The 57,671-nt window shown below is 70.6% G+C and carries 51 protein-coding genes and 1 pseudogene (2 of these 52 cut by a window edge); 13 read left to right on the forward strand and 39 right to left on the reverse strand.

What is annotated here, in order from left to right:
* The 6 genes from KCH87_RS34495 to KCH87_RS34520 form a co-directional block, all read right to left on the reverse strand.
* On the reverse strand, positions 1–874 hold the 5' portion of the coding sequence (locus KCH87_RS34495) for a serine/threonine-protein kinase (protein WP_210591515.1). 764 nt of this gene lie to the left of the window's left edge; only the first 874 of its 1,638 coding nucleotides appear in the window; the start codon lies at positions 872–874; its stop codon lies off the left edge, out of view.
* 92 nt (positions 875–966) lie between these two features.
* Positions 967–2,400 (reverse strand): serine/threonine-protein kinase, encoded by a 1,434-nt coding sequence (locus KCH87_RS34500; RefSeq protein WP_374199077.1) that lies wholly within the window; start codon positions 2,398–2,400, stop codon positions 967–969.
* Between the two features lie 66 nt (positions 2,401–2,466).
* Positions 2,467–4,149, reverse strand: a complete 1,683-nt coding sequence (locus tag KCH87_RS34505; protein ID WP_210591519.1) for a serine/threonine-protein kinase — start codon at positions 4,147–4,149, stop codon at positions 2,467–2,469.
* Positions 4,150–4,293: 144 nt separating this feature from the next.
* Complete coding sequence (locus KCH87_RS34510; protein WP_210591521.1) at positions 4,294–7,542, reverse strand: protein kinase; 3,249 nt, start codon at positions 7,540–7,542, stop codon at positions 4,294–4,296.
* Between the two features lie 153 nt (positions 7,543–7,695).
* Entirely contained in the window at positions 7,696–9,702 is a 2,007-nt protein-coding gene (locus KCH87_RS34515; RefSeq protein ID WP_210591751.1) for a serine/threonine-protein kinase, read from the reverse strand.
* A 425-nt stretch (positions 9,703–10,127) separates the two neighbouring features.
* Complete coding sequence (locus KCH87_RS34520; protein ID WP_210591524.1) at positions 10,128–11,834, reverse strand: glycerol-3-phosphate dehydrogenase/oxidase; 1,707 nt, start codon at positions 11,832–11,834, stop codon at positions 10,128–10,130.
* A gap of 283 nt (positions 11,835–12,117) precedes the next feature.
* Between KCH87_RS34520 and KCH87_RS34525 the strand changes: the two genes are divergently transcribed.
* Positions 12,118–13,326 carry a nucleotide sugar dehydrogenase gene (locus KCH87_RS34525; protein WP_210591526.1) on the forward strand — a complete coding sequence of 403 codons (1,209 nt, stop codon included), beginning with the start codon at positions 12,118–12,120 and terminating at the stop codon, positions 13,324–13,326.
* Positions 13,327–13,386: 60 nt separating this feature from the next.
* On the opposite strand, the gene KCH87_RS34530 is transcribed toward KCH87_RS34525, so the two are convergent.
* The 4 genes from KCH87_RS34530 to KCH87_RS34545 all read right to left on the reverse strand — a co-directional run bounded on the left by KCH87_RS34530 (position 13,387) and on the right by KCH87_RS34545 (position 17,798).
* Positions 13,387–14,511: a GuaB3 family IMP dehydrogenase-related protein gene (locus KCH87_RS34530; protein ID WP_210591528.1), complete on the reverse strand. Its 1,125-nt coding sequence runs from the start codon at positions 14,509–14,511 to the stop codon at positions 13,387–13,389.
* A 117-nt stretch (positions 14,512–14,628) separates the two neighbouring features.
* Positions 14,629–16,134 carry an IMP dehydrogenase gene (gene guaB, locus KCH87_RS34535; protein ID WP_210591529.1) on the reverse strand — a complete coding sequence of 502 codons (1,506 nt, stop codon included), beginning with the start codon at positions 16,132–16,134 and terminating at the stop codon, positions 14,629–14,631.
* A gap of 154 nt (positions 16,135–16,288) precedes the next feature.
* A complete protein-coding gene (locus KCH87_RS34540) occupies positions 16,289–16,864 on the reverse strand; it encodes a sigma-70 family RNA polymerase sigma factor (protein WP_060901477.1) in 576 nt (191 codons plus the stop codon).
* A gap of 322 nt (positions 16,865–17,186) precedes the next feature.
* Positions 17,187–17,798, reverse strand: coding sequence for a response regulator transcription factor (locus KCH87_RS34545; RefSeq protein ID WP_003948568.1), 612 nt, complete (start codon positions 17,796–17,798; stop codon positions 17,187–17,189).
* 380 nt (positions 17,799–18,178) lie between these two features.
* Here KCH87_RS34545 and KCH87_RS34550 point away from each other — a divergent pair, with 380 nt between their 5' ends.
* Positions 18,179–18,508 (forward strand): WhiB family transcriptional regulator, encoded by a 330-nt coding sequence (locus KCH87_RS34550; protein WP_210591531.1) that lies wholly within the window; start codon positions 18,179–18,181, stop codon positions 18,506–18,508.
* Between the two features lie 46 nt (positions 18,509–18,554).
* Here KCH87_RS34550 and KCH87_RS34555 read toward each other — a convergent pair whose 3' ends face one another.
* A complete protein-coding gene (locus KCH87_RS34555; protein WP_210591534.1) occupies positions 18,555–19,451 on the reverse strand; it encodes a LysR family transcriptional regulator in 897 nt (298 codons plus the stop codon).
* Positions 19,452–19,531: 80 nt separating this feature from the next.
* Here KCH87_RS34555 and KCH87_RS34560 point away from each other — a divergent pair, with 80 nt between their 5' ends.
* The 3 genes from KCH87_RS34560 to KCH87_RS34570 all read left to right on the forward strand — a co-directional run bounded on the left by KCH87_RS34560 (position 19,532) and on the right by KCH87_RS34570 (position 21,849).
* Positions 19,532–20,200: an MOSC domain-containing protein gene (locus KCH87_RS34560; protein WP_210591536.1), complete on the forward strand. Its 669-nt coding sequence runs from the start codon at positions 19,532–19,534 to the stop codon at positions 20,198–20,200.
* A 97-nt stretch (positions 20,201–20,297) separates the two neighbouring features.
* A complete protein-coding gene (locus KCH87_RS34565; protein WP_210591539.1) occupies positions 20,298–21,071 on the forward strand; it encodes an SDR family oxidoreductase in 774 nt (257 codons plus the stop codon).
* A 70-nt stretch (positions 21,072–21,141) separates the two neighbouring features.
* On the forward strand, positions 21,142–21,849 hold the full coding sequence (locus tag KCH87_RS34570) for an ester cyclase (RefSeq protein WP_210591541.1): 708 nt from the start codon (positions 21,142–21,144) through the stop codon (positions 21,847–21,849).
* A gap of 55 nt (positions 21,850–21,904) precedes the next feature.
* Here the strand turns inward: KCH87_RS34570 and groL are convergent, their stop codons facing one another.
* The 4 genes from groL to KCH87_RS34590 all read right to left on the reverse strand — a co-directional run bounded on the left by groL (position 21,905) and on the right by KCH87_RS34590 (position 25,872).
* Complete coding sequence (gene groL, locus KCH87_RS34575) at positions 21,905–23,527, reverse strand: chaperonin GroEL (protein WP_210591543.1); 1,623 nt, start codon at positions 23,525–23,527, stop codon at positions 21,905–21,907.
* A gap of 115 nt (positions 23,528–23,642) precedes the next feature.
* Positions 23,643–23,951, reverse strand: a complete 309-nt coding sequence (gene groES, locus KCH87_RS34580; protein WP_004927089.1) for a co-chaperone GroES — start codon at positions 23,949–23,951, stop codon at positions 23,643–23,645.
* 308 nt (positions 23,952–24,259) lie between these two features.
* Positions 24,260–24,958, reverse strand: a complete 699-nt coding sequence (locus tag KCH87_RS34585) for a polysaccharide deacetylase family protein (RefSeq protein WP_308298990.1) — start codon at positions 24,956–24,958, stop codon at positions 24,260–24,262.
* Positions 24,955–25,872, reverse strand: coding sequence for a polysaccharide deacetylase family protein (locus KCH87_RS34590; RefSeq protein ID WP_210591545.1), 918 nt, complete (start codon positions 25,870–25,872; stop codon positions 24,955–24,957). Before KCH87_RS34590 ends, KCH87_RS34585 begins: the two co-directional genes overlap by 4 nt.
* Before the next feature lie 90 nt (positions 25,873–25,962).
* Between KCH87_RS34590 and KCH87_RS34595 the strand changes: the two genes are divergently transcribed.
* A complete protein-coding gene (locus KCH87_RS34595; RefSeq protein WP_308298991.1) occupies positions 25,963–27,153 on the forward strand; it encodes a class I SAM-dependent methyltransferase in 1,191 nt (396 codons plus the stop codon).
* On the opposite strand, the gene KCH87_RS34600 is transcribed toward KCH87_RS34595, so the two are convergent.
* The 5 genes from KCH87_RS34600 to KCH87_RS34620 form a co-directional block, all read right to left on the reverse strand.
* On the reverse strand, positions 27,131–29,164 hold the full coding sequence (locus KCH87_RS34600) for a cell wall-binding repeat-containing protein (protein ID WP_210591755.1): 2,034 nt from the start codon (positions 29,162–29,164) through the stop codon (positions 27,131–27,133). The genes KCH87_RS34595 and KCH87_RS34600 overlap by 23 nt on opposite strands.
* A gap of 118 nt (positions 29,165–29,282) precedes the next feature.
* Positions 29,283–30,548 (reverse strand): RNA polymerase sigma factor, encoded by a 1,266-nt coding sequence (locus KCH87_RS34605; RefSeq protein ID WP_210591549.1) that lies wholly within the window; start codon positions 30,546–30,548, stop codon positions 29,283–29,285.
* A gap of 49 nt (positions 30,549–30,597) precedes the next feature.
* Entirely contained in the window at positions 30,598–30,951 is a 354-nt protein-coding gene (locus KCH87_RS34610; RefSeq protein WP_210591551.1) for a YciI family protein, read from the reverse strand.
* Between the two features lie 110 nt (positions 30,952–31,061).
* Complete coding sequence (locus KCH87_RS34615) at positions 31,062–32,111, reverse strand: LCP family protein (protein ID WP_210591552.1); 1,050 nt, start codon at positions 32,109–32,111, stop codon at positions 31,062–31,064.
* Positions 32,112–32,233: 122 nt separating this feature from the next.
* Positions 32,234–33,301, reverse strand: a complete 1,068-nt coding sequence (locus KCH87_RS34620; protein ID WP_210591554.1) for a LacI family DNA-binding transcriptional regulator — start codon at positions 33,299–33,301, stop codon at positions 32,234–32,236.
* Between the two features lie 113 nt (positions 33,302–33,414).
* Between KCH87_RS34620 and KCH87_RS34625 the strand changes: the two genes are divergently transcribed.
* Both KCH87_RS34625 and KCH87_RS34630 read left to right on the forward strand, forming a co-directional pair.
* Positions 33,415–35,721: a glycoside hydrolase family 3 N-terminal domain-containing protein gene (locus tag KCH87_RS34625; RefSeq protein WP_210591556.1), complete on the forward strand. Its 2,307-nt coding sequence runs from the start codon at positions 33,415–33,417 to the stop codon at positions 35,719–35,721.
* 29 nt (positions 35,722–35,750) lie between these two features.
* On the forward strand, positions 35,751–36,269 hold the full coding sequence (locus tag KCH87_RS34630; protein ID WP_210591558.1) for a hypothetical protein: 519 nt from the start codon (positions 35,751–35,753) through the stop codon (positions 36,267–36,269).
* On the opposite strand, the gene KCH87_RS34635 is transcribed toward KCH87_RS34630, so the two are convergent.
* Genes KCH87_RS34635 through tsaB form a run of 4 tightly spaced genes read right to left on the reverse strand, consistent with a single transcriptional unit; the run spans position 36,220 to position 38,696 of the window.
* Positions 36,220–36,477 (reverse strand): hypothetical protein, encoded by a 258-nt coding sequence (locus KCH87_RS34635; RefSeq protein WP_210591561.1) that lies wholly within the window; start codon positions 36,475–36,477, stop codon positions 36,220–36,222. The genes KCH87_RS34630 and KCH87_RS34635 overlap by 50 nt on opposite strands.
* Complete coding sequence (tsaD, locus tag KCH87_RS34640) at positions 36,474–37,559, reverse strand: tRNA (adenosine(37)-N6)-threonylcarbamoyltransferase complex transferase subunit TsaD (RefSeq protein WP_210591563.1); 1,086 nt, start codon at positions 37,557–37,559, stop codon at positions 36,474–36,476. Before tsaD ends, KCH87_RS34635 begins: the two co-directional genes overlap by 4 nt.
* Positions 37,552–38,025 carry a ribosomal protein S18-alanine N-acetyltransferase gene (gene rimI, locus KCH87_RS34645; protein ID WP_210591757.1) on the reverse strand — a complete coding sequence of 158 codons (474 nt, stop codon included), beginning with the start codon at positions 38,023–38,025 and terminating at the stop codon, positions 37,552–37,554. Before rimI ends, tsaD begins: the two co-directional genes overlap by 8 nt.
* Before the next feature lie 17 nt (positions 38,026–38,042).
* Complete coding sequence (tsaB, locus tag KCH87_RS34650; RefSeq protein WP_210591566.1) at positions 38,043–38,696, reverse strand: tRNA (adenosine(37)-N6)-threonylcarbamoyltransferase complex dimerization subunit type 1 TsaB; 654 nt, start codon at positions 38,694–38,696, stop codon at positions 38,043–38,045.
* A gap of 108 nt (positions 38,697–38,804) precedes the next feature.
* On the opposite strand from tsaB, the gene KCH87_RS34655 reads away from it, so the two are divergent.
* Complete coding sequence (locus tag KCH87_RS34655) at positions 38,805–39,356, forward strand: hypothetical protein (protein ID WP_210591569.1); 552 nt, start codon at positions 38,805–38,807, stop codon at positions 39,354–39,356.
* A 12-nt stretch (positions 39,357–39,368) separates the two neighbouring features.
* On the opposite strand, the gene KCH87_RS34660 is transcribed toward KCH87_RS34655, so the two are convergent.
* The 12 genes and pseudogenes from KCH87_RS34660 to KCH87_RS34710 all read right to left on the reverse strand — a co-directional run bounded on the left by KCH87_RS34660 (position 39,369) and on the right by KCH87_RS34710 (position 50,267).
* Complete coding sequence (locus KCH87_RS34660; RefSeq protein WP_210591571.1) at positions 39,369–39,548, reverse strand: hypothetical protein; 180 nt, start codon at positions 39,546–39,548, stop codon at positions 39,369–39,371.
* Between the two features lie 128 nt (positions 39,549–39,676).
* Positions 39,677–40,183: a tRNA (adenosine(37)-N6)-threonylcarbamoyltransferase complex ATPase subunit type 1 TsaE gene (gene tsaE, locus KCH87_RS34665; RefSeq protein WP_210591573.1), complete on the reverse strand. Its 507-nt coding sequence runs from the start codon at positions 40,181–40,183 to the stop codon at positions 39,677–39,679.
* Complete coding sequence (locus KCH87_RS34670) at positions 40,155–41,399, reverse strand: alpha/beta fold hydrolase (RefSeq protein WP_210591575.1); 1,245 nt, start codon at positions 41,397–41,399, stop codon at positions 40,155–40,157. The genes tsaE and KCH87_RS34670 overlap by 29 nt, the downstream gene beginning before the upstream one ends.
* Positions 41,400–41,472: 73 nt before the next feature.
* On the reverse strand, positions 41,473–42,648 hold the full coding sequence (gene alr / locus KCH87_RS34675; protein WP_210591578.1) for an alanine racemase: 1,176 nt from the start codon (positions 42,646–42,648) through the stop codon (positions 41,473–41,475).
* 76 nt (positions 42,649–42,724) lie between these two features.
* On the reverse strand, positions 42,725–43,300 hold the full coding sequence (locus KCH87_RS34680) for a M23 family metallopeptidase (RefSeq protein ID WP_247197256.1): 576 nt from the start codon (positions 43,298–43,300) through the stop codon (positions 42,725–42,727).
* Between the two features lie 197 nt (positions 43,301–43,497).
* Complete coding sequence (locus tag KCH87_RS34685) at positions 43,498–44,928, reverse strand: NAD(P)H-hydrate dehydratase (protein WP_210591582.1); 1,431 nt, start codon at positions 44,926–44,928, stop codon at positions 43,498–43,500.
* A gap of 24 nt (positions 44,929–44,952) precedes the next feature.
* A complete protein-coding gene (locus KCH87_RS34690; RefSeq protein WP_210591584.1) occupies positions 44,953–45,771 on the reverse strand; it encodes a L,D-transpeptidase family protein in 819 nt (272 codons plus the stop codon).
* A 67-nt stretch (positions 45,772–45,838) separates the two neighbouring features.
* Positions 45,839–46,210, reverse strand: coding sequence for a holo-ACP synthase (locus tag KCH87_RS34695; protein WP_210591586.1), 372 nt, complete (start codon positions 46,208–46,210; stop codon positions 45,839–45,841).
* A 137-nt stretch (positions 46,211–46,347) separates the two neighbouring features.
* Positions 46,348–46,443: pseudogene (locus KCH87_RS49560) on the reverse strand (ATP-binding protein); the annotation flags it as partial.
* Between the two features lie 69 nt (positions 46,444–46,512).
* Entirely contained in the window at positions 46,513–48,360 is a 1,848-nt protein-coding gene (glmS, locus tag KCH87_RS34700; protein WP_210591588.1) for a glutamine--fructose-6-phosphate transaminase (isomerizing), read from the reverse strand.
* A gap of 90 nt (positions 48,361–48,450) precedes the next feature.
* Positions 48,451–49,260 (reverse strand): ABC transporter permease, encoded by an 810-nt coding sequence (locus KCH87_RS34705; protein ID WP_210591591.1) that lies wholly within the window; start codon positions 49,258–49,260, stop codon positions 48,451–48,453.
* Complete coding sequence (locus tag KCH87_RS34710; protein ID WP_210591594.1) at positions 49,257–50,267, reverse strand: ATP-binding cassette domain-containing protein; 1,011 nt, start codon at positions 50,265–50,267, stop codon at positions 49,257–49,259. Before KCH87_RS34710 ends, KCH87_RS34705 begins: the two co-directional genes overlap by 4 nt.
* Before the next feature lie 181 nt (positions 50,268–50,448).
* On the opposite strand from KCH87_RS34710, the gene coaA reads away from it, so the two are divergent.
* Complete coding sequence (coaA, locus tag KCH87_RS34715) at positions 50,449–51,426, forward strand: type I pantothenate kinase (protein WP_247197257.1); 978 nt, start codon at positions 50,449–50,451, stop codon at positions 51,424–51,426.
* A 41-nt stretch (positions 51,427–51,467) separates the two neighbouring features.
* Positions 51,468–52,406, forward strand: a complete 939-nt coding sequence (locus KCH87_RS34720) for a DUF389 domain-containing protein (RefSeq protein WP_210591600.1) — start codon at positions 51,468–51,470, stop codon at positions 52,404–52,406.
* Positions 52,407–52,487: 81 nt separating this feature from the next.
* On the opposite strand, the gene glmM is transcribed toward KCH87_RS34720, so the two are convergent.
* The 3 genes from glmM to rplM all read right to left on the reverse strand — a co-directional run bounded on the left by glmM (position 52,488) and on the right by rplM (position 55,063).
* Positions 52,488–53,846 (reverse strand): phosphoglucosamine mutase, encoded by a 1,359-nt coding sequence (gene glmM, locus KCH87_RS34725; protein WP_210591604.1) that lies wholly within the window; start codon positions 53,844–53,846, stop codon positions 52,488–52,490.
* Between the two features lie 209 nt (positions 53,847–54,055).
* Complete coding sequence (rpsI, locus tag KCH87_RS34730; RefSeq protein ID WP_210591607.1) at positions 54,056–54,577, reverse strand: 30S ribosomal protein S9; 522 nt, start codon at positions 54,575–54,577, stop codon at positions 54,056–54,058.
* 42 nt (positions 54,578–54,619) lie between these two features.
* Entirely contained in the window at positions 54,620–55,063 is a 444-nt protein-coding gene (gene rplM, locus KCH87_RS34735) for a 50S ribosomal protein L13 (protein WP_210591609.1), read from the reverse strand.
* A gap of 296 nt (positions 55,064–55,359) precedes the next feature.
* Here rplM and KCH87_RS34740 point away from each other — a divergent pair, with 296 nt between their 5' ends.
* Both KCH87_RS34740 and KCH87_RS34745 read left to right on the forward strand, forming a co-directional pair.
* Positions 55,360–56,247 (forward strand): hypothetical protein, encoded by an 888-nt coding sequence (locus KCH87_RS34740; protein ID WP_210591612.1) that lies wholly within the window; start codon positions 55,360–55,362, stop codon positions 56,245–56,247.
* 90 nt (positions 56,248–56,337) lie between these two features.
* Positions 56,338–57,671: the 5' portion of a glycoside hydrolase family 26 protein gene (locus tag KCH87_RS34745; protein WP_247197277.1), read on the forward strand. It continues 10 nt past the right edge of the window; 1,334 of the gene's 1,344 nt are visible here — the first part of the coding sequence; it begins with the start codon at positions 56,338–56,340; its stop codon lies off the right edge, out of view.

The raw sequence follows: 57,671 nt of genomic DNA on the forward strand, positions 1-57,671 counted from the left end.
CGAGCTGGCCGGAGGCCGAAGCGGGCGGTGCGGGCGCGGCGTTGAGGACGGACTGGAGGGTGGCCGGGGTGTTGCTGCGGCGGAACGGCGAGACGCCCTCCGTCGCCGCGTACAGGACCACGCCCAGGGACCACAGGTCGCTTGCCGGGCCGGGGCGTTGGCCCAGCACCCGCTCCGGCGCGATGTACTCCGGCGAGCCGACGAAGCCGCCGGTGTCGGTCAGGTTCGTCTCGCCCTCGATCTGCGCGATGCCGAAGTCAGTGAGGACGACGCGGTCGTGACGGCCGAGAAGTACGTTGTCCGGCTTGACGTCCCGGTGCAGGATGCCCGCCGCGTGCGCGGCCTCCAGCGCACCCAGCACCTCAAGGCCGATTCTCGCCGCTTCCCGGACCCCGAGGGTGCCCTCCTGTAGCGCGTCACCCAGCGAGCGGCCCTGCACCAGCTCCATCACGATCCACGGCTGGCCGTCCACGACCGCGACGTCATGGACGTTCACGACCGAAGGGTGGTCGAGCCGGGCCGCGGCACGCGCCTCACGGCGCATCCGCTCAAAGGCGTTGGCTCGTTCACGGTCGGGAAGATGGTCCGGGATACGGGGCTCCTTGACGGCGACCTCACGGTCCACCGTCTCGTCCTTGGCGCGCCACACCGTGCCCATCCCGCCGTGCCCGAGCTTGGCCAGCAGCCGGTAACGACCCCCGATCAGCCGCCCGGCACCCGGGTCCTGCGCGGGCGCGGACTGCTGCGGCACCACCTGGGTCGGCGACGCGTACGGGTTGTCGGGGTGCGGCACCGCCGCGGGCGGATTCGGCGGTTGCAGACTGAAACTCGTTGGCTCGTCGGACCCGTAAGGGGCTCCCCCGTTGCTGCTCATGCCTCCATGCATATCGCGGCAAGCGCTCCAGGATCCACAGGGAACGCATTCCGGTCACAGAGCCGTGACTCAGCTTGCCGCTTATTCCCTGTTTACGCCCGTACGAACGTATCGAGCGCTACGTCGAAGTAGGCGCGCGCCTGCCGCTCCTGCCCCACCGGCGCCGAGATCTGAAGCTCGTACAACCGGCCGTCCTCCTGCCAGCACACCTCGTACGTGCGCCTCGCCGGCCCTTGTCCGGTCCAGGTGAACTCCCAGCGGGCGGCGGGATGTCCGTGGTGCGTGGTGGCGCTGACCCGGCCGTCGCGGTAACCGGCGTGGGTGTCCGGCCCCTTCTCGTGTGCGCGCCGCATCGCGCCCAGGGGTCCGCCGGGCTCGGGTGAGGTGGTCCGGACACTCAGGCGGAAGGTTTCTCCACGCGACACGTACAGCCCCTGTGCCCGACGCGTGAACCCCTCCGGCACGGCCAACGAGAACCCGGCCGGGTCCTCGGCAACCCGGTAACCCGAGGGTGCGATCACCGACTCCGCGGAACCCGGCGTGCCATCCCCACCGTTCATGAGCAGTGCCGCCGCCGACACCCCCGCCCCCGCCGTCGCGGCGGCCAGCAGCGCGCTCACCAGCACGCGCCGCCTCCGGTACGCCACAGCCTGCGGCGCCAGTCGCCCCGTGTCGAGGAAGTCCCGCAGCATCATCTCGGCCCGCTCCGCGTCCAGCCGCCGGTCCGGATCACGGTCCAGCAGTCCTCGTACGACGGGCAGCAGCGGCTCGGCCTGCACGGGCGGCCGTATGTCGTCGTCGATCACCGCGTGCACGATGCCGCCCAACGAGTCGCGCCGGAACGGCGATTCACCGCTCAGCGCCGCACACAGCAGCGCGCCCAGCGACCACAGGTCGGACTCGGGGCCGGTGCGGACGCCGGTCATGCGCTCGGGCGCGGTGTACTCGGGCGAGCCGACGAAGGAGCCGCTCTCGGTGAGCGTGGGGGCGCCCGCGAGCTGGGCGATGCCGAAGTCGGTGAGGACGACGCGGCCGGTGGCGGGTTCCAGCAGGACGTTCGCGGGTTTGAGGTCGCGATGCAGGACCCCGGCCGTGTGTGCGGTGCGCAGGGCGCTGAGCAGGGCGATGCCGATCCGGGCGGCCTCGGGGGCGTCGAGCGGGCCGTGTGCGGAGATGCGGTCGGCGAGGGAGCCGCCGTCGATCAACTCCATGACGATGTACGGGCGTTCGTCGTGCTCGACGACATCGTGGACGACGATGATGTGCGGGTGACTCAGCTGGGCGACCGCGCGCGCCTCACGCAGGGTGCGGTCGCGCTGCCGGCGGACCTCGTCCGCGGAGAGGGTGTCGTCCAGGAGCAGTTCCTTCACCGCCACCTGCCGGCGGAGGAGTTGGTCGGTCGCCCGCCAGACGACGCCCATACCGCCACGGCCCAGCCGCGCCTGAAGCACGTAACGACCCGCGATCAGACGGGGGTTGCCCCATCGGCCGTCCCCCTGCTCCCTCTGGGTCCCCATGCGCCCCATCATGCCGCAATGGACGGATCCCCTCCGGGGCGGCGACCGGCCAAGTCACGGGCGGTGGCCGAAAGTTCAGGAGGTGCTCGGCGGCTCCCGCCAGCTCTGCAGCACCGACTTGAACTGCTTGCTGATCGTCGCCCAGTCCGCTGCGGGCGACGACATGTAGATTGCGTACTCGGTGCCGTTCCGGGCGATGTACGTTTCCTCAATGGCCCGGCGTGGCCCGGGAACGTACGGAGGATCCTTCTCCAGCGCGGTCCAGGTGTACTCCCACAGCGCCCCCTCGCGATCACGGTAGATGTTCTCTTCCATGGTCACGCGCTCGTAGTCGACCAACCGCTTGAGCTGCTGTTCCAGATCCCGCTGGTGCTGGTACGGGTCGGCGAAGTCCGGCGAGCTGTCGATGGCGATGCGGACGAAGTGCTTACCGCCGTCGGGCGAGTAGTCGATCTGCGTGATCCCGCCCTCGTCGCTGTAGACCGAGCGTTCCCAGCCCTTGGGAAGGGCGAGGCCGAAACCGACCGGGTCGTCGATGGCCTCCCAGCCGTCGGGGACGGTGCCACCGCTATCCGTGGCGCTCGGCGAGGTGGACGGCGAGGGAGTAGGAGTGGGAGACACCGATGTGTCGTCCGTCTGCCGGCCCTCGTCCCACTTCTGCCACGCCACGGCGCCACCCCCGCCGACGAGCGCGGCGACCACGACGACCAGGGCGATCGTGCGCAGCCGGCGGCGCTTGGGCCGGGCGGGGGCCGCCCCGATGCCGGTCGGTGGCCCGAACGCCGTAGGTCCCGTGACGGGCGGGTACGGCGTGGCTGCATCCTGCCCCTGAGGGCCCTGCTGCATGTGCGGCGGCACATGTGCAGTGCCCGTCTCATGGTGGGCCGGCACATGTTGCGTCGGCACATGTTGCGTCGGCACATACACCTGCGCCCCGCTCGGCCGCCGCCCCTCCGCGGCCTCTGCGAGCATCTGCTCGGCGGTCGATGCGTCGGGCCGTTCGGCCGGATCCTTGCGCAGCAGGGCGGTGATGACGTCGCCGAGCGGGCCCGCGTTCTGCGGCGCGGTGGGCTCCTCCTCGACGACCGCCTGCATGGTGCTCAGCGGCGAGGTGCGGCGGAACGGCGACCTGCCCTCCACCGCCGTGTACAGCGTGGCGCCCAGCGCCCACAGGTCGGAGGACGGCCCCGGATCATGGCCGCGGACGCGCTCGGGGGCGAGGTAGTCGACCGAGCCGACGACCTCTCCGGTACGGGTGATCGTGTTGTCGCCCTCGATCTGCGCGATGCCGAAGTCGGTGAGGAGCACCCGGCCGTCCTGCGAGAGAAGGACGTTGCCGGGCTTCACATCGCGGTGCAGGACTCCGGCGGCGTGCGCGGCACGCAGCGCGCGCAGCACCCACAGGCCGATCCGGGCCGTCTCCTGCGGCGCGACACGCCCCTGCTCCTTCACCGCGTCAGCGAGCGAATGGCCCTCCACCAGCTCCATCACGATCCACGGCCGGCCGTCGTGCTCCAGCACATCGTGCACGGTGACGACGGCGCCATGGTTGATCCGCGCAGCCGCGCGCGCCTCCGCCCGGGTACGGGCGAGGAGCCGCTCCTGGTCGCTCTCGGAGACGTAGAGCGCGGCGGTCAGCTCCTTGATCGCGACCGCCCGGTGCAGCACCTCGTCATGCGCACGCCACACACGGCCCATGCCGCCGCTGCCGATCGAGTCGGCAAGCCGGTAGCGGCCCGCGAGGAGCAGGCCCTGCATCTGATTCACGTTGCCCCGCAATGGTCTTGACAGGGTCAGACTAAGGATCGCCCCGCCCGCTGGGAACCGCGGGGGTGCCACGGAGACCGCACTGTGACGGTTGTCGCTTCTGCGGCCGAGAGGGAACCAGGCCCGCAGACGCCGTCAGCCGGTGAATTGATAGGTGGCCGCGGCCTGCTCGTACAGCCGCGTCACCTCGTCCCGCTCGGCCTCCGGGCCGCGCAGTTGCAGCACGTGATACCGCCCGTCGATCAGGATCGCGAGGTTGCGCACGAACAGCTCTCGGTCGTCGGCGTCGGTCCAGGTGAACTGCCCCTCGGCCATGGTCCGCCCGCCCACCTGGATCGTCTTCAGCCCGGTGGAGGTGGCCCAGCTGGAGTCGCGATACGGCTGCAACTCGGGCTCCTCCTCCCGCTGGTACGCCATTGGATCGCTGCCGTACTCACCCGAGGTGTCCCGCCCCGGTACGACGATGAGCTCGAAGTCACCGTGCGAGTAGACGACTTGTCCCCGCCCGTTCTTCGGCGTCCGGTCCCAGCCGTTGGCGACGGCGACGGCGAAGCCCTCCTGGTCCTTGCGCAGGACGAAGCCGTCGGGGAGTTCGGGGCCGGTGGTCTGCGTCTCGTCGGAACCGGTCGACGCCGAAGGGCTGTCCGTGCCCGGCGAGGTCTGGTCGGGCCGCGGCTCACTGCTGGCCTCGGGCGACTGTGCGGGCGCCCCGCCGACCTCACCGGCGGACCCGGTCCGGTCGGTGTCGTCGGCGCCGCTGGTACCGGACTTGGGCATGAACAGCATGGCGTACGCGATCGCCGCCGCCATCGCCAGTAACACCAGCAGCAGCAACGTACGGCCGAGGCTCCGTGGCGAACGGCCCTCCCGCGACGCCCGCTTGTGCCGCCCGTGCGCACTCGTCGCGGGCAGCCCGGCGCGCCGCCTGCGCACCAGCTCGCCCTTGCGCCGCACGATCGGCAGCCGTTTCGGGTCGGCGGGCGGCGCGGCGACGACATGCGCACCGGCCTCGGGCTCGGGCGCCGCCCGCACCAGCGAACGCAGCCAGCCCCGCAACTCCTCGAACTCGAGCCGCTCGGTGGGGTCCTGCCGCAGCAGCGACTCGACCACCGGCCGCAGCGCACCGCACTCCTCCGCGAAGGCAGGCGGCTCCGCACACACCAGCTGCACCAGCTCGGCCGTCGACTCCTCCGGATACGGCGCATGCCCCTGCACGGCCCGGAAGAGCAACGCCCCGAGCGCCCACAGATCGGTGGCCGGCCCGATCGGCGCCGCCAACTGCCAGTTCTCGTGCACGGGCCCGGCCTGCTCCGGCGCCCACCGCTCCGTCACCGGCCCCACCACAGCCATCCGCGCCTGCCGCGCCCGCTCGGCCGCCAACGCACTGGCCGGCCCCCGCCGCACCGGCGCACCGGCAACGAGGTCGTCCCAGCGGCTGGGAGGCGGGGTCGGGGAGGCAGCGTCGGGGGGCGGGGAAGCTCCGGGGATGGGGATGGGACCTGAGAGTCCGGGGGTGTGGCCTGGGGCTCCTGCGTTGGGGCCAGGGAGTCCAGGGGTGTGGGCGGCGCCTCCTGGCATGGGGCCGTGTCCGCCTGAGTTGGGCACGGGGCCGTTCCCTACGGAAGGGAGCGCCGGACGGCCGCCGTGGCCGCTGCCCTGTCCCGCGCCTTGCCCATCGGCCCCGGCCTGCACACCACGCGGCACGGCCCCATGCCAGGAGGCGCCGCCCATACCGTAGGGGTCGGCGATCTGCCCCGGGGCCCCGCCGCCGCCCGGCGCCACGACACCGTTGCCCAGGGCATACGGCTGGTTCTCGACACCCTGGCCGGAGGGGTACGACGACTGGTCCGCGGTGAGTTCGGAGGGGGAGGACGGGTGGGGCACGCCCGTTCCGTCGGCGTACGGCGGGTGGGGCACGCCGGTCCCGTCGACGTACGGCGACTGCGGCGTGTCCGTTCCGTCGGCGTACGGCGGGTTGAGCGAGCCGGTCCCGTCGGCATACGGCGAGTGCGACGCGCCCGTCCCGTCGGCATACGGCGAATGCGGCGCGCCGCTCCCGGGGGCGTACGGAGGGTGATGGACATCGATTCCGTCGGCGTACGGCGCGTAACGGGCGTCGCTTCCATCGGCATACGGCTGCCCGGGCGCCCCACTCCCGGAGGCATACGGCGCGTTAAGGGCGTCGCTTCCGTCGGCATACGTCGGCCGAATCGCCCCGCTCCCAGAGGGGTACGCCCCCTGCGCCGAGCCGTCGGCCGGTGCGGGCGGGGTGCCCTCGGGGGAGGGGCGGGCCCCGGGAAGGGCGGCCCGACCGTTCTGCTGCGCCTCCTGGATGCGGGCCGCGGCCCGGGCGCCCGCTCGATACGCGGCGATCGCTCCGGCGCGCGCGGCCCGGATGTCGCCGCCTGTTTCGGGGGCCCTGCGGGCGAGTTCATTCGACGCGCTCGTGCCGTTCGCCGCTTCCGCCCCGACCGCCGGCAATCCCCCAGCCGCCCGAGCCTCGATCGCGGCCCGCCTCGCAGCCTCGGGATCGGCTTCGACGAGACCGGAACCACCACCGCTGCCGCCGGATCCACCGAAGCCACCAGGGCTCATCGGACCACCAGCACCGCCGAACCCCCTGGAGGCCCCGTGGCCACCAGACCCGCCGCCCCCGCGGCCGTCACCGGACCCCGGCGCGACACCGTCCGCCGGTCCCGCGCCCGCAGCCGGGCCGCCGTCGCCGTCCTCGGCCGGTACCGGGTCGTACCCGCACAGCGCCTCCTCCGCCGCCCCGACCGCGAGGCCGGTCAGCATGACGCGGCCGTCGTCGCAGACGAGGACCGTGCGGGCGGTGATGTTGCGGTGGACCCAGCCGTGGGCATGGAGGACGCGCAGGGCCATCAGGACGTCGGAGGCGACCTCGGCCGCCCGGTACGGCGTCAGCGCCTGCTCGGCGAGCAGGGCCGCCAGCGGCCGTGCGGCCACCAGTTCGCTGACGATCCACAGCGAACCGCCCTCGGCGAACACGTCGAAGACCTGGTCGAGCCGGGGATGGTCGGGAATCCGGGCCGCGGCCTGCGCGGCATCGACGGCGCGCCGCACCGCCGGGTCAGTGGGCCGCCGCGTGGCCGTACGCACCGGGGGTCGCCGCACACCACGCTCGCGCGCCCCACGGTCCCGCGCCGCGAATCCGTCCGGCAGCCGCGCGGTGAACCCGTCGGGCAGCCCCTCCGCGTCGAGCACCTCGGCCTCGACGACCTCCGGCAACGGCACCTGCCGGACCAGGACTTCCTGCCCGCTGTAGGTGTCGAAGGCCCGGGTCTCGGTGAGTTCGTACTCGTCGGACGGCGGCAGCGGCAGGCGGTAGCGGTCGGCGAGTACCCGACCCGCATAGTCGTCCACGTTGCCTCCCCCGGCCGCCCGGTTGGTCAATTCCGTTCGCCTTACGGCCCGTTCTGGATGCGTACGGTCCGCAACCATTCACGATACGTGCCGGAGGCAACCCGCATTGAGGGGATGACAGATCTCATGCCCCATTACCCCGGGCCGCTCACCTCACGACTTGGGTTCGAAGCTCTTCGCCAGCGTCTGCCAGGTGCTCTTGCGCAGCTCGCTGTCCCAGTTCGCGGCTTTCGCGGTGTACATCAGCGCGTATCCGTGGTCATCGTCCACGACGAACCCGCGGTCGATGGTCCGGTACTTCGTCCCGCTCTCCGAATAGGTGAACTCCCAGTCGGCCGTATTCCAACCGCGGTAGTTCACCGCCTCTATTCGGATCTTCTTGTACTGGGAGCGCGTCATGTACTGCTCCTGGCTCTTCCAGTCCGCCACCGGATCGCCCTTGGGCGTGGACGTCCAGGCGATGAGCAGCTTCTGCCCGTCGGGCCCGGTGAAACGGTCACCCGAGGCCCCCGCGGTCTGGTACTTCCACCCCTTGGGCAGCCCGATCGAGTACTGGCCGCCCTGGTGCGTGGTCTCCACCCCGGCCGACCCGCCGGCCTCCGCGCCACCGCCACCGGACGCACTCGCACTCGGCGTGCTCCCGGAGTTCGACCCGGCCGTCGACCCCGAACCCGCGGACTCCGTCGCCTTGCCGTCCGTACTCGTGCCCCCGCCGACGTCCTCCTTGGTCGAGGCGTTCGCGCTCGCCGAGGGCGAGGGCTTGGTGCCGCCGCCGCTCGCCGAGTCCTTCGAACCCTCGCCGTCCCCGCCCAGCGTCAACCACAGCACCGTGCCGAGCACGGCGAGCACCAGTACCGCCGCGATGATCACCAGCGTCCGCTTCGGCACCACGTCGGTGAGCGGCGCCCGAGGGACGGGCCGCGGCGGCAGGTCCGGCGGCGGTACCACGGGCCACCCCGAACTCCGGCCGCCCGCAGCCGCCTTCGTGCCCTGCGAGTCGCGGTCCCCGGACGTCCCACCCGAGGCCGATGCCGTGCTCGGCTGCACCGGGTCGGTCGCGCCGACGTCTTCGGAGCCCGAACCGGCCGTAGCGCTCGTGGACTTGGTGCGCGCCGTGGCGGCAGCCGCGGTCGCCGCCCCGGCCGACACGGCGGCCTTCCGCACGGAACGCATCGCGCCCCGCAGCCGCTCACCCGCCTCCGCGCCCGCCGAACCGGCCTTGTCCGCCGGCTCGTCCGGCTGCCCCGGCAGCGGCACGACCTTCGTCGCGTCAGCCGGCGGCTCCGGCTCGGCCTCCTTCGGCTCGGGTGCGTGGATCACCGCGTTGAGCATGGCCCGCGCACCCGCGTCGTCCAGCCGCTTGGCCGGGTCCTTGGTGAGCAGGCCGTAGATGACGTCCTTGAGCGGTCCCGCGTTCTTCGGCTCCTCCAGCGGCTCGGTCATCACCGCGGTGAGGGTCGCGATCGCGGATCCCTTGTCGTACGGCGGGGCACCCTCGACGGACGCGTACAGCAAGCCGCCGAGCGACCACAGGTCGGCCGCCGGTCCCGGCTTGTGCCCGCGGGCCCGCTCCGGGGAGATGTAGGAGGGCGCGCCGACGAGCATGCCGGTCGACGTGATGGACGGGTCGCCCTCGACCTGCGCGATCCCGAAGTCGGTGAGCACGACCCGGTCGGAGTCGGACTCCAGCAGGACGTTCGACGGCTTCACGTCCCGGTGCAGGATGCCCTCGCGGTGCGCGGACCGCAGCACGTCGAGGACCGCGAGGCCGACCTCGGCCGCGCGCCTGGGTTCCAGCAGGCCGTCCTCCCGGATGACCTCGGCGAGCGACTTGCCCTCGACGAGCTCCATCACGATCCACGGCCGGTCGTCCTCGTCGACCACGTCGAAGACCGTCACCGCACTGTTGTTACGGATCCGCGCGATCGCCTTGGCCTCGCGCAACGTGCGCGTGATCAGGCGTCGTTTCTCGTCCTCGTCGATGTTGGACGGAAATCTGAGCTCCTTGACGGCAACCGTCCGGCCCAGGGTCTCGTCATTGGCACGCCAGACCGTGCCCATGCCGCCGCGGCCGAGCACATCTCCCAGCCGGTACCGCCCGGCGAGGAGACGTGCGCTCTTGTCCTGACGGGATGTCCCCGCCCGCTCCGCCTCCGACATGCGTCCCCTCATGCAACCCGCCCTGACAGAGCCTCCATTGTCTCTCACCCGGCAAGTGCCCGACGCCCAGGGGGCCCCTGGGGCCGCCGCGAGGCCCGCGCAGCCGGAGCGCCGGTGAATCGCGCGTTCCGTGGAGCCGGATGAAGAGCCGCGACAAGGAAGAACCGTCGAGGCCGCCGCTTCGGACTCTACTGTCCGTTCCTGTGTCCCAGACCCTCCTCGCCCTCGCCTCGACCGGCTCCCGTGCGCAGTCCACACCACCTGCGGACGCAACCCTTCCGCCGCTGGTCACACGGGGGAAGGCACCCGCCGGGCCGCCGAGTTATGCCCTCGCACCTCTTAGAACGGCCGGGGTCCAAGCTAAGATCCCCAGGCGCGTAGCCCATTCGGCTGATATGAGACGCCCAGCGGCACGAGGGCAGTGACTACAACGGCGCGATGTCCGGCGCCCCCAGCCGCGCCGCGTCCGCCGTCAGGTCGTCCGGCTGACGCTGCGACTCCCGCTCCGCCTCCACCCGCTTTTCGTAGTGCTGGATCTCGCGCTCGATGTGGTCCTTGTCCCAGCCGAGGACCGGCGCCATCAGCTCGGCGGCCTCGCGGGCACTGCGCGTCCCCCGGTCGAAGGTCTCGATGGAGATGCGGGTGCGCCGGGTCAGCACGTCGTCCAGGTGCCGTGCGGCCTCGTGCGAGGCGGCGTACACGACCTCGGCGCGCAGATAGTCGTCGGCGGCCTGAAGGGGCTCGCCCAGCGAGGCGTCCGCGGTGATGAGTTCGAGGACCTCCTCCGCCATCGCCCCGTACCGGTTCAACAGGTGCTCCACGCGCACCACATGGAGCCCCGTGCGGGCGGCGATCCGGGCTCGCGCGTTCCACAGCGCCCGGTATCCTTCGGCGCCGATCAGCGGGACGTCCTCGGTGACACACTCGGCGACCCGCAGGTCGAGGCCGTGCACCGCCTCGTCCACCGCGTCCTTGGCCATCACGCGGTACGTCGTGTACTTGCCGCCCGCCACGACCACCAGCCCCGGCACCGGATGCGCAACGGTGTGCTCGCGCGACAGCTTGCTCGTGGCGTCCGACTCACCCGCGAGCAGCGGACGCAGTCCCGCGTACACACCCTCCACGTCGTCGCGCGTCAGCGGCACCGCGAGCACGGAGTTCACATGCTCCAGCAGATAGTCGATGTCGGCGCTGGAGGCGGCCGGGTGTGCCTTGTCGAGGTCCCAGTCGGTGTCGGTCGTGCCGATGATCCAGTGCCGGCCCCACGGGATGACGAACAGCACGGACTTCTCGGTGCGCAGGATCAGGCCGGTCGAGGAGTGGATGCGGTCCTTGGGCACGACCAGGTGGATGCCCTTGGAGGCGCGGACGTGGAACTGTCCCCGCTCCCCCACCAGCGCCTGCGTGTCGTCGGTCCACACGCCCGTGGCGTTGACGATCTGCTTGGCGCGGATCTCGTACTCCCCGCCCGCCTCCACGTCCTGGACCCGGGCGCCGACCACGCGTTCGCCCTCGCGCAGGAAACCGGTCACGCGCGCGCGGTTGGCGGTCTTCGCCCCGTACGCCGCGGCCGTGCGCACCAGGGTCGCAACGAACCGGGCGTCGTCCATCTGGGCGTCGTAGTACTGCAACGCGCCGACCAGTGCCTCCTTCTTGAGGGCGGGGGCGACGCGCAGGGCGTGACGGCGGCTCAGGTGGCGGTGTACGGGCAGGCCCCGGCCGTGGCCGCGGGCCATCGACATGGCGTCGTAGAGCGCGACGCCCGAGCCGGCGTACAGGCGCTCCCAGCCCTGGTGTTGCAGCGGATACAGGAACGGAACCGGCTTGACGAGATGCGGGGCCAGCCGCTCCAGCAGCAGCCCGCGCTCCTTCAGCGCCTCCCGAACGAGCGTGAAGTCGAGCATCTCCAGATAGCGCAGGCCGCCATGGATCAGCTTGCTGGACCTGCTCGATGTGCCCGATGCCCAGTCACGCGCCTCGACCAGTCCCGTGGACAGGCCGCGCGTCACAGCGTCGAGGGCGGTGCCCGCGCCGACCACACCGCCGCCCACGACCAGCAGGTCCAGCTCGTGCTCGGCCATTGCTGCGAGTGACTCGGCGCGCTGCGCCGGTCCCAGTGTCGCTGTCCTCACCGCTGCCTCCCGCTGTCGGTCGCGCCGGTCCCACCCGTCGGGTGAACCCCGTACGTCTCCCCCATGCCCAAATTCTGACCGGCTTGCCCGACTTCAGCCACCGCCCGTCCGTCGACCTGTGGACAACTTTCACCGACCCGCGAGAAGACACAGGAAGACACAGGAAAATCAATGCCGCATAACGGTCATATTTACTCCTAGTGTGACATTGCGCTGGCCTGTCCTGTCCACAGGGGCTTGCGCACCTGTCCCGCTTCGGCTACTGGGAAGGACGGCCCACGCCATGCCCGCAGATCTCGCCGTCATCGGTCTCGGCCCGTACGGCCTGCCCCTGGCCCAGGCCGCCGTCGCCGCCGGCATCCCCACGCTCGGCTACAAGACCGGGCCCGAGCCCGGCTCCCTCAGCCCCGCCGAACTGCGCCGGATGCTCTCGGGGGGTTTCCGGCCGACCACCAATCCGGCAGAGCTGGGCCGGGTGCGTACCGCCGTCATCTGCGCCCCGACCCCACGGGGCGCGGACGGCGGGCTCGACCTCGGCCAGGTGGAGGCCGCCGCGCGCACCCTGGCCGCCCGGCTGCGCCCGCACACCACGGTGATCCTCGAATCCCCCGTGCACCCGGGCACCACCGAGGAATTCCTCCGCCCGCTCATCGAAGAGGGCTCAGGACTGCGCGCGGGCCGCGACTTCCACCTCGCCTACTCCCCCAGCCGGGTCGACCCCGGCAACCGCGACTTCACCCCGGCCAACACCCCCAAGGTGATCGGCGGCCTCACCCCCGCCTGCACCGAGTCGGCCGCCGCCTTCTACGGCCGCCTCACCGACAAGGTGGTACGCGCGCGTGGCCCGCGCGAGGCCGAAACGGTGCAGCTCCTGGAGAACAACTTCCGGCACGTCAACGTCGCCCTCGTCAACGAGATGGCCGTCCTCTGCCACGACTTGGGCGTCGACCTCTGGGACGTCATCCGCTGCGCGGAGACCAAGCCGTTCGGCTTCCAGACCTTCCGCCCCGGACCGGGCGTCGGCGGCCACTCCGTCCCGCAGGACCTGACCGGCCGAGGGGGCCGCAGCCTGCGCATGGTCGAACTCGCCCAGCAGGTCAACAACCAGATGCCCCGCTACGTCATCCAGCGCGCCGCCGCCCTCCTCAACGAGCACGGCAAGTCGGCCCGCGGCGCGCGCGTACTCCTCCTCGGCATCACCTACAAGCCCGACCTCGCCGACCAACAGTCCACGCCCGCCCAGGAGATCGCGGTCCGGCTGATGGAGCTCGGCGCCTCCGTCAGCTACCACGACCCGTACATCCCGTCCTGGAACGTCCTCGACCGCCCGGTCCCGCGCGCGGACTCCCTGTACGAGGCCGCAGCCGACGCCGACCTCACGATCCTGCTCCAGCAGCATCGGACGTACGACCTCCAGGGCCTCTCGGTGAAGGCGCAGCTGCTGCTCGACACGCGCGGGGCCACGCCTACGGGGGCGGCGCATCGGTTGTGAAGGGGGCCCGGTCACCCCCGCCGGGTGCACCGAGCCCCTTCGCTCAGGCCGAGCGCGGCGTCAGCGCTTGTGCTGCGAGTCCGCCACCGTGACCTCGACCCGCTGAAACTCCTTCAGCTCGCTGTATCCGGTCGTGGCCATCGCCCGCCGCAGTGCACCGAAGAAGTTCATGGAGCCGTCCGGGGTGTGGGACGGGCCCGTGAGGACCTCCTCGATCGTGCCGACCGTGCCGAGGTCGACCTTCTTTCCGCGCGGCAGCTCCTCGTTGACCGCCTCCATGCCCCAGTGGTGCCCCTTGCCCGGCACATCAGTGGCACGGGCGAGCGGGGAGCCCACCATCACCGCGTCCGCACCGCAGGCGATCGCCTTGGGCAGGTCGCCGGACCAGCCGACGCCGCCGTCCGCGATCACGTGGACGTACCGGCCACCGGACTCGTCCATGTAGTCGCGGCGGGCGGCCGCCACATCCGCCACCGCCGTGGCCATCGGGACCTGGATGCCCAGCACATTGCGCGTGGTGTGTGCCGCGCCGCCGCCGAAGCCGACGAGAACGCCCGCCGCGCCGGTGCGCATCAGGTGCAGGGCCGCGGTGTACGTGGCGCAGCCGCCGACGATCACCGGGACGTCGAGTTCGTAGATGAACTGCTTCAGGTTGAGCGGCTCGTGCGAACCCGAGACATGCTCGGCGGACACCGTCGTACCGCGGATGACGAAGATGTCGACGCCCGCGTCCACGACCGCCTTGGAGAACTGGGCCGTGCGCTGCGGGGAGAGCGCGGCCGCGGTGACCACGCCCGAGTCGCGCACCTCCTTGAGGCGGCGGCCGATCAGCTCCTCCTTGATGGGCGCGGCGTAGATCTCCTGGAGGCGGCGGGTGGCCGCCTCGACGGGCAGGCCGACGATCTCGTCGAGCAGCGGTTGCGGGTCCTCGTACCTCGTCCAGAGGCCTTCGAGGTTCAGCACGCCGAGGCCGCCGAGCTCACCGATGCGGATCGCGGTGGCCGGGGAGACGACCGAGTCCATGGGGGCGGCCAGGAAGGGCAGGTCGAAGCGGTAGGCGTCGATCTGCCAGGCGATCGAGACCTCCTTCGGGTCCCGCGTACGGCGGCTCGGGACGACGGCGATGTCGTCGAAGGCGTACGCCCGGCGGCCGCGCTTGCCGCGCCCGATCTCGATCTCAGTCACGTGTGTGGCCTTTCCCTGATGCGTTTCAGCGTCTTCCAGTATCGCCGACGGGTACGACAAGGGCGGCCCCGGATGCTCCGGGGCCGCCCTTGGACACGCTTCACGCGCGCGTGCGCGTCACCTGCTGCGGCTGTAGTTGGGCGCCTCGACCGTCATCTGGATGTCGTGCGGGTGGCTCTCCTTGAGGCCCGCGGAGGTGATCCGCACGAAGCGGCCCTTGGTCTCCATCTCCCCGATGGTGGCGGCACCCACGTAGCCCATGGTCTGGCGGAGACCGCCGACGAGCTGGTGCAGCACGTTGGCCAGCGGGCCGCGGTAGGGCACCTGACCCTCGATGCCCTCGGGCACGAGCTTGTCGTCGGCGGCGACCTCGGCCTGGAAGTAGCGGTCCTTCGAGTACGACCGGCCCTGGCCGCGGGACTGCATGGCACCGAGCGAGCCCATGCCGCGGTACGACTTGAACTGCTTGCCGTTGATGAACTGAAGCTCGCCGGGCGACTCCTCACAGCCCGCGAGGAGGCTGCCCAGCATCACCGTGTCGGCACCGGCGGCCAGCGCCTTGCCGATGTCGCCGGAGTACTGCAGACCGCCGTCGCCGATCAGCGGGACGCCTGCCGCGCCGGCGGCGAGGGACGCTTCGTAGATGGCGGTGACCTGCGGGACGCCGATACCGGCGACCACCCGGGTCGTACAGATCGAGCCGGGGCCCACGCCGACCTTGATGCCGTCGACACCGGCATCGATCAGGGCCTGGGCGCCGTCGCGCGTGGCGACGTTGCCGCCGATCACGTCGACGTGCACGCTCGACTTGATCTTCGACATCCAGCTGAGGGCGTTGCTGTTGTGGCCGTGCGAGGTGTCGACGACCAGGAAGTCCACACCGGCCTCGGCGAGCGCCTGGGCGCGCTCCAGTGCCTCGGGGCTGGCGCCCACGGCCGCACCGACGATCAGCCGGCCCTCGGAGTCCTTGGCCGCGTTCGGGTACTGCTCGGCCTTCACGAAGTCCTTGACCGTGATGAGGCCCTTGAGGAGGCCCGCGTCGTCGACCAGGGGCAGCTTCTCGATCTTGTGGCGGCGCAGCAGCTCCATGGCCTCGACACCGGAGATGCCGACGTGCCCGGTGACCAGCGGCATCGGGGTCATGACCTCGCGCACCTGGCGGGAGCGGTCGCTCTCGAAGGCCATGTCGCGGTTGGTGACGATGCCGAGCAGCTTGCCGGCCGGGTCGGTGACCGGGACACCGCTGATGCGGAACTTGGCGCACAGGGCGTCGGCCTCGACGAGGGTCGCCTCCGGGTGCACCGTGATCGGGTCGGTGACCATGCCCGACTCGGACCGCTTCACCAGGTCGACCTGGTTGACCTGGTCCTCGACGGAGAGGTTGCGGTGCAGCACGCCGACGCCGCCCTGGCGGGCCATCGCGATCGCCATGCGGGACTCGGTGACCTTGTCCATGGCCGCCGAGAGCAGCGGGATGTTCACACGGACGTTGCGGGAGATGCGGGACGAGGTGTCGACCGCGTTGGGGAGCACCTCGGATGCGCCCGGCAGCAGCAGCACGTCGTCGTAGGTCAGCCCGAGTGTCGCGAATTTTCCGGGCACTCCGTCGACGTTGGCAGTCATGACACCTTCCCCAAATGGCCTTGATCGGTGCGGATGTCCATGCTAACGGGAAGCATGGGTCGCAAATTCCACGGTTCTGGGTGACCCGGGGCTTCGTATGTTCGTACGGAGTACAGGGGCCAGCTGCTCAAAAAGGGTGCGGCCGACCGGGCTCCTACTGCTCCGCGAGCGCCCTCAGCCTGCTCAGCGCGCGGTGCTGCGCCACTCGGACCGCACCGGGTGACATTCCCAACATCTGACCCGTCTCCTCCGCAGTCAACCCCACGGCGATACGCAGCAGCAGCAGCTCCCGCTGGTTCTCCGGCAGGTTGGCCAGCAGTTTCTTCGCCCACTCGGCGTCGCTGCTCAGCAGCGCACGCTCCTCCGGGCCCAGTGAGTCGTCCGGGCGTTCCGGCATTTCGTCGGACGGAACCGCCGTGGAACCGGGGTGGCGCATGGCTGCCCGCTGGAGGTCGGCGACCTTGTGGGCGGCGATGGCGAAGACGAAGGCCTCGAAGGGGCGACCGGTGTCCTTGTAGCGCGGAAGGGCGAGGAGGACGGCGACGCAGACCTCCTGCGCGAGGTCCTCGACGAAGTGCCGGGCGTCGCCCGGGAGGCGGGACAGACGGGTCCGGCAGTAGCGCAGGGCCAGGGGATGGACATGGGCGAGCAGGTCGTGCGTGGCCTGCTCGTCCCCGTCTACGGCGCGATGAACGAGCGCTCCGATCACCGTCGTTTCGTCATCGCGCATCGGTCCATGGTGCCTTGCGGCCGTGTGGTCCGTGGCACCGCGTCCGTTGTTGTGCACCGAAGCGTTATGAGCAGGTGCGCCGGAACTCATCCCCTGCGCCCTCCCCTTTTGCTCGACCGACTCGTCCCCGAGAGACTCCACACCTCAAGGATGCGGCATCCGCGCCGAAACAAGCAGCGGGCACCGACAGCACCACTTGACCGGAGGCGCATCCGCGCCCCCAAAGGGGCGCGGGACAGCATCAACATGCGGCTACCGCCGCGTGGGCGCGACCGGCCACAAACGACCCGCACCGAGGCGACGGCCTGCACCGACCGAGCTCTTAGCGAACCAGACCCCACCGGAACCCGAGAGCCACCGCATGCGCCCGGTCCGAAGCGCCAAGCTTCTTGAACAGCCGCCGCGCATGCGTCTTGACCGTGTCCTCGGAGAGAAACAGCTCGCGCCCGATCTCCGCGTTGGAGCGCCCGTGGCTCATGCCTTCCAGCACCTGAATCTCACGCGCGGTGAGAGTCGGCGCCGCGCCCATCTCGGCCGAGCGGAGGCGGCGGGGGGCCAGTCGCCAGGTCGGGTCGGCGAGGGCCTGCGTGACCGTCGCGCGCAGCTCGGCCCGGGAGGCGTCCTTGTGGAGATAGCCCCGGGCGCCGGCGGCGACCGCGAGGGCCACGCCGTCCAGGTCCTCGGCGACGGTGAGCATGATGATGCGCGCACCAGGGTCGGCGGACAGCAGCCGCCGGACGGTCTCGACGCCGCCCAGACCGGGCATGCGTACGTCCATCAGAATCAGGTCCGAGCGATCGGCGCCCCAGCGGCGGAGGACTTCCTCGCCGTTGGCCGCGGTCGTCACGCGCTCGACGCCGGGCACGGTCGCAACCGCTCGGCGGAGCGCCTCTCGGGCAAGCGGGGAGTCGTCGCAGACGAGGACGGATGTCATGGCCGTCCTCCGCAGCTGATGCACGTCACCTTGAGCCTCCAGGCTGGTACGAAATCGTCACCTGTGCGGTCGACCGCCTCGGACGCCTGCCCGAGCGCTTGTTGGTTCAACCGCCTCCGCACTCTCAACGACGGTCACTCGAAAGAGTTACGGGGCCGTGCGCCGTCTTCGGCACTCTACGTGAGGGGGCGGACACGGTGGAGACGCGCGCAGCAGACCCACAACGTTTCATCACAACCATGCCCCATTTAGCCCTATTTCTTCCCATCAGCTGGCGTTTGAGGCTAGATTCGCAATGAGTCATATTTTCATCTTGTTAGATCGTAGATGTACGGTCGTGGACACCGTATCCGCCCAGAACGGCTACAAGGGGTCACGTAATGGCAGATTTCTCCCGCCTTCCCGGACCGAACGCGGACCTGTGGGACTGGCAGCTCCTGGCCGCCTGTCGCGGGGTGGACAGCTCGCTCTTCTTTCATCCGGAGGGTGAGCGCGGTGCGGCGCGGAGTGCTCGCGAGAACTCGGCCAAGGAGGTCTGCATGAGGTGCCCGGTCCGCGCGCAGTGCGCGGCACACGCCCTGGCGGTGCGCGAACCGTACGGCGTATGGGGCGGCCTGACCGAGGACGAGCGCGAAGAGCTCATGGGGCGGGCCCGCAACCGGCTGGTGTCGGCATCACCGGCCGGCGGGCACCACGCTTCGAACACCTGAAGGAACGTTTCTGCTTGACCGGCGTATCCGAGGGATCCACCGGCCGCTATCGCGCCGCCGCCCGCGCCAGCTGCTCCAGCGTCGCCGCCACCGCAGGCACCTGCGCCAGGTCGGGCAGCGTGAGCGCCACGATCTCCCGCCGGACCGCCGGTTCCAGCGTCACTGTGCGCGCTCCCCGGGGCCGTACGGACTCGATGGCGAGCTGAGGCAGGACGGCGACGCCCAGACCAGCGCCCACCAGGCCGACCACCGCCGGATAGTCGTCGGTCGCGAAGTCGATGCGGGGCGTGAAGCCCGCGCCCTCACACACCTCGACCAACTGGCCGCGGCAGCGCGGACAGCCCGCGATCCAGGGCTCGGCGGCGAGTTCGCCGATGGCGACGGAGTCCGCGCGCCCGAGTCGGTGGCGTTCCGGCACCAGCGCGACGAGCCGGTCGCGCAGCAGCGGTCGTACGACGAGGTCGTCCCATTCCCCGGCGCCCGCCGCGCCCTCGTAGCGGAAGGCGAGGGCGATGTCGCAGTCGCCCTCGCGCAGCATCTCGACGGAGCGCGGCGGTTCCGCCTCCTCCAGGGAGACGCGGGTGCCGGGGTGGGCGGCGCGCAGGGCGGCGAGGGCGGTGGGGACGAGGGTGGAACTGCCGCTGGGGAAGGAGACCAGGCGGACGCGGCCCGCGCGCAGGCCCGCGATCGCGGCGACCTCCTCCTCGGCGGCGGTGAGTCCGGCGAGGATGCCGGAGGCGTGCCGGACGAGGGCGTCGCCGGCCTGGGTCAGGCGCATCTCGCGGCCGGTGCGGATCAGCAGGGGGGTGCCGACCGAGGCCTCCAGGGCCTTCATCTGCTGGCTCACGGCGGGCTGGGTGCAGCCCAGTTCGCGGCCCGCCGCGGAGAAGGAACCGGTAGCGGCCACGGCACGCAGGACACGGAGATGTCGGGCCTCGATCACCCCTTGAGCATAAGCGGTCCTTGGGTACGACGCCGAATATCCCGTCGACACTTTGGGTTCTGGTCGCCTAGCGTGCCGTCATGAAGATTCTGTCTGTGAATCTGGGCCGTCCGAAGTCCGTGCCGTACACGGACCAGGCGGAGGGCGTGACCGGTATCGACAAGCGGCCGGTGGACGGGCCGGTGCAGGTGGCGGCGCCCGGGCCCAAGGGAGTCGGGGCGAGCGGGGTGGCCGGGGACGCGGTGTGCGAGACCCGCCACCACGGCGGCGACGACCAGGCCGTCTACGCGGTGGCGCGCGAGGATCTCGACGACTGGGAACGGGAGTTGGGGCGCCCCCTGGCGAACGGCACGTTCGGCGAGAACCTCACGACGGTGGGCCTGGACGTGTCCGGGGCGCTGATCGGCGAGCGCTGGCGCATCGGCGCCGACGTGGTGCTGGAGGTCACCTGCGGGCGGATTCCCTGCGACACCTTCCAGGCCCACATGGGTGAGCGGAGGTGGGTGAAGCGGTTCACGGCGAAGGGGGCGCCGGGCGCGTATCTGCGGGTGATCGAGCCCGGGGAGATCCGTGCGGGCGACCCGGTCGAGATCGTGCACCGGCCGGATCACGACGTGACCGTCGCCGTGCAGTTCCGGGCGGTGACGACCGAGCGGGAGCTGCTGCCCCGGTTGCTCACGGCGGGCGCCGCTCTCCATCCGGAGGCGCTGGACAAGGCACGGGCATACGTGGAGAAGTACGGGGCCTGACGTGCTCTCACCGGCCCGTCCTTCGCCTGCGCTTCACCTTCCGGGAGGGCCTGTGCAGAGAGCGGACGGGCGGGCTCCGGGTGTTTAACCTTGCGCCATGACAACGGCTCTCATCACCGGATCCACCGCGGGCATCGGCGCCGCGTTCGCGCGGCGGCTGGCGGCCGACGGGCACAACCTCGTCCTGGTCGCACGGGACACCGAGCGGCTCGCGGAGCAGGCGACCGAACTGCACGACCGGCACGGCATCGAGGCCGAGGTGCTGGCCGCCGACCTCGCCGAGGACGCCGGCATCGACGCGGTGGCCGCCCGACTCGCCGACCGCAAGAACCCCGTCGACCTGCTGATCAACAATGCGGGCTTCGGCAACAAGGGCCGCTATCTCGACGTGTCCATGGCCGACGAGCTGAAGATGATCAAGGTGCACTGCGAGGCCGTGCTGCGGCTGACCTCCGCCGCGACGGAGGCGATGCGGGACCGCGGGCGGGGCGGTGTCGTCAACGTCGCCTCGGTCGCCGCCTTCGTGCCGCGCGGTACGTACGGGGCGTCCAAGGCGTGGGTCGTGCAGTTCACGCAGGGCGCGGCGCGCGATCTGGCGGGCAGCGGTGTGCGGTTGATGGTGCTCTGCCCCGGCTTTGTCCGTACGGAGTTCCATCAGCGGGCCGGGATGGGCACGGACAACATCCCCGGCTGGATGTGGCTGGACGCCGACAAGCTGGTGGCGTCGGCGCTCGGTGACCTGGCGCGGGGCAGGACGCTGTCGATTCCCGACCCCAGGTACAAGGTGCTGATGGGCATGGCGAAGGTGGCGCCGCGAGGGCTGCTCGGTGGGATCACCTCGAAGACGGGGCGCAAGTACGGGCCGCAGTAGAGCGCGCCTTCGGGTAACCGGAGGACAATGGAACTGTTCGACCGGACCTTCGGGGGACGGAGGCGGCGCCATGACGTTCGTACAGCTCATCGACTGCAGGACGAGCCGGTTCGACGAGATGAACCGGCTGATGGACACGTGGGTCGAGCAGACCAAGGGGAAGCGGACCGCGACGCACAGTGTGATCGGCAAGGACCGGTCCGACGCGTCGCACTTCATCGAGATCGTGGAGTTCCCGTCGTACGAGGAGGCGATGCGGAACTCGAATCTGCCGGAGACCGACAAGGTCTTCCGGGAGATGGTCGCCCTCTGCGACGAGATGCCGACGTTCACGGATCTGGACGTGGTGCGCGACGAGCAGTTGTACGCAACCACCGCGCGGCGGTTCTTCGACGTGCTGGCCGGGAAGAGCGATGCTCCCACGTTCAACGACGTGCTCATCGAGGACTACCACGACCACGATCCGAGCAACCCGCAGGACGTCGTCGGGCTCGACGCGATCCGGCGCGAGGCGGAGATGTGGCGGGGTGGCTTCGACTTCTCGTTCACCGTCGAGGACCAGCTGGCCCAGGACGACCGGGTGTGTACCCGCTGGACCTGGAACGGCCTGCACAAGGGTGACTTCCTCGGGATCGCGGCCACCGGGAAGCGCGTCTCCATGACCGGGACGACCATCCACCGCTGCACTCCGGACGGGAAGATCGCCGAGGGCTGGTGGCAGTACGACCGGCTGGGGCTGATGGAGCAGTTGGGGGCGCTGGACACACTGGAGCAGTAGGGCAACACGAAGGCCCGGCACCCCTGGGGGTGCCGGGCCTCGGTGCTGACGTACGTCAGTGGGAGTGGCCGTGGCCCGCGGCGGCGGCCGGCTCTTCCTCTTCCTTCTTCTCGACGACCAGGGTCTCGGTCGTGAGGAGGAGGGAGGCGATGGAGGCGGCGTTCTCCAGGGCGGAGCGGGTGACCTTCACCGGGTCGATGACGCCGGCCTTGACCAGGTCGCCGTACTCGCCGGTGGCGGCGTTGAAGCCCTGGCCCTTGTCGAGCTCGGCGACCTTGGAGGTGATGACGTAGCCCTCCAGGCCGGCGTTCTCGGCGATCCAGCGCAGCGGCTCGACGACCGCGCGGCGGACGACGGCGACACCGGTGGCCTCGTCGCCGGTCTTGCCGAGGTTGCCCTCGAGGACCTTGGCGGCGTGGACGAGCGCGGAGCCACCACCGGAGACGATGCCCTCCTCGACCGCGGCGCGGGTCGCGGAGATGGCGTCCTCCAGACGGTGCTTCTTCTCCTTCAGCTCCACCTCGGTGGCGGCGCCGACCTTGATCACGCACACGCCGCCGGCCAGCTTCGCGAGGCGCTCCTGGAGCTTCTCGCGGTCCCAGTCGGAGTCCGTGGACTCGATCTCGGCCTTGATCTGCGCGACGCGGCCCGCGACGCCGCCCTTCTCACCGGCACCGTCGACGATCGTGGTGTCGTCCTTGGTGACGGTGACACGGCGGGCGGAGCCGAGGACGTCCAGACCGACCTGGTCGAGCTTGAGGCCGACCTCCTCGGAGATGACCGTGGCGCCGGTGAGGACCGCCATGTCCTCCAGCATCGCCTTGCGGCGGTCGCCGAAGCCGGGGGCCTTGACGGCCACCGCGTTGAAGGTGCCGCGGATCTTGTTCACGACGAGGGTGGAGAGGGCCTCGCCCTCCAGGTCCTCGGCGATGATCAGCAGCGGCTTGGAGGAGTTGGACTGGATGACCTTCTCCAGCAGCGGCAGCAGGTCCTGGATGGAGGAGACCTTGCCCTGGTTGATCAGGATGTACGGGTCGTCGAGGACGGCCTCCATACGCTCCTGGTCGGACACCATGTACGGCGACAGGTAGCCCTTGTCGAAGGCCATGCCCTCGGTGAAGTCCAGCTCCAGACCGAAGGTGTTGGACTCCTCGACGGTGATGACACCGTCCTTGCCGACCTTGTCCATCGCCTCGGCGATCAGCTCGCCGACCTGCTGGTCCTGGGCGGACAGCGCGGCGACGGCGGCGATGTCGGACTTCTCGTCGATCGGGCGGGCGGTCGCGAGGAGCTCCTCGGAGACCGCGGCGACCGCGGCGTCGATGCCCTTCTTCAGGGCGGCCGGGGAGGCGCCGGCGGCGACGTTCTTCAGGCCCTCGCGGACCAGCGCCTGGGCCAGCACGGTGGCGGTGGTGGTGCCGTCACCAGCGATGTCGTTGGTCTTGGTCGCCACCTCCTTCACCAGCTGGGCACCGAGGTTCTCGTACGGGTCCTCGATCTCGACCTCGCGGGCGATCGTGACACCGTCGTTGGTGATGGTAGGGGCGCCGAACTTCTTGTCGATGACGACGTTGCGGCCCTTGGGGCCGATCGTCACCTTGACCGTGTCGGCAAGCTTGTTGACGCCGCGCTCGAGGGCGCGACGGGCGTCCTCGTCGAACTTCAGGATCTTCGCCATGGGAGCGTGAGCCCTCTCGGGAATCTAGGTGAAATTAGCCGCGCCCCCGGCGCCCGGCTCATTACGTCGCGGGGGGCCAGGGGCGCAGCTCAAAGCAAATGTGCTTCGAGGTGAACTACTTCTCGATGATCGCGAGCACGTCGCGAGCCGAGAGGACGAGGTACTCCTCGCCGTTGTACTTCACTTCGGTGCCGCCGTACTTGCTGTACAGCACGATGTCGCCAACGGCGACGTCGAGCGGAAGACGGTTACCGTCCTCGAAACGGCCCGGGCCCACCGCAAGGACGACGCCCTCCTGGGGCTTCTCCTTCGCGGTGTCCGGGATGACCAGGCCAGAGGCCGTGGTCTGCTCGGCGTCGAGCGGCTGGACCACAATGCGGTCCTCGAGCGGCTTGATGGCAACCTTGGAGCTGGCGGTCGTCACGATCCGACCTCCCCCTTCGGAGATCTCACGGGGTTAACTGTCTGAGGTGGCGACCAGGTCGATCCGTCGTCGCGGGTGCCGGACCTGCCCGTCGCTGTTGGCACTCTCCAGTGGGGAGTGCCAGAGCCGACACTATGACCGCGATTAGCACTCGGTCAAGCGGAGTGCCAATGCCTGCGGCGCGTCGGCGGAATCTTGTGGACGTCCGTTGCCTGGAACCCCGGCGTTTTACCTCCTGGGGGCTGCGCCCCCAGACCCCCGCTTCGGCCTGGCGGCCTCGTCCTCAAACGCCGGACGGGCTGAGTTGGCTACAGGTAATCCTCCAGGCGCCCCACCGACAGCCCCGCCCCCGCCACCCTGCGCAGCACCTCCTCCGTTCGCTCCCACAGGGGTGGGCCGGTGGGGTCATCGGGGCCGATCAGGATGATGTCGCCGGGGTGCAGGGGGGCGGCGTCGCTGTCGGCGGAGGTCCAGAGGACCACGGATGAGAGGCCGCAGTCGGCCGCCGCGCGCCGGGTTGTCGTGTCGTAGCGGCCGTGGGGTGGGCGGAAGAGGCGGGGGCGGATACCGAAGCGGGACCTGAGTTTGTCCTGCTGGCCGCAGATCTCGGCGCGCTGGCCGGCGTACGGCAGGCCGGGCAGGGCGGCGTGGTCGAGGGTGTGGTTCTGGATGCTCGCGCCGACCGACTGGAGGCGCGCGAAGTGGCCGTAGCCCGGGCCCACGACGCTGTCCGTGAGGAACATGCTGACCGGAAGGCGCCGTTCGCGGACCATGTCGACGAAGCGGGGGTCCTTCTCCGCACCGTCGTCGTAGGTCAGGAAGACCACCTTGTCCGTCGTGCGGACCCGGTCCACCACGGGCGGGAGACGCCGGTCCGCCCCGGGGCCATGCTGGCTCACCCGTCCGGCCGCCTTCATGCCCAGGCGTTCGATGGGGTCGACCGACTGGGCGCAGCCGGTGAGCAGCGCGGCGGTCAGCGCGAGCGCCCCGGCCGCGCGCAGCCTCACAGGTAGTCCTCCAGCCGTGCCACCGCGTACCCCTTCGCCGTGACCTTCTCCAGGAACCGTCGGACCATGTCGGGCATCGTGCCCTTCCAGTCCTCCTTGCCGCGGAAGTGGCTCAGGACGATGTCGCCGGGATGCAGATCACGGTCCCACTCGCGGTACTCCCAGTGGTCGGCGAAGACCTCCTCGTTCCAGAGGGGCGCGTACTTGATGCCGCAGGCCCTCGCGGCGTACAGGGTGTCCGCGTTGTAGTTGCCGTAGGGCGGGCGGAAGAGGACCGGGCGTTTGCCGTAGTGCTTCTCGATCACGTTCTGCATGCCGCAGATCTCGCGCTTCTGGCGGTAGTACGACAGGCCCGGCATGTAGCGGTGGTGGAGGGTGTGGTTGTTGAGGCCCACGCCCGCCTGCTGCATGCGTTTGAAGTAGGCGTAGTCCTCCTTCACCAGGTAGTCGCTGAGGAACGCGGTGTACGGGATCCGCAGCTCGCGCATCATGCGCAGGAACGCCGGATCCTTCTCGGCGCCGTCGTCGATGGTGAGGAAGACGACCCGCTGCCTGGTCGGGATCGTGGTGAAGATCGGGGGGAGCTCCTCATGGCCGTCCACCTCGAAGCCCTCGCGGGTCTTGATCTTCGGTTTCGTGGCCGGGGGCGGCGGGGCCGTCAGGGGGACCTTGGACAGACCCCAGCGTTTCGCGGCGGCGCGACGGGCGGCCTGGAGCGCGGCGCGCTTGGCACGCTGGTCATGGGCCTTGGCACCGGGCGCCTCGCGTGGCTGCTGGCCGGCGGCGGGCCGGGCCGTGGAGGCGCCGTCCGCGCAGCCCGAGGCGATGGCCGTGGCGGCGAGCACGGCGATTCCGGCACGGATCCGCCGCTTCCGATACGCCCCACATTTGTCATTTTGTACGACTACTCGCATGGAGCCGGATCCTCGCAGCCACCGGCCCCGAACCCGGGCCGACACCGCCGCAGCTCGTGCACCATCCACCGACTGGCCCACAATGATCCGGTGAACGACCTCGCCCCTCTCCTCACCCCCGAAGGCCGCGCCCTCCTCGACGAGGTGCGCGGCACCGACCCCGCACAGGAGCTCGCCGTCGCCACCCGGCTGCGCCGTGAACACCCGGCCGAACTGGTGTCGGCGGCGCTCGGGCAGGCGCGGCTGCGGCAGCGGGCGGTGGCCAAGTTCGGGGCCGAGGACGCGGAGCGGATGTTCTTCACGCCGAACGGGGTCGAGCAGTCGACCCGGGCGAGCGTGGCGACGTATCGGGCCGAACGCTTCGAGGCGATGGGGATCCGGTCGGTCGCGGACCTGTGCTGCGGTATCGGCGGTGACGCGATCGCGTTCGCCCGCGCCGGGATCCGGGTGCTGGCCGTCGACCGGGAGCCGCTGACCTGCGAGGCGGCTCGCGCCAACGCGGCCGCGCTCGGCCTCGCCGACCTCATCGAGGTGCGCGAGGCGGATGTGACGGAGGTCGACACGGCCGGGTACGACGCCGTGTTCGTCGACCCCGGCCGGCGTGGCGGCCGCGGCCGGATCTTCGATCCCGAGGCCTACTCGCCGCCGCTGTCCTGGGCGGTCGCGACGGCCCTCAAGGCACCTCGCGCCGCCCTCAAGATCGCGCCCGGAATCCCCCATGACGCCATCCCCTCGGAGGCCGAGGCCGAGTGGATCTCGGACGGCGGGGACGTGAAGGAGGCCGTGCTGTGGTTCGGCACGGAGCCGGGCGCGGTACGCGCGACGCTGCTGCCGGGGCCGCGGACCCTCCTCGGACGAGGTCTGCCGGATCCCCGGGTCCGGCCGGTCGGGCGGTACTTGTACGAGCCCGACGGCGCCGTCATCCGCGCCCATCTGGTCGCCGAGGTCGCCGAGGACCTGGAGGGCGGCCTGATCGACCCCACCATCGCCTACATCACCGCCGACGAGTATCACGTGACCCCCTACGCAACGGCGTACGAGATCACCGATCAACTCCCCTTCAACGTGAAGAAGTTGAAGGCGCTGCTGCGGGAGCGGGGGGTCGGGACGCTGACCGTGAAGAAGCGGGGGTCGGCGGTGGAGCCGGAGGAGCTGCGCAAGAAGGTCAAGCCACAGGGACCGGGCGCCGCCACAGTGTTCCTGACCCGGGTCGCGGGGGCGCCGACCATGCTCGTCGGCGCCCCCGCGCGGTCGTCGGCTACTGCCGGTGGACCGTCTTGAGCGGGTCGAGGTGGGGGTCGGCGCCGACCGGGCCGGTCCGGGCCACGGTGGTGGGCTGACCGCCGTTCGTGCGGGCCGAGAAGGTGCTGGCCTGCGTGCTCGTGGGAATCGCGCCGTTGTAGTAGTCGTGGTACACGAACTGCGTGCCGCTCGCGCTGATCGAGGAGCCCGCCGTGTTCAGCGCGCCCACCGTGACCGAGGCGGCGGCGCCGAACGCGGTCGTGAAGTTCGTGCTCGCGGACTCGCGCAGCAGGTAGCTCTTGGTCTCGTCCGACAGGGCGGGGCGTGAGGTCCACAGGACGGGCCCGAAGACGTTCATCGCCGCACCGGCCGACAGGCCGTCGCGCCAGGAGCCGGCGTAGGCGAGGGCCACCGCGCTCGGCGCCGTCCACCAGAACTTGGCGACGGCGACCGAGAGGGCCGCGTCGGTGCTCCCCGTGATCGGGTAGTACGAGTACCTCGACGGCCAGTTGGAGTAGCCCGTGTGGGTCAGCGCGTACTTCGCGTCCGACCCGACCGTGATGATCATGGTCTTGTCGGGGTTCAGGCTGTTGAGGTACGACTTCACCGACGCGGTCAGCTTGTTGCCGCTCGTGAGAACCACGCTGCCCGCGCTGCCCGTTCCGTCGGCGCCGGCCGCGGCGGCGGCCGGGAGGGCCGCGCGGTAGTCGGTGCCCGAGGCCAGGAACACGTACTTCGGGGCGCCGCTGACGACCTTCGCCACCTTGACCGACGTCTCGTAGCGGTCGGTGCCGGACACCCGCTTGGGGACGTAGCCGAGCGTCCTCAGCTGGGCGGCGACGTTGCTGCTGAGGATGGACGTGCCGCCGACGAGGTACACATTGGCGTTCGGCTTCAGGGCCCGCTTCAGCTCGTTCTTCACGGCCGTGGACAGCCCGCTCTTCGGGGTCGTGAGCACCGGCCCCTGCTTCTTGCCGGCCAGGGCGGGCGCGGTGAGCGAGTACGCCGCGTCGTCCTGGTTGACCAGCACGGCCGCCTTGGCGTCCAGCAGGCCGGGCACGCTGGTGCCGACCTTGTTCCAGGTCCAGCGGGAGGAGGCGACGTTGGTGTTGTAGGCGTCGCTGCCCCAGACCCGGCCGGTGGTGTTCTTGCGCAGCGGCTGCCAGCTCGGGTTGCTGCCCCGCGGAGTGCCCGGGACCCGGGTGAGCTCACCGGTGGCCAGGCCGACGTACTCGGTGGTGTGTACGTCGTCGCTGTTCGGCGAGGTGTGGGCGTCGAAGACGATCCGCTCGCCGGTGGGCGACCAGGACGGGTTGGCGTACCGGCGGGGGCCGTTGGTGCGCTGCTGGACGTCGGTGCCGTCGGCGTTGGCCGTGAAGATCTGCGCGTTGCCGTCGGCGTCCTTGCGGACGAAGGCCAGTTTGGTGCCGTCGGGCGAGAACGCGGGCTGCTCGGCGTTGAAGAGAACACGCTTGAGCGTGTTCGTGGTCCCGTCGTAGGAGTAGATCCACGCGCTGTCGGAGCAGCCGTTGATACGGCGTGAGAAGGCGAGCAGGCCCGACGGGCTCACCGTCGGGTCCTCGTCGCAGACCTGGGCCGGTTCCAGGGCGTTGGACAGCAGCGGGACGGGTGCCCAGGAGCCGTCGGAGGGGCCGTAGGCGAGCTGGCCGCCGGTGGCGAAGACGACGTAGCGGCCGCCCCACCAGAACGCGAGGTCCTCGTACGCGGCGCTGGACCGCATGCCCTGCGCCCAGGGCAGGGTGATCTTGGCGGAGCCGCTGGGCCGGACGCTGGAGATCTGGCCCGCGGCGGTGACGAGACGGCTGCCGTCCGGCGCCCAGGCGGCGTGGTCCCCGAAGGTGCCCGGGACCTGGGCGGCCTGTCCCGTGGCCGGGTCGACGAGAACCGGGCCGTCGGTGAGGATCCTGCCCTCGGTGCCCGGCCAGGGCCCTGCCTCGTCGGCGGTGGCGCCCGGCGCGGTGGCCAGGGTGCCCACGGCGGCGAGCACCGCCGAGGTCGCGAGCGCCGCGGCACGGCGGCGCGTGAACATTCTCAAGGTTGATCCCCCCATGGATCTTCACAGCCTCTGCACAGAGGCCGGGTCACTGTAGTGGGCAACGAGGCCTGGAGGGAACGTAGTTACTGGTGAACAGATGGACGTGATCAGGTTACGGACGGCACTCTTCCGCCCGGGCCAGCAGCAGCTCCCGCTCGCGTTCGTTGCGCGCAAGACCGGCCGCCCGTACGAACTCCCCGCGGGCCTCTGCCGTACGGCCCAGGCGGGCCAGCAGGTCGCCGCGGACGCTGGGCAGCAAGTGGTAGTCCCGCAGGGCGGGTTCGGCGGCGAGGGCGTCGACGATGGTGAGGGCGGGCTCCGGGCCGTCCGCCATCGACACGGCGACCGCGCGGTTGAGTTCGACGACCGGGGAGGGGGCGCGGGCGGCGAGCAGGCCGTACAGGGTGGCGATCGTGCGCCAGTCGGTCTCCTCGTAGGTGTACGCGTGCGCGTGGCAGGCGGCGATCGCGGCCTGGAGGACGTACGGGCCGGGGGTGCCGGTGGCCGTGGCGTCCGCGCGGCCCAGCGCGGTGATGCCGCGGGCGATGAGGGGGCGGTTCCAGCGGCCGCGGTTCTGGTCCCTGAGGAGGACGGGCGCGCCGTCCGGGCCGGTGCGGGCGGACATCCGGGACGCCTGGAACTCCAACAGCGAGGCCAGCCCGTGCACTTCGGGTTCCTTGGGCATCAGGCCGGCCAGCTGCCGGGCCAGCCGTAGCGCATCCTCACACAGGGACGGGCGCAGCCAGTCGTCGCCGGCCGTGGCGGCGTAACCCTCGTTGAAGATCAGGTAGATGACCTCGAGGACCGAGCCGAGCCGGGCCTCGCGGTCCGGGCCGTACGGCACCTCGAAGGCGACGTTCTTCGTGGCGAGCGTGCGTTTCGCGCGGACGATACGCTGGGCGACGGTGGCCTCGGGGACGAGGAACGCACGGGCGATCTCCGGCGTGGTCAGGCCGCCGAGGAGGCGCAGGGTGAGGGCGATGCGGGCCTCGGCGGAGAGGACCGGGTGGCAGGCGGTGAAGACGAGGCGGAGCAGGTCGTCGTCGATGTCGTCGGGGTCCGCGGGCTCCTCGGGCTCGGCCACCGTCGACAGGTCCCGGCCGATCTCCGCCAGCTTGCGGGCGTAGTTCTCCTTGCGGCGGATCAGGTCGACGGCGCGGTGCTTGGCGGTCGCCATCAGCCAGGCGCCCGGGTTGTCGGGGACCCCGTCCCGCGGCCACTGCTCCAGTGCGGCGACCAGCGCGTCCTGGGCCAGTTCCTCCGCGATCCCGACGTCGCGGACGATGCGGGCGACGGCGGCGATGACGCGGGGCGACTCGATACGGAAGACGGTCTCGACGGTGGCGCGTGGGTCGGCGGAGGGCTGCGAGCTGCTCACAGCCCTCCATTGGACACCCCGTACCGGCGCGCCGCCAAAGACCGGAGGCTCAGCCCTCCATGATCTCCCGTACCTCGCAGGTCACCGTCCAGAAGTCCTCGTGCACCTTCAGGAACCGCTTGGTCCACTCCAGCGCCTCGGCCATGTCCTTGCACTGCGTGATCGCATAGCCGCCGACGGCCTCCTTGGTCTCGGTGAACGGACCGTCGGTCACGGAGATCTGCCCGCCCTCCCAGTGCACCCGGGTGCCCTGCGCGGTGGGCGTCAGCCCCGCGGTGTCGAGCATCACCCCGGCCTTGGTCATCTCCTCGATCAACTCCCCCATCCGCTCCATCAGCTCAGGACTGGGGCCTGCGGCCGCCTGGCTCTCCTCGATCTTCACCAGCGACAGGTAGCGGGGCATGATGACTCCTCGGGTCGAACGGGCCGGGTCCTTCCCGGCCTCTCAACCCTGCGTCGATCGGGAGACGGCCGGATCGACACGCGCCCCGGATTTCTTCGAGGAAATTCTCCTCACCGCAACGACTCCCACAACTCCCCCGCCTCCGGCTCCTCCGCCACCACCCGGTTGGCGTTCGAAGGTGCCGGTACCACCGGCATGGTCACCGTCGTCGTGTCGTCTGCCGAGAGGCCGTTCAGGCTCTGGCCCAGTGAGATCAGCTCGGTCAGTGAGTCCAGGCCGGTGTCCGTGGTGAGGCTCGCGGTCACGGCGTCGGCGACGGAGTAGAGCCGGGTGGGGCTGATGTCGGAGAGCTGTTCCAGCAGGGCCTTCACCAGTGTCTGCTGGAGGCCGATACGGCCGAGGTCGCTGCCGTCGCCGATGCCGTGCCGGGTGCGGGCGAGGGCCAGGGCCTGTTCGCCGTCGAGGTGGTGGGTGCCGGCTTCCAGTGTCAGGTGGCTGTCCTCGTCGTCGATGTCCTCGTCCGTGGTGACGGTGACCCCGCCGAGCGCGTCCACCAGCTTCGCGAAGCCGGCGAAGTCGATCTCGATGTAGTGGTCCATGCGGACGTCCGTCATCGACTCGACGGTCTTCACCGCGCAGGCCGGACCGCCCACCGCGTACGCGCTGTTGAACATCACGTCGTACGCCTCCTCCGTCGACTCCCCGGACGACAGCGGGCAGGACGGCCGGGTGACGAGCGTGTCGCGCGGGATGCTGACGACCGTGGCCTCGGTGCGGCCGGCGTCGAGGTGGACGACCATCGCCGTGTCGGAGCGGGCGCCGCCGCTGTCACCGCCGCCGAGTTTCTGGTTCTCCTCGCCTTCTCGCGAGTCCGAGCCCAGGACCAGGATGTTCAGGGCCTCGGTGGGCAGCGGGGACGCGGACACCGAACCGTCGGGCGTCGTCATCGACTTGGCCGGGCGGTCGTCGCCGAGCGCGCTGTCGATGTCGACGCTCTTGATGTTGTCGTTGAGATGCCAGTAGACCCAGCCTGCCCCTACGGCGCCGAGCGCCAGGAGACCGGCCACGGTGAATCCGACGGCCCTCAGCGGGCCGGACCGCCGGCGTATGTGTCTGTCCGTTCCCCCGTTGTCGTCCCCGTGTTCGTCTTCTCCAGTCACGGAGAGGAACGTAAGTCCGAATTATTACGGGGAGCGCCTCAGAGGCCGTTTTCTGCGGAAAATCTAAGACTTCTCAGCCTTGCTTCAGCCCAGAATCATCGACTCCGAAAGTTTCGGTTGGGCTACCGACTGGCTTCGGAGGAGCGTGGAGGCGCCGCCGTACTGCTGCGCACCACCAGGCTGGTCGCCAGCTCCACCCGCGTCGCCGTCGCCGCCCCCTCCTCTCGCGCGAGGTCGAGGACGAGCTTGGCCGCCGCCTCTGCCATCTCGGTCAGCGGCTGTCGTACGGTCGTCAGCGGCGGCCCCACCCAGCGGGCGACCGGCAGATCGTCGAAGCCGACGACGCTCAGGTCCTCGGGGATGCGCAGCCCCAACTCGCGCGCCGCCTCGTACAGGCCGAGCGCCTGGAGGTCGTTGCCGGCGAAGACCGCGGTGGGCCGGTCGGGGGCGCGCAGCAGTTCCAGGCCGCGCCGGTAGCCCGTCTCGTGGTGGAAGTCGCCGTTCCTGAGCAGCTCGGGGTCGACCGGCAGCCCGGCGGTCTCCAGCGCCGCCCGGTATCCGTCCACCCGGGCGCGGCTGCACATCATCCGGGACGGTCCGCTGATCGCACCGATCCGGGTGTGCCCCAGCTCGACGAGATGGCGCGTGGCGGCAAGCCCGCCCTGCCAGTTGGTGGCGCCGATGGACGGCACGTCGGCGCCCGGGTCACCCGCCGGGTCCATCACCACGAACGGGATGGAGCGGCTGGTCAGCAGGGCGCGCTGGGACTCGTCGAGGCCGGACAGCACGAGGATCACGCCGTGCGGGCGGCGGGCGGCGACCTGGTCGGCCCAGGTGCGGCCGGGCGTGAGCCGACCGGCGCTCTCGCTCAGCACCACGCTCAGCCCGGCGTCCCGCGCCACGTTCTCCACGCCCCGGATGACCTCCATCGCCCACGCGCTCTCCAGTTCGTGGAAGACGAGGTCGATCAGGGGGGAGCGGCTCGCCTCGGCGCGGCGGCGCCGGTAGCCGTGGGCGCGCAGCAGTTCCTCGACGCGGGCCCGGGTCGACGGGGCGACATCGGCGCGGCCGTTGAGGACCTTCGAAACAGTCGGCGCGGACACGCCGGCCTCGCGGGCGATCTCGGCGAGTGTCGCGGTCTGCGTCGAGCGTCCTGCCGTCCGGGTTTGAGCGGGCTCGGAGGGTGTCATGGCGGCGATCGTATCCCTGCACCCCCTCTTGACGAACCCTTCTCAGCGCCATAGCGTCCCGGAACATTCGATACGTGCATCGAAACATTCGTGAGACACCCGACAGGAGTTTCATGACCACCGCCCCCTGGCGTGACCCCGCCCTGCCCGCCGCCGCCCGCGTCGACGACCTCCTGGCCCGGATGACCCTGGCGGAGAAGACCGCCCAGCTGTACGGGGTTTGGGTGGGCGCCGCCACGGACGGCGACGGAGTCGCCCCGCACCAGCAGGACATGACCGCCGACTACGACTGGGCAGAGCTCATCACCCACGGCCTGGGCCAGCTCACCCGCTCCTACGGCACCGCCCCCGTGGACCCGGCGTTGGGCGCGCAGGCACTGGCCCGCGCCCAGCGCCGGATCAGCGAAGCCGGCCGCTTCGGCATCCCGGCCGTCGCGCACGAGGAGTGCCTCGCCGGCTTCACGGCCTGGGGCGCGACGGCCTACCCGGTCCCCCTCGCCTGGGGCGCGACCTTCGACCCGCCCCTGGTCGAGGAGATGGCCCGCCACATCGGCCGCGACCTCCACGCGGCAGGCGTCCACCAGGGCCTCGCGCCCGTCCTGGACGTCGTACGCGATCCGCGCTGGGGCCGGGTCGAGGAGACGATCGGCGAGGACCCGTATCTGGTCGGCACGATCGGCGCCGCCTACGTCCGGGGCCTGGAGTCGGCCGGGATCGTCGCCACGCTCAAGCACTTCGCCGGGTACGCGTCCTCGGTGGGCGCCCGAAATCAGGCTCCCGTGCGGGCGGGCGTCCGCGAGATCGCGGATGTGATCCTCCCGCCCTTCGAGATGGCGCTGCGCGAGGGCGGAGCCCGCTCGGTGATGGCGGCCTACAACGAGACGGACGGCGTCCCGGCCTCCGCGGACGCCGCCCTGCTGACCGAACTCCTGCGGCAGGACTGGGGGTTCACCGGCACGGTCGTCGCCGACTACTTCGGCATCACCTTCCTCGAGACCCTGCACCGCGTCGCGGGCTCCCCCGCCGAGGCGGCACACGCGGCGCTCGCGGCGGGCATCGACGTGGAGCTGCCGACGCTGAAGTGCTACGGCCGCCCGCTGCTGGAGGCGGTACGGGAGGGCCGTGTCCCGGAGGAGCTGGTGGACCGGGCGGCCCGCCGCGTCCTGCTCCAGAAGTGCGAACTCGGCCTCCTGGACGCCGACTGGGCCCCGGAGCCGAAGGGCCCGATCGACCTCGACTCGACCGCCAACCGCACCCTCGCCCGCCGGCTGGCCGAGGAGTCGGTGGTCCTGCTGGACAACCCGGACGGCGTGCTGCCGCTGGCCCCGGACGCCCGGATCGCGGTCGTCGGCCCGAGGGCGGCGGACGCTCTGGCGATGCTCGGCTGCTACTCGTTCCCGTCCCACGTGTTGACGCACCACCCCGAGGTCCCGATGGGCATCGACATCCCACCGGTCCTCCAGGCCCTGCGCGACGAACTCCCGGACGCCAAGGTGACGTTCGCGGAGGGCTGCGACACCTCGGACCCCGACACCGCGGGCTTCGAAGAGGCGGTGGCGCGGGCGTCCGAGGCGGATGTGTGCGTGGCGGTGCTGGGCGACCGGGCGGGCCTGTTCGGGCGGGGCACGTCGGGCGAGGGCTGCGATGTGACGGATCTCCGACTGCCGGGAGTACAGGGCGAGTTGCTGGACGCGCTGATCGAGACGGGCGTCCCGGTGGTCCTGGTACTCCTCACCGGCCGCCCCTACGCGCTGGGCCGCTGGCACGGGCGTCTGGGCGCCGCCGTCCAGGCGTTCTTCCCCGGGGAGGAGGGCGGACCGGCGGTGGCGGGAGTGCTGTCGGGCCGCGTCAACCCCTCCGGCCGCCTTCCGGTGAGCGTCCCGCACGTGCCCGGCGGCCAGCCGTGGACGTACCTCCAGCCGCCGCTGGGCCTGGCGGGCGAGGTGAGCAACCTGGACCCGACGCCGCTGTACGCCTTCGGACACGGCCGCTCGTACACGGCGTTCACCTGGGACTCCTTCGAGGGCACACGTCCGACCATCGACACGGACGGCTCGTACGACGTCTCGGTCGTCGTCCGCAACACGGGCGACCGGGCGGGTGCGGAGGTCGTCCAGCTGTACCTGCACGATCCGGTGGCCTCCGTGACCCGCCCGGACGTCCGGCTGATCGGCTACCGGCGAGTCGAGCTGGAGCCGGGGGACGCGGCTCGCGTGACATTCCGCTTCCACCCGGACCTTTCGGCCTTCACCGACGGCTCCGGCCGAAGGGTGGTCGAACCGGGCGCCCTCGAACTACGGTTGGCGGCATCCAGCGCGGACGTACGGCACACGGCGCGGCTGACGCTCGCGGGACCGGTGAGGGTGCTCGGGCCGGACCGGCGGCTGCGGTGCGACGCGGAGGTGTCGGAGGTGGAGTGATCCTCCGCGGGGGACCCTGGGGGAGCGCGATGGACAGGCAGGTTCACGACCAGTTGAAGTGTGCCGCCGCGTCGGCGGTGGCGGCCGGGGTGGCTCTGGCAGTGACGTCAGGGGTCCGTGAGGCCCCGGGGGTGCACGTCGGCGACGTGGTGTTCGCCGCCGCCGTCGCCACGCTGTGGACGCTCCTCAAGAGCACCCGACTCAAGGGCATCGGCCTGCTGCGGGATCTGGACGCCACGCAGCCGCTGCCGGACCCGGACACCCCGACGCCCACCGTCTTCCGCCCACGCTTCCCACTGCGGGTGCTGGTCCTCTATCTGGTGGCGGCGCTGGGCCTGTCCCTGCTGTTCAGTCCCTGGTGGTCGCTGCTCCCCCTGGTCGGTGCCGTTGACTGGCTGTCCGACGCGGTCGTCACGGCCCACTGGGAGCGCAGGCGCGGGCGGACACTGTGGCGGGGCCACGACCCGGACGAGCCCGGACGGCTCGCCTTCACCACCGTCACCCCTCCGCCAGCGCCTCGAACCGCCACCGATGCACCGCCCGGCTGACCAACTCCCCGTCCGGCTCCGGAAGTTCGGGAACATCGGCGTCGTACGACCCCTCCCACCACGTGATGACGAGAACCCGGTCCTCGGGCGCCCGGAAGGTCTCCCGCCGCAGGGGTTCCTCAGCAAGCCGCTGCCCGGACACCCAGGCCAACAGCTCCTCCCCCCGCCCGTCGACCGCCCGCGCCTCCCACATCAACGCCACCGTCATGAGTACAGGTTGTCCTTGCTGACCTCGTGGACATGGTCGTGCCCCGGCACATGCGGATCCGTCACCGGCAGCGAAGAATCCGCCGACAGGTCCCAGCTCGACGCCGCCCGCCCCCGCGTCACCATCTCGGCACCCAGCGCGGCGACCATCGCGCCGTTGTCGGTGCACAACTTGGGCCGCGGCACCCGCAGTTCGATACCGGCGGCCTCGCAGCGGTGCAGCGCCAGCGCCCGCAACCGCGAATTCGCGGCCACGCCACCGCCGATCATCAGATGGTCGACACCCTCGTCCTTGCAGGCCCGTACGGCCTTGCGAGTCAGCACGTCCACGACCGCCTCCTGGAAGGACGCCGCCACATCGCGCACCGGCACCTCCTCCCCCGCCGCCCGCTTGGCCTCGATCCAGCGGGCCACGGCGGTCTTCAGACCGGAGAAGGAGAAGTCGTACGCCGGGTCGCGGGGTCCGGTCAGGCCGCGCGGGAAGGCAATGGCCCGCGGATCGCCCTCCTTCGCGTACCGGTCGATGACCGGGCCGCCCGGGAAGCCGAGGTTCAGCACCCGCGCGATCTTGTCGAAGGCCTCGCCGGCCGCGTCGTCGATCGTCGCGCCCATGGGCCGTACGTCCGATGTGATGTCAGACGACAGCAGCAAGGAAGAGTGCCCGCCGGACACCAGCAGCGCCATCGTCGGCTCGGGCAGCGCGCCGTGCTCCAGCTGGTCGACGCAGATGTGGGAGGCGAGGTGGTTCACGCCGTACAGGGGCTTGCCGAGCGCGTAGGCGTACGCCTTCGCCGCCGAGACGCCCACCAGCAGGGCGCCCGCGAGCCCGGGACCGGCGGTGACGGCGATCCCGTCGAGGTCCCGGGCGCTCACGCCGGCTTCCTTCAGCGCACGGTCGATGGTCGGGACCATCGCCTCCAGATGCGCCCGGGACGCGACCTCCGGCACCACCCCGCCGAAGCGGGCGTGCTCGTCGACGCTGGAGGCGATGGCGTCCGCCAGCAGGGTCGTGCCGCGCACGATGCCGACGCCGGTCTCGTCGCAGGAGGTCTCGATCCCCAGGACCAGTGGTTCGTCAGCCATTGATTTCGTTTCCTTGCACGGAGGTTGAAGGGCCGTTCAGTCGCATCACCAGGGCGTCCACGTTCCCGGGCTGGTAGTAGCCGCGCCGGAAGCCGATGGCCTCGAAGCCGTACCGCTCGTACAGCTTCTGGGCGCGGACGTTGTCGATCCGGCACTCCAGCATCACTTCGGCGCACTCGAAGGCGGTGGCCGCCCGCAGCAGCTCGGTCAGCAGACGGCCGCCGAGGCCAGTGCCCCAGTGGTCGCGGGTCACGGCGATGGTCTGTATGTCGGCCAGGTCGCCGGAGGCGGCGAGGCCCGCGTACCCGACCAGCCGGTCGCCTTCTACGGCGACGACATACCGCTTGGTCGCCTCGGGACCGCGCGCGTGGGCGAGCTCGGACCAGAACATGCCCCGCGACCAGGCGTCCTCGGGGAAGAGGTCCTTCTCCAGCTCAAGCACGGGATCGATGTCCCACCAGCGCATCTCGCGCAGCACCGACGTCACTTGGGGGTGACCACCTTGTAGTTCTTGGGAACCTGCGCGTCGGGACGGCGCAGGTACAGCGGCCGGGGCGCGGGGAGTTCCTCACCGGCCGCCAGCTTCTCGGCGGCGAGGCTCGCGAGCGCGGCGGCCGACACATGCTCGGGCTCGTGCGAGCTGGGGAAGGTGTCCGGGTACAGCAGCGCACCCGCACCGACGGCGGGCAGGCCGGCGACCCGGTCGGCGATGTCGGCGGGCCGGTCGACGGAGGGGTCGGTGACGCGCGTGCGGGAGTCCGCGTAGCGCGCCCAGTAGACCTCCTTGCGCCGAGCGTCGGTGGCCACGACGAAGGGGCTGTCCAGGTCGGACGCGTACGCGAGGCCGTCGAGTGTGCACAGTCCGTGCACGGGGACGCCGAGCGCGAGCCCGAAGGTGTCCGCGGTCATCAGACCGACGCGCAGCCCGGTGTACGGGCCCGGACCGATCCCTACGACGATTCCGGTGACGGCGTCGAGCTTCAGCCCCGCCTCGGTCAGCACACGGTCGACGGCCGGCAGCAGCAACTCTCCGTGCCGACGCGCATCGACCTGACTCGACGAGGCGATGACGTCCGTGCCGTCGTGCAGGGCGACGGTGACGGCGGGGGTGGCGGTATCCAGAGCGAGCAAGAGCACGCAAACAGCCTACGGCTCCCCGCGCCCGCGCACGGCCGCCGCGGTCGGGCGGTCACCTGCTGCTACCGTCGCAACGAAGCGCGATGTACGACGAAGAGGTGGGCGACCGTGGGAAGCAGCAGCGCCGGATTCGTGGCCGTGCTGACCGCGGCGGCGGTCGCGACGGTCGGCTTCCTCGGCTTCCGGGCGTCGGCGACCGTCCCGGCGGATCTGGCCAAGCCCCTGGGGGGCGAGTCGGCGGCGGCCACCTCGAAGGCGCCGCGGGACGGCGAGCACCCCAAGGCGCTGCCTGTCGCGTCCGGCCTGGGTGAACGGGTCGTGTACTCGGTGGACGACGACCGTGTGTGGCTGGTCGCCCAGGGCGACAAGGTCACGCGCACCTTCAAGGTCACCCCGAGCACGGTCGACCCGCTGCCGGGCACCTACACCGTGACGTCCCGCTCGAACACCGCGACCGGCTCCGACGGCACCCTCATCGAACACGTCGTCCGCTTCACCAGCGTCGACGGCGTCGCCATCGGCTTCAGCGCGGCGGTGGACGGCTCGACCCCAACCCCCGACCCGACGGTCCAAACGGGCGGCATCCGCGAGTCCCGCGCGGACGGCGACGCCATGTGGCAGTTCGCAACGATCGGCCACACGGTGGTCGTGATCCGCTAGCGCCCCAGATGATCAGGCGGCCCTACGGCCTTCCGTCTCGTACGGTTCCGGCGCGCGCGGCGGTGTGGAGATCGCGTTCGCGGCGGCGCACGAGGCCAGCAGATCCTGCATCGACACCCCACCCACCGCATACGACTGCTGTGGCCGGACCTTGTGCTGTGCGCTCTCCGCGCTGTTCTCCGAAGCCGACATGGACGCCTCCTGGGGGCGGGGGCGGACGTAGTTAGGTAGACCTAACTACGGACTGGGTACCATGTGACCACGCACAACACCTCGAAAGCAATAACTTGCCGACGTCTTGTCGGAACGTTTCCGGGTGCTCACGCCGACAGCACGCTCAGGTCGGCGCTCGCCCAGCGCTCCCCCAGCCCGCTCAGCGTCACCTGCCGCACCTCGTCCGTCGTATCTCCGACGGCCCGGTGGATGACGACCTGCAACCGGTCGTCGGTCAGGTCCTCGACCTTGCCCTCGCCCCACTCCACGACGATCACCGAGTCGGTCAGCGAGACATCGAGGTCGAGGTCCTCCATCTCGTCGAGGCCGCCGCCCAGGCGGTACGCGTCGACGTGGACCAGCGGCGGCCCGTCCCCCAGCGACGGATGCACGCGTGCGATCACGAACGTCGGCGAGGTGACGGCACCCCGGACCCCGAGCCCCTCGCCCAGCCCCCGGGTCAGCGTCGTCTTGCCCGCGCCGAGCTCCCCGCTGAGCATCACGAGGTCACCGGCGCGCAGCAACTTGGCGAGGCGGCGGCCGAGTTCCTTCATCTGGTCGGGGGACTGGACGATCAGCTCGGTGTCAGCCGGGCTGTGCGGTGCTGCTTCCATAGCCACTTACGGTAGCCCCTGCCGGGACGGCACCCGCGCGGGTGAGCAGGTCCGCGAGACGGTCGGTGACCACCTCCGGGTGCTCCAGCATCACCAGGTGCCCGGCGTCCGGGACGAGGACGAGTTCGGCGTCGGGCAGCAGGTCGGCGATGGCCTCGCTGTGCTCACTGGGCGTAACGAGGTCCTTGACCCCGGCCAGCACCAGCACCGGCAGGTCCGCGAAGAGGGCGAGCGCCTCCGTCTTGTCGTGGTCCGCGAAGGCCGGGTAGAACTCGGCGACCACGTCGATCGGGGTGCCCTCGATCATCCGCTCGGCGAACCGCGCGACCGCCGGGTCGACGTCCCGGGACGCGAACGAGTACCGCTTGATGATCCCGGCGAACAGATCGGCGGTGGCCCGCCGCCCCCGCTCCACCAGCGCGGCCTGCTGCCCCAGCGCTTTCAGCACTCCGGGGAGCACTCGTCGTACGGCGTTGACGCCCGCGACGGGCAGCCCGAAGTTGACCTCGCCGAGCTTCCCCGACGACGTACCGATCAGCGCGACGGCGGTGACCCGCTCACGGACCAGCTCCGGGAACTGGTCGGCCAGCGCCATGACGGTCATCCCGCCCATGGAGTGCCCGACCAGCACGATCGGGCCCTCGGGCACGGCCGCGTCGAGCACGGCCTTCAGATCGCGGCCGAGCTGGTCGATGCTGACCGGAATGCCGTCCTCGAGCTGGGACGCCCCGCGCGCGGACCGGCCGTGGCTGCGCTGGTCCCAGTGCACCGTCCGTACGACACCCCGTAGCGCCGCGCGCTGGAAGTGCCAGGAGTCCTGGCTGAGGCAGTAGCCGTGGCTGAAGACGACGGTGACGGGGGCCGGGGCCTTACGGCCGAACAGCCGTCGGCGACGCGGGGTGAGCCCCTCCTCGGATTCGACGTCGTCGACCTCGTAGTACAGCTCGGTGCCGTCGTCGGCGACCGCCTTGCCGGGGGTGCCGCGCAGTGCGCCGTAGGGTCCCGCCGAGTCCAGCGCGAGGCGGGCCTTCTGCCGCATCCCGCGCCCGACCGTCATTCGTTCTATGGCGACGCCGGCCGCCGCACCCGCGGCGACCACGCCTATCGCGGCGCCCGCGATACCGGTCACCCTGCGCCAGTTTCCGGCCGCCCCCGTGGCGGAGGCGACGGCCGCCGAGGCGGCGTTCGCTACGACCTCCGCGCTGCTCTCGCTCACGTACCGCTCCTCTTCGCCGGACTGCTGGTCGCCTGATGGGCTGTTGCTGACAGTGGTGCTCGCCTCCTGGCGTCTACCCCACTTGTTCCTCATTCACATAGACGCGGGGAACGCGTGTTCCGATGCGGGTGACGATTTCGTAGGCGATGGTGCCCGCGGCCTGCGCCCAGTCCTCGGCGGTGGGCTCGCCGCGGTCGCCGGGCCCGAAGAGGACCGCCTCGGTCCCGGTTCCGGGCTCGTCTCCCCCCAGATCCACGACGAACTGATCCATCGCGATCCGCCCCGCGACCGTACGCCACTTGCCGCCGATCATGACCGGCCCGGTCCCGGAGGCGTGCCGCGGGATGCCGTCCGCGTAGCCCACCGGCACCAGGCCGAGGGTCGTCTCGCCGGGGGTGGTGTAGTGATGCCCGTAACTGACGCCGTGTCCCCCCGGAACGCGCTTCACCAGCGCGACCGACGCCGACAGCGTCATCACCGGCCGCAGTCCGAAGTCGGCCGGAGTGCCGACCTCCGGGCTGGGCGAGATGCCGTAGACGGCGATCCCGGTGCGGACGAGGTCGAAGTGGCTCTCGGGGAGGGTGAGGGTGGCGGGCGAGTTGGCGATGTGCCGCACCTCGGGCCGCACGCCCTGCTCCTCCGCATACGACACCATCTCCCGGAAACGGGTGAGCTGGGCGTCGATGGAGGGATGCCCGGGCTCGTCGGCGCAGGCGAAGTGCGACCAGAGTCCGGTGATGCGGATGATTCCGTCCCGCTCGGCGTGCAGGGCCGCGCCGACCAGCTCGGCCCAGTCGTCGCCGGGCTGGCAGCCACCCCGCCCGAGGCCGGTGTCGGCTTTGAGCTGGACACGGGCGGGCGTTCGGGTTCTCGTCTGCTGAGCGGCAGCCGTCACCTCATCTAGAGCCCACATCCCGCTGACGGATACATCGAGGTCGGCCTCGACGGCCTCCCGCCAGGGCCCGCCGGGGGTCCACAGCCAGCACATGATCCGCCCGGGGAGACCGGCGGCCCGCAGCGCGAGGGCCTCCTCGGGTGTGGCGGTTCCCAGCCAGGCCGCCCCCGCCTCGACGGCGGCGCGTGCGCACGGCAGCGCGCCATGGCCGTAGGCGTCGGACTTGACCACGGCCATCAGCTGCGCACCAGGTGCGAGGGCGCGCAGGGTCCGCACGTTGGCCCGTAGCGCGGCCAGGTCGATCTCGGCGCGGGCGCGCAGCGGGGCGGTCGGCGGTGGTGCGGTCTCAGTCATGGCGCCCCCAGTGTCGCAGAGGGGTCTGAGCGTCGAGATCTCCGGCCGCCGGGTCACCGCTGCGGCGACGCGCGGTTCAGATCCGTAGGCCGTGCCGGGCCAGGTATTTCACCGGGTCGATGTCCGAGCCGTACCGGCGACGGGCGCGGACCTCGAAGTGCAGATGCGGGCCGGTGGCACGTCCGGTGCTGCCGACGCTGCCGATGCGGGTGCCGGGCCGGACCTTGGCGCCCCGCGCCACGGAAATGCGCGACAGATGGGCGTAGAGGACGTACCGGGAGTCGCTCATCCTCACCGTGACGGCCTTGCCGTACGCCCCTGACCACCGGGCCAGGACGACGACGCCGGAGCCCACCGCATAAACCGGGGTTCCCTTCGGTACGGCGAGGTCGATTCCGGTGTGATATCCGGCCACCGAATTGGCCTGCACCCGGTAGCGATTCGTGACCGTGTTCCGCCGCCGTATCGGCCGGCTCCACTTCTCCCCGGTGAGGAGGCGGTCGTCGTCCTCGTCCTCCCAGTCCTCGGGTTCGTCGACGGCCTCCAGCAACCCCTCGTACTCCGCGTCGTATTCGCCGCTGCACGTCCCGCCGGATTCCTCGCCGGAGGCTTCCGGGGCATGGGCAAGAACCCCGAACGCGGCACCCCCCAATACGACAGCCGCCCCTCCCAACACCTCACGCCGCGTTGCGCGACCTATATCCGATTCATCCATGCCGTCAGAGAACCATCGCCTCTTCAGCCCCGCACATGCCGCCGACAGGGATTACTCCCAACGGTTGTTTCTTCCCCCGGTACGGCGGCGGCACCACCCATCCGGCAGGCACCCGCGGGCACGGCTCCGCGCCCTCACCCCCGTACATCCCTCCACGCCCCCGGAATCGCCGCGGCAACGTCATGCGCCCCCACCGGTGCCCCATCCGCCGCAAACCGCCCCGCCAGCCCATGCAGATACGCCGCCGCACTCCCCGCGTCGACAGCCGAAAGCCCCGCCGCCAGCAGCGACCCCGCCAGCCCGGACAGCACGTCCCCACTGCCCGCCGTAGCCAGCCAGGCCGTCCCCGTCGGATTCACCCGCACCGCCCCACCCCCGGCGTCGGCGACCAACGTCGTCGACCCCTTCAGCAACACCGTCGCCGCATACCGCCCCGCCAACTCCCGCGCGAAGAACAGCCGAGCCCCCTCGACCTCCTCCCGCGAAACCCCCAACAACGCGGCCGCCTCCCCGGCATGGGGAGTCATCAGCGTCGGCGCGGTACGACGTCGTACGGCATCGGGTTCCGCCAGCCGCAACCCGTCCGCGTCCAGCAGCACCGGCACGTCCGCGCCCAGCACCTCCCCCACAGCCGACGCGTCGTCCCCGGCCCCGGGACCCACGACCCACGCCTGCACCCGGCCCGCCTCCCGCGGACCCTTGTCGGACACCAGGGTCTCGGGAAAGCGGGAGATCACCGCGTCCCCGGCCGGCCCGACGTACCGCACGGCCCCGGCCCCGCCCCGCAACGCCCCGGCCACGGCCAGCACCGCCGCCCCCGGATACCGCGCGGATCCGGCGGCGATCCCGACGACGCCCCGCCGGTACTTGTCGCTCTCACCGCCCGGCACCGGCAGCAGCGCAGCCACATCAGCGTGCTGCAATGCCTCCAACTCGGCCTCGACGGGCAGTTCAAGGCCGATGTCGACGAGCCGTACCGACCCGGCGTACTCCCGCGCCGGATCGATGAGCAACCCCGGCTTGTGCGTCCCGAAGGTCACCGTCAGATCGGCCCGGATCGCGGCCCCCCGCACCTCACCGCTGTCTGCCTCGACGCCACTGGGCAGGTCGACGGCGACCACGGCGGCCCGGGTGTCCGCGACCAGCGAGGCCAGCGGCGCCGCGTCCGCCCGCAGCCCGCCCTTTCCGCCGATCCCGACGATGCCGTCGACGACGAGGTCGGCCGACCCGATCAACTCCTCGGCGTCCCCCGGGCGCACGGTCCGGCCACCCGCCCGGCGCAGGGCCTCAAGACCCCCCGCGTGCGTCCGCTCGGGCGAGAGCAGCACCGCCGCGACCCCCGCACCACGCCGGGCAAGCCTCGCCCCCGCGTACAGCGCGTCGCCGCCGTTGTCCCCGCTGCCGACCAGCAGCACCACCCGGCTGCCGTACACCCGCCGCATCAACTGCCCGCAGGCGGCGGCGAGTCCGGCCGCCGCCCGCTGCATCAACGCACCCTCCGGCAGCCGTGCCATCAGCTCCCGCTCGGCGGCCCTGACCGTCTCCACGCTGTACGCAGTACGCATGGAGTCGAGTCTCTCGCGAACCCGCTACGTTCTGGGCTTGCGCCCCCACACGTACACCCGGTCGCCCTTCTTCAGTACGCCCCACAGCTTGCGGGCGTCGTCGTGGCGCAGGGTGACGCAGCCCCTGGAGCCCTCGAGGTTGTAGATGGTGCCGTAGACGGCATGGATGGCCTGTCCGCCGCTGAAGAACTGGGAGTACGGCATGGGGGTGTCGTAGAGCGTCGACACGTGATCCTTGTGGCGCCAGTAGATCGCGTGCCACCCGGTACGCGTCCCGAATCCGGCCCGCCCGGTCCGCATCGGCACAGGCCCGAAGACGACGTCCTTACCCCACTGCACCCACAGCAGCTGCCGACTGAGATCGACACACGTGACCCGATACGTCCGCACAGGACACTTCTTCGCGGCGTTGGGGTTCTTCCCCGCGGCGACGAGCTGCGTCCGCGACCAGGTGATGGGCCCGGCGATCCCGTCGGGCTCCAGCCCGTGCTTCTCCTGAAACGCCTGGATGACCTTGCAGTCGCTCGGGGACTGCTTCCCGTCCACCTTCAACTTCAGCGCCTGCTCGACCTGTCGCTGATAGGGCCCGGTCTCGTCGCTGCAGAAGGCCCGCTCAACGCCGCTGAAGAGGGGAAGATCCTCGACACGCACACGCATCTCTTCGGCGGATTCAACCGGCCCGTCGCTGTACGGCTCCCCCGCCGACACCGCCTCGGCCTCGGCATCGGCATCGGCGGCGGAAGCGGCCGGCACGGGTTCGGCGGAGGCGCTCCCCACGGGGAAGACGGCGGCAACGGCCAGCAGGACCGCGGCACTCCGACACACAAGACGTCCACTGAACATGCGCTCACATAAGCGTGGAGGGCCGACTGCGCCCGGGAGCCGCGCGGTGGGAATCACCCGTACGCGGCTACGCCTCCGCGACGACGACCGCCGAGGCCACCCCCGCGTCATGGCTCAGCGACACATGCCATGACCGCACGCCCAGCTCCGCCGCCCGCGCCGCCACCGTGCCCGTCACCCGCAGCCGCGGCTGCCCGCTGTCCTCCACGTACACCTCCGCGTCCGTCCAGTGCAGCCCTCCCGGCGCGCCCAGCGCCTTGGCCACCGCCTCCTTCGCCGCGAACCGGGCGGCGAGCGAGGCAACACCGCGACGCTCCCCGCTGGGCAACAGCAACTCACTCTCCCGAAACAGCCGTTCGGCCAGCCCGGGCGTCCGCTTGAGCGAAGCCTCGAACCGGTCGATCTCGGCCACGTCGATCCCGACGCCGATGATGCTCACCCGGGCACTCTACGGCGCACCGGGCGACTACCCCGGAACCTCCGGGTCCTCGGCGAACAACTCCTCGGCCCGCTCGACCGTGCGGGATCGCTCCAGCAGCGCGGTGTCCACGCGCCGTTCCGGCGGCCGGGTCTCCGTCACGCCGCCGCACTCAGTTCGCACCAGACGTACTTGCCGCGGTTGCCGTGCCTGGCCAGCGGCTGCCGGCCCCACACATCGGCGCAGGCCTCAACGTTTATCGAACGCGCTTCCGTAAGGTGGAGGCTGTGTCACTCGAACCTGAACCGTCGCGTGAAGGACGACTACTCCACCGTCACCGACTTCGCCAGGTTCCGAGGCTGATCCACCTCGTTGCCCCGCGCGGTCGCCAGCTCACACGCGAACACCTGGAGCGGCACCGTGGCCACGAGCGGCTGAAGCAACGTCGGAGTCGCCGGAATCCGAATCAAGTGATCCGCATACGGCACAACCGCCTCGTCCCCCTCCTCCGCGATCACGATCGTCCGCGCCCCCCGCGCCCGGATCTCCTGAATGTTGGACACGATCTTGTCGTGAAGGACGGACCGCCCCCGAGGCGAAGGCACGACCACCACCACCGGCAGATCCTCCTCGATCAACGCGATCGGCCCGTGCTTCAACTCCCCCGCCGCAAAGCCCTCGGCGTGCATGTACGCCAGCTCCTTGAGCTTCAACGCCCCTTCCAGCGCGACCGGATACCCCACGTGCCGCCCCAGGAACAGCACCGTGTTCTTCTCGGCGAGGGACCGCGCCAGTTCCCGCACCGGCTCCATGGTCTCCAGCACCCGCTCGACCTCACCGGAGATGTGCGACAGATCCCGGATCACCGCACCGATCTCGTCACCCCACTTCGTGCCCCGCACCTGCCCCAGATACAGGGCGACGAGATAGCAGGCCACGAGCTGCGTCAGAAAGGCCTTCGTCGACGCGACGGCCACCTCCGGCCCGGCGTGCGTGTACAGCACCGCATCCGACTCACGCGGAATCGTCGAGCCGTTGGTGTTGCAGATCGCCAGGACCTTCGAGCCCTGTTCCCTCGCATGCCGTAGGGCCATCAGCGTGTCCATGGTCTCGCCGGACTGGGAGATGGCGATCACCAGACTCCGCTGATCCAGAATCGGATCCCGGTACCGGAACTCGCTCGCGAGCTCCACCTCGCAGGGAATCCGCGTCCAGTGCTCGATGGCGTACTTGGCGATCAGCCCCGCGTGGAAGGCCGTACCGCAGGCGACGATGACGACCTTGTCGATCTCCCGGAGCGCGGCGCCCGGGATCCGCACCTCGTCCAGCGTCAGCGACCCGGAAGCGTCGATGCGTCCCAGCAACGTATCGGCGACCGCCTTGGGCTGCTCGGCGATCTCCTTGAGCATGAAGTAGTCATAGCCCCCCTTTTCCGCGGCCGACGCATCCCAGTCGACGTGATACGAGCGCACGTCGGCCGGACGGCCGTCGAAGCCCGTCACCGTCACCCCGTCCCGGCGCAGCTCCACCACCTGGTCCTGACCCAGCTCGATCGCCGACCGCGTATGGGCGATGAACGCGGCGACATCCGAGGCGAGAAAGGCCTCACCCTCTCCAACGCCCACCACAAGAGGCGAGTTCCGCCGCGCCCCCACGACCACATCGGGCTCGTCCGCATGCACCGCAACGAGCGTGAACGCCCCGTCCAGCCGCCGGCACACCAGCCGCATCGCCTCCGCGAGATCGGCGCATGACGAGAACTCCTCGGCGAGCAGATGCGCGACGACCTCGGTGTCGGTCTCGGAGGCGAGATCGTGCCCCCGCTCCTCCAACTCGGCCCGCAGACCGGCGAAGTTCTCGATGATCCCGTTGTGCACGACGGCGACCCGACCGGCGTTGTCGAGATGCGGATGGGCATTGGCATCGGTCGGCCCACCGTGCGTGGCCCACCGCGTGTGCCCGATCCCCGTCGTCCCCGTCGGCAGCGGCCGGTCGACGAGTTCCTTCTCCAGGTTGACCAGCTTCCCGGCCTTCTTCGCGGCGGCCATCCCGCCATCCGCGAGCACCGCCACACCCGCCGAGTCGTACCCCCGGTACTCCAGCCGCTTCAGCCCGGCCATCACCACATCAAGCGCCGACTGCGACCCCACGTATCCCACGATTCCGCACATGGCCGCAGCCTAAGGTCCGACGCCCGCCTGAACGCGGCACCTCCTGCCCGAAATCGGAAATTCTCAGCCGGTTACGAGCCCTCGGATTGCTCATGTCTTGGCTCGATACGCCCTCATGGCCAACGGATAGAACACCAGCGCGATCCCCGCAGCCCAGACCAACGACCACAGCACCGGCTCCGCCACCGCCCCACCCAGCAGCAGCCCCCGGAACGCATCCGACAGATGTGTCACCGGATTGACGTCGCTCCACGCCTGGAGCCACCCCGGCATGGTGTCCACCATGACGAACGCGCTGCTGGTGAAGGTGATCGGGAAGATGATGGTGAACGCGAACGCCTGTACCTTCTCCGCGTCCCCGGCGAGCATCCCGATCAGCACCGCGCTCCAGGACACCGCCGCCGCGAACACCACCAGCAGCAGCGCCCCGAGCAGGAAGCCGTCCAGTCCGCCGGTGATCCGGAAGCCGAGCGCCAGACCGAGGCCGATCATCAGCAGCATCGCCCACACATGCTTGGCCAGATCCGCGGTGATCCGCCCGATGAGCGGGGCGGAGCGGGCTATCGGCAGGCTGCGCAGGCGGTCGAAGACGCCCTTGGTGAGGTCTGTGTTGAGCGCCATCGCCGTGTACATGGTCATGAACAGGGTGTTCTGCACGATGATCCCGGGCAACGCGTACTTCAGATACGCCTCCGGCGACCCGGCCATCTGCCCGCCCAGCACGTAGGTGAAGAGGAACACGAACATGATCGGCGTGATGCTGTAGTCGACCAGTTCGAGCGGATTGTGCTTCACCGCGACCAGGCTCCGCCAGGCCATCGTGAACGTCTGCTGCAACCCGGCCAGTGGCGGCACACGGCCCGACTTGGTGATCGGTGCCGTCACAGTCGTCGCGGTCATGACCGGCTCACCGCCTTCTCCAACTCGCTGTCGGAGTCCCGTACGGCCGTGCCGCCGTTGCCCTCGGGCTCGCCGGGTTCGGCGCGGTGGCCCGTCAGGGCCAGGAAGACCTCGTCGAGCGAGGAGCGGCGCAGTGCCAGCTCGCGCACCGCGATGCCCTCACGGTCGAGCGTGCGCACCACGGCCGGCATCAGCGCGGGGTCCTTCACCGGGGCCGTCACCGTCTCGCCCTCTATCTGGGTCTGCGGACCGGCCGCCTCGGCGACAAGAAGATGCGCCCGCGCAAGATCCTGCGCCAGCACCGGCCGCAGTTGCAGCACCTGGCCGCCGACCTGCGACTTCAGCTGGTCCGGCGTGCCCTCGGCGATCACCCGGCCCTTGTCGATCACCACGATGTCGTCGGCGAGTACATCGGCCTCGTTCAGATACTGCGTGGTCAGCAGGGCGGTCGCACCGTCCGCGACCAGGCCCCGCAGCAGGTCCCACAGCTCACCGCGGCTGTGCGGGTCCAGGCCGGTGGTCGGCTCGTCCAGGAAGAGGATGCTGGGCCGGCCCACAAGGCTGGCCGCCAGGTCGAGCCGCCTGCGCATGCCTCCGGAGAACGTCTTCACGGCCCGCCCGGCCGCGTCCGTCAGCTGAAAGCGCTCCAGCAGCTCACCCGCCCTCGCCTTGGCCTCGCGCCGCGGCATACCGAGCAAGCGGCCGATGAGCAGCAGATTCTCGGTACCGGTCAGGTTCTCGTCCACCGCCGCGTACTGCCCGGTCAGCCCGACGAGGGCGCGGACGACTCCGGCCTCCCGGACCACATCGTGACCGGCCACATGGGCCCGGCCGGCGTCGGGGCGCAGCAGGGTCGCGAAGATCCGTACGGCGGTCGTCTTCCCCGCGCCGTTGGGACCCAGCAGCCCGAGCACCGAGCCCTTGCGGGCCCCCAGGTCGACCCCGGCCAGCGCCTCGGTCTCCTTGAACCGCTTGACCAGGCCTTCCGCCTCAATCGCATACGTCATGAGTCACCCCTCGACGTTCATGGACCCCGGCCTGGGCCCACCCTTCCCACAACTGTGACGCACGCCACTGACATTCCCCCCTTGCCCGGGTTCGCCCCGGGATGCGGCCACGTGACGGACCCCACCCCGCCAACCGTTCGTACGCCCGTAACAATGGACTGTGATCTCTCCGGTCTCCTCGATGCCCCGGAGCGCCCACCGGCACAGGCCGGAGGCGACTCCCTACGTCGACCTCACCCGCACGGAGTGGAGCGCGTTGCGCAACAAGACGCCGCTCCCGCTCACCGCCGAGGAGGTCGAGAAGCTGCGCGGCCTCGGCGATGTCATCGACCTCGACGAGGTGCGGGACATCTACCTCCCGCTCTCCCGGCTCCTCAACCTCTACATCGGCGCCACCGACGGCCTCAGAGGCGCCCTGAACACGTTCCTCGGTGACACCGGCGAAAAGGGCTCCCAGTCCGGCACACCGTTCGTCATAGGCGTCGCCGGCTCCGTCGCCGTGGGAAAGTCCACGGTCGCGCGCCTTCTTCAGGCCCTGCTCTCCCGCTGGCCCGAACACCCGCGCGTCGAGCTGGTCACCACCGACGGTTTCCTCCTGCCCACCAAGGAGCTGGAGGACCGCGGCCTGATGTCGCGGAAAGGCTTCCCCGAGTCGTACGACCGCCGCGCCCTCACCCGCTTCGTCGCCGACATCAAGGCGGGCAAGGACGAGGTCACCGCGCCCGTCTACTCCCACCTCATCTACGACATCGTCCCCGGCCAGAAGCTCACGGTCCGCCGCCCGGACATCCTGATCGTCGAGGGGCTGAACGTGCTCCAGCCCGCCCTCCCCGGCAAGGACGGCCGCACCCGGGTCGGTCTCGCCGACTACTTCGACTTCAGCGTGTACGTCGACGCCCGTCCCGAGGACATCGAGCGCTGGTACCTGAATCGTTTCCGCAAACTCCGCGACACCGCCTTCCAGAACCCGTCGTCGTACTTCCGCAAGTACACCCAGGTCTCCGAGGAGGAGGCCCTCGACTACGCCCGCACCACCTGGCGCACGATCAACAGGCCGAACCTCATCGAGAACGTGGCCCCCACCCGGGGCCGCGCCACCCTGATCATCCGCAAGGGCCCTGACCACAAGGTGCAGCGGCTGAGCCTGCGCAAGCTGTAGCCGGGCCCCCGGACGCAACGCAGGCCTGTTAAAAAGGCGTCATGCTGCATCTGCGCCTGATCACCCCGGCCGACAAGACCGACGACGTGGTCCGACTGATCGAGAAGACGGTCGGCGCCACGCACCTCGTGGTGATGCCGGGCGCCGCCCGCAACCCTGCGGGAGACGTCGTGATGTGCGACGTCGCACGCGAGGCGGGCGACGAACTCATCGGCGCGCTAAGGGCGTTGGACCTCGACAAGACCGGCTCGATCGCCGTCGAGAACATCGACCTGTCGCTCTCCAAGCGCGCCGAGAAGGCCGAGGACGAAGCACCCGGCGAGGGCGCGGACGCGGTCCTGTGGGAGCACCTCTCGGACGCGACGCACGAGGAGTCGACGCTGTCGATCACGTACGTCGCCTTCATCACGCTCGCCACGATGATCGCGGCCTGCGGTGTGGTCCTCGACAACGCGATCCTGATCGTGGGCGCGATGGCGGTCGGCCCGGAGTTCGGCCCGCTGGCGGGCTTCTCCACGGCGATCGTCCAGCGCCATCCGCGCCTCGCCCTGCGCTCCCTGACCGCGCTGCTGGTCGGCTTCGGGGTGGCGATGGCGGTGACGGTCGGTTTCAGCCTCTTCATGGACGCGATCGGTCAGTTCTCAGAAGGGCAGTTGGAGGACGACCGCCCCAACACGGCCTTCGTCTACGCCCCCGACGCGTTCTCCTTCATCGTGGCGGTCCTCGCAGGCATCGCCGGCACCCTGTCCCTGACCTCCGCCAAGTCGGGCGCCCTGGTAGGCGTCGCCATCTCCGTGACGACAGTCCCCGCAGCAGCCAACGCGGCAGTCGCCCTGAGCTACGGCGACACCAAACAGACCTGGGGCTCCACAGAGCAACTCCTGCTGAACCTGCTCGGCATCATCCTCGCCGGCACCCTGACACTCCTGGCCCAGAAATGGCTCTGGACAACACAACGCGGGAAGAGCAACGCCCTCTAGGGGCGCGGGGAACTGCGCGACAAGCCACAACGAGACCCGCAGCCCGCAACGAGACAGAACCCCCCGCCCCTACCCGGCAATTCAGCCCAACGCCGACTTCACAGCATCCGCAAGCCGCCCCGCCACAGACCGAGCCTGATCAATATCCGCGGCCTCAACCATCACCCGCACCAACGGCTCGGTACCGGACGGCCGCAACAACACCCGCCCGGTAGACCCGAGTTCACGCTCGGCCTCGGTAACCGCGTTGGCCAGCTCGGCAGAGGTCTTCACCCGCGACCTGTCAACGTCCGGCACATTGATCAGCACCTGCGGCAACCGCTCCATGACAGAAGCAAGATCCCGCAGCGTACGACCCGTACGGGCCACCTCGGCCGCCAACAGCAGCCCGGTCAGCGTCCCGTCACCGGTGGTGGCGTGATCGAGGATGATGACATGCCCCGACTGCTCGCCACCGAGCGCGTAGCCGTGCCGCTTCATCTCCTCCAGGACGTACCGGTCACCGACGGCGGTCTGAATGAGCGTCAGTCCCTCGCGTTCCAGGGCCAGTTTGAAGCCCAGGTTCGACATGACCGTCGCGACAACGGTGTGGGAGCGCAGTGCGGAACGCTCCCGCATCGCAAGCGCGAGTACGGCCAGGATCTGGTCGCCGTCAACCTCCTCACCGGCGTGGTCGACGGCGAGACAGCGGTCGGCGTCGCCGTCGTGGGCGATACCGAGCGCGGCTCCGTGCTCGACGACGGCGGCCTTCAAAAGGCCCAGATGCGTGGAGCCGCAGCCGTCGTTGATGTTGAGCCCGTCCGGCTCGGCACCGATGGTGATCACTTCGGCGCCGGCCTGCGAGAACGCCTCGGGCGAAACCCGCGCGGCAGCGCCGTGTGCCTCGTCGAGGACGATCTTCAGCCCGTCGAGGCGGTTCGGCAGCGCGGAGAGAAGGTGGGCGACGTACTGGTCGGCCCCTTCTTCGTACGTCCGCACCCGCCCGACACCCGCACCCGTGGGCCGGTTCCAGGGAGCGCCGGTGCGGTGCTCCTCGTAGACGGCCTCGATTCGGTCCTCCAGCTCGTCGGCGAGCTTGTGGCCGCCGCGGGCGAAGAACTTGATGCCGTTGTCGGGCATGGCGTTGTGGCTGGCGGAGAGCATCACACCGAGGTCCGCGCCGAGCGCGCCGGTGAGGTGGGCGACCGCGGGCGTCGGCAGCACACCGACGCGCAGGACGTCCACACCCGCGCTGGCCAGGCCCGCGACCATGGCGGCCTCCAGGAACTCCCCGGACGCACGCGGGTCTCGGCCGACCACGGCGGTCGGCCGGTGCCCCTCGAACGTGCCGGCCTCGGCCAGTACGTGCGCCGCGGCGACGGAGAGGCCGAGCGCCATCTCGGCCGTCAGATCCGCGTTGGCGACACCGCGCACGCCGTCCGTGCCGAAGAGTCGTCCCACTTGTCCTCCATACGTTCACAGTTCCCGGAAGGGGCTCAAACTTGAAGCCCTCTAAGAATCTGATGAAACCCCTGTTTGGAAAGCATCCGATCACGCCAGCCTTTGAGCGTCTTGTGTCGTTATACGCCTCTGGCTGTGATAAACGAACGCCCCGACGGCACTGTGGCGTGCCGCCGGGGCGTTCGGAGTACGAGCAGACGCCGCGGTGATTAGCGCTTGCTGTACTGCGGGGCCTTGCGAGCCTTCTTGAGACCGGCCTTCTTGCGCTCGACCGCACGGTCGTCGCGGCGGAGGAAGCCGGCCTTCTTGAGGGCGCCGCGGTTGTTGTCCACGTCGGCCTCGTTCAGTGCACGGGCCACACCGAGGCGCAGGGCGCCGGCCTGACCCGAGACGCCGCCACCCGCGATGCGGGCGATGACGTCGTAGCGGCCCTCGAGCTCGAGGACCTTGAACGGCTCGTTGACTTCCTGCTGGTGCACCTTGTTGGGGAAGTAGTCCTCAAGGGTGCGACCGTTGATCTTCCACTTGCCGGTGCCCGGGACGATCCGGACGCGGGCGATGGCGTTCTTACGGCGACCCAGGCCGGCGGCCGGCTGGGCCTCGCCGAATTGGGAAGCCATGGACTCCGAGGTGTACTCGCCCTCGACGGGCACCTCGGACTCGGTGGTGTAGCTCTCGATGTCGACGATCTCTTCGCCCTCGACGGGCGTCTCGACGGTGGTCTCGGCCACGATTCTCCTCAGATTCTCTTCAGTCTTAGGGGGTGGCCGGACTTACTGCGCGACCTGGGTGATCTCGAACGGAACCGGCTGCTGCGCAGCGTGCGGGTGGTTCTCGCCCGAGTAGACCTTCAGCTTCGTGAGCATCTGACGGCCCAGGGTGTTCTTGGGGATCATGCCCTTGATGGCCTTCTCGACGGCCTTCTCGGGGTTCTTCGCCAGCAGCTCGTCGTAACGGACGGAGCGCAGACCACCCGGGTAACCGGAGTGGCGGTACGCCAGCTTCTGGGTCTTCTTGTTGCCGGACAGGTGGACCTTGTCGGCGTTGATGATGATGACGAAGTCGCCCATGTCCATGTGCGGGGCATAGACCGGCTTGTGCTTGCCACGGAGGAGGTTCGCAGCGGTGGTAGCCAGACGGCCGAGGACGACGTCCTGGGCGTCAATGACGTGCCACTGGCGAGTCACATCGCCGGGCTTGGGGCTGTACGTACGCACTTCGTAGCCTTCGCTTCTTCAGTGGATGGGTCCTGACACATGGCATCACTGAAGCGATCGTGCAGCTGGGGACGACAATGCCGGGAACGTTGCCCGTATGCCGCCCACTGGTAACTGCTCCAGGGAACCTACGTAAGGGCCTCTCGCGTGAAAACGACCAAGCCGATACGCATAACGAACTTGAAGAGTACCCGCGCCGCCCCGGATGGGTCAAAACGACATCGCGGCCACTGGTCCCACCGTGACCTGTGAGACAGGCGGGCACACAGGTTGCCGTCCCGTCTAAGATGCGGCCCATGAGCTTTGGGCAGGGGGGTCCTCAGTCCCAGTGGGATCCCTGGAAACCGAATTCGCAGCAGCAGCCGTGGAGCGACGGCGACACCCGGACACCGGACTGGGCTGCACTCGCCGAGGCGTCGGAGACGCGCAACAAGCGTCGCAGACTGCTGCTCGTCGGCGGCGGCGCGCTGGCCACCGTCGCGATAGGCGCCGCGGTCGCCGTGGCCGTGGTGTCGGCGAACGGCGACAGTGAGGCGTCCGGCAACCCGTCCTCCCAGCTGCCGTCGACCGCGGACATCCCGAGCGCGTCCGGGACGGACCCGTCGTTCGCGCCGACCAGCGCGCCGCCGCCGCTGGATCCGAAGGACTTCATCGCCACCAAGAGCAAGGACACCGCTCCGCTCGGCGCGCAGATCCTCTTCCCGGGCACGCAGCTGACCATGGGCGAGACGGTGTACAAGAAGGGCCCGACGGCGGACACGACGAAATGTGCCTCGGCCGTCAACGATCAGGGCACCCTCGGCAAGATCCTCACCGCCAACGACTGCACCCGCCTCCTGCGCGTCACCTACCTCAAGGACGGCGCCGCGGTGACGGTCGGCGTGGCCGTCTTCGACACCGAGGCACAGGCGACGAAGGCCAAGGGGCAGGCCGACGACAAGAGCGTCATCGCGTCCCTGGCGGGCGGCGGCGTCAAGCCCTTCTGCAATGCCGCCCTGTGCCGCACGACCACCAACTCCTACGGCCGTTACGCCTACTTCACCGTCGCCGGCTTCTTCAACGGCAAGGACGTCACGACGAAGGACACGCAGGTTTTCCAGATCGGCGACGACCTGGCCGAGTTCACGTTCCGCCAGATCCGCAGGCGGGGCGAGGCCCAGGCCTCGGCGGCGGCGAACGAGTAACGCCGCACCCGCTCCCCCGTCCGCCGGAGCCTCCCGTACCGGGCGACAATCGCCGCACGTCGTGTCGGGGAGGGGGCGGGGGTCGTGCGGATGCGGGGCCGGATCGGGCTGCTCGGGGCCGCGGCAGGCGGCGCGCTGCTGGCCCCGCTGGGAGTGTGGGCCTGGCCCGACCAGGACGAGGGCGGGGCCGGACCCCGCGCGGTCCCGACCGATCTGCGGGACCGGGACCCCGGGGCGACCCCCGAGGCGCGCCGGGTGTACGCCATGCTCGCCCAGCTGGAGAACGCCGCGCGCCGCGGCCGCCCGAGCCGTACGGTGATCGGCCAGCACGTGGAGCTGCACAACGAGCGGTACAACGCGCAGTACGGCGACTACCGCGGCACCAAGGCGCCGGGCTACTACTACCGCAAGGCCCGCGACATCACCGGCCGCCTGCCCGGCTTCGTCGAGCTGGACCTCGGCCCCGGCTACGGCCAGCCCGGCTGGGCGGTGGGCCAGGCGCGCTCCTACTCCGGCGCATGGCCCAGCTGCCGCCCGTCCTGGGGGTACGTCGAGGACGCCGTGGACCTCGCCGTCGGCGTGTGGGCGGGACTGCCCAGGGCGGCCGACGGCTCGTACCGCACCTCCGGCACGCACCGTGAATGCGCGTCCGGAACCGAGGTCTCCCTGCCGCACAACGGGGGCGCTCCGGCGGGCCTGGTCGGGTTCTCCTTCCACCAGCCGTACCCGGGCAGCCCCGTCAAGGGCTTCGAGCAGACCCTGCGTCGCAACTCTCCCGCGGCGAAGGACCCCCGCTGGTTCACCCGGGTCGTGAGCCGGGGCACCGCCGAGCACAGGGACCTGCTGCGCGACCTCGCCTATCTCGCGGACCACCTGGGCTACCTCGCCGACCGTGGCGTACCGGTGCTGCTGCGGCCGTACCACGAAATGAACACGGCGCCGGGCCGCGGCTTCTGGTGGGCGGGCCAGGACCCGGCCGCCTTCCGGGAGCTGTGGCAGGTGACATACGACTACCTCGTGCACCGTCGCGGCCTGCACAACCTGATCTTCGTGTGGGCGCCGAACTCCTGGGACGGCACCTACGGCCGGGAACCCGGGGCGTACTACCCGGGCGGGCGCCATGTCGACATCGTCGGCGTCGACGACTACAGCGACACCCCGGCCGAGCCGTTCGGCCGGGGAGCCTGGACCGAGGTGTGGCACCGGGGCCTGGAGGAGTTCCGCAGGCCCCGGATCGTCTCCGAGTCCTTCCACGTACCGCTCAACGCGGCGCAGCCGAAGACCTTGGCCGGAACGCCATGGGTGCTGTGGACGGTGTGGGGGCAGGCACTGTCGTACGACAACGTCTCCGCGCCCCGGAAGAAGAACACCGCAGAGGACGTGAAACGGACGTACCACTCGTCTCGCGTGATCACGGCGCAAGA

Origin of the sequence: Streptomyces sp. GESEQ-35, from assembly GCF_017948485.1 — a bacterium.
Classification (GTDB): Bacteria; Actinomycetota; Actinomycetes; order Streptomycetales; family Streptomycetaceae; genus Streptomyces.

Coding starts and splice junctions, on each gene's coding strand:
- KCH87_RS34740 (WP_210591612.1), top strand. CDS start 55,360: ATGAGCTTTGGGCAGGGGGGTCCTCAGTCCCAGTGGGATCCCTGGAAA.
- KCH87_RS34500 (WP_374199077.1), bottom strand. CDS start 2,400: ATGGGGCGCATGGGGACCCAGAGGGAGCAGGGGGACGGCCGATGGGGC.
- KCH87_RS34525 (WP_210591526.1), top strand. CDS start 12,118: ATGCCCGCAGATCTCGCCGTCATCGGTCTCGGCCCGTACGGCCTGCCC.
- KCH87_RS34565 (WP_210591539.1), top strand. CDS start 20,298: ATGACAACGGCTCTCATCACCGGATCCACCGCGGGCATCGGCGCCGCG.
- KCH87_RS34710 (WP_210591594.1), bottom strand. CDS start 50,267: ATGACGTATGCGATTGAGGCGGAAGGCCTGGTCAAGCGGTTCAAGGAG.
- KCH87_RS34635 (WP_210591561.1), bottom strand. CDS start 36,477: ATGACGGTGGCGTTGATGTGGGAGGCGCGGGCGGTCGACGGGCGGGGG.
- glmS (WP_210591588.1), bottom strand. CDS start 48,360: ATGTGCGGAATCGTGGGATACGTGGGGTCGCAGTCGGCGCTTGATGTG.
- tsaE (WP_210591573.1), bottom strand. CDS start 40,183: ATGGAAGCAGCACCGCACAGCCCGGCTGACACCGAGCTGATCGTCCAG.
- KCH87_RS34720 (WP_210591600.1), top strand. CDS start 51,468: ATGCTGCATCTGCGCCTGATCACCCCGGCCGACAAGACCGACGACGTG.
- alr (WP_210591578.1), bottom strand. CDS start 42,648: ATGACTGAGACCGCACCACCGCCGACCGCCCCGCTGCGCGCCCGCGCC.
- KCH87_RS34515 (WP_210591751.1), bottom strand. CDS start 9,702: ATGTCGGAGGCGGAGCGGGCGGGGACATCCCGTCAGGACAAGAGCGCA.
- KCH87_RS34660 (WP_210591571.1), bottom strand. CDS start 39,548: ATGTCGGCTTCGGAGAACAGCGCGGAGAGCGCACAGCACAAGGTCCGG.
- KCH87_RS34545 (WP_003948568.1), bottom strand. CDS start 17,798: ATGACATCCGTCCTCGTCTGCGACGACTCCCCGCTTGCCCGAGAGGCG.
- KCH87_RS34705 (WP_210591591.1), bottom strand. CDS start 49,260: ATGACCGCGACGACTGTGACGGCACCGATCACCAAGTCGGGCCGTGTG.
- KCH87_RS34610 (WP_210591551.1), bottom strand. CDS start 30,951: ATGCCCCGCTACCTGTCGCTGGTGAAGATCGAGGAGAGCCAGGCGGCC.
- KCH87_RS34560 (WP_210591536.1), top strand. CDS start 19,532: ATGAAGATTCTGTCTGTGAATCTGGGCCGTCCGAAGTCCGTGCCGTAC.
- rimI (WP_210591757.1), bottom strand. CDS start 38,025: ATGCGCTGGTGGGACATCGATCCCGTGCTTGAGCTGGAGAAGGACCTC.
- KCH87_RS34540 (WP_060901477.1), bottom strand. CDS start 16,864: ATGCGCGATGACGAAACGACGGTGATCGGAGCGCTCGTTCATCGCGCC.
- guaB (WP_210591529.1), bottom strand. CDS start 16,134: ATGACTGCCAACGTCGACGGAGTGCCCGGAAAATTCGCGACACTCGGG.
- tsaD (WP_210591563.1), bottom strand. CDS start 37,559: ATGGCTGACGAACCACTGGTCCTGGGGATCGAGACCTCCTGCGACGAG.
- KCH87_RS34550 (WP_210591531.1), top strand. CDS start 18,179: ATGGCAGATTTCTCCCGCCTTCCCGGACCGAACGCGGACCTGTGGGAC.
- KCH87_RS34625 (WP_210591556.1), top strand. CDS start 33,415: ATGACCACCGCCCCCTGGCGTGACCCCGCCCTGCCCGCCGCCGCCCGC.
- KCH87_RS34630 (WP_210591558.1), top strand. CDS start 35,751: ATGGACAGGCAGGTTCACGACCAGTTGAAGTGTGCCGCCGCGTCGGCG.
- KCH87_RS34590 (WP_210591545.1), bottom strand. CDS start 25,872: ATGCGAGTAGTCGTACAAAATGACAAATGTGGGGCGTATCGGAAGCGG.
- coaA (WP_247197257.1), top strand. CDS start 50,449: ATGCCCCGGAGCGCCCACCGGCACAGGCCGGAGGCGACTCCCTACGTC.
- KCH87_RS34685 (WP_210591582.1), bottom strand. CDS start 44,928: ATGCGTACTGCGTACAGCGTGGAGACGGTCAGGGCCGCCGAGCGGGAG.
- KCH87_RS34600 (WP_210591755.1), bottom strand. CDS start 29,164: ATGTTCACGCGCCGCCGTGCCGCGGCGCTCGCGACCTCGGCGGTGCTC.
- KCH87_RS34570 (WP_210591541.1), top strand. CDS start 21,142: ATGACGTTCGTACAGCTCATCGACTGCAGGACGAGCCGGTTCGACGAG.
- KCH87_RS34505 (WP_210591519.1), bottom strand. CDS start 4,149: ATGCAGGGCCTGCTCCTCGCGGGCCGCTACCGGCTTGCCGACTCGATC.
- KCH87_RS34690 (WP_210591584.1), bottom strand. CDS start 45,771: ATGTTCAGTGGACGTCTTGTGTGTCGGAGTGCCGCGGTCCTGCTGGCC.
- KCH87_RS34620 (WP_210591554.1), bottom strand. CDS start 33,301: ATGACACCCTCCGAGCCCGCTCAAACCCGGACGGCAGGACGCTCGACG.
- groL (WP_210591543.1), bottom strand. CDS start 23,527: ATGGCGAAGATCCTGAAGTTCGACGAGGACGCCCGTCGCGCCCTCGAG.